General features: G+C 38.7%; 54 protein-coding genes and 3 tRNA genes (1 of these 57 running past the window's edge). 34 read left to right on the top strand and 23 right to left on the bottom strand.

Annotated elements, in window-relative coordinates:
- On the top strand, positions 1–762 hold a 762-nt coding region (locus H6W53_RS16935), incomplete at its 5' end, for a transposase (protein ID WP_185208527.1).
- 392 nt (positions 763–1154) lie between these two features.
- A complete protein-coding gene (gene ere(D), locus H6W53_RS16940; protein ID WP_095073170.1) occupies positions 1155–2381 on the top strand; it encodes an EreD family erythromycin esterase in 1227 nt (408 codons plus the stop codon).
- 205 nt (positions 2382–2586) lie between these two features.
- On the opposite strand, the gene blaOXA (H6W53_RS16945) is transcribed toward ere(D), so the two are convergent.
- The 11 genes from blaOXA (H6W53_RS16945) to H6W53_RS16995 form a co-directional block, all read right to left on the bottom strand.
- Positions 2587–3444: an OXA-1327 family class D beta-lactamase gene (gene blaOXA / locus H6W53_RS16945; protein ID WP_005938297.1), complete on the bottom strand. Its 858-nt coding sequence runs from the start codon at positions 3442–3444 to the stop codon at positions 2587–2589.
- 187 nt (positions 3445–3631) lie between these two features.
- Complete coding sequence (locus H6W53_RS16950; protein WP_008651082.1) at positions 3632–4798, bottom strand: tetracycline-inactivating monooxygenase Tet(X2); 1167 nt, start codon at positions 4796–4798, stop codon at positions 3632–3634.
- Positions 4799–4953: 155 nt separating this feature from the next.
- Positions 4954–5811, bottom strand: a complete 858-nt coding sequence (gene blaOXA / locus H6W53_RS16955; RefSeq protein ID WP_069148676.1) for an OXA-1327 family class D beta-lactamase — start codon at positions 5809–5811, stop codon at positions 4954–4956.
- Between the two features lie 236 nt (positions 5812–6047).
- Positions 6048–6692, bottom strand: a complete 645-nt coding sequence (locus H6W53_RS16960; protein WP_185208529.1) for a hypothetical protein — start codon at positions 6690–6692, stop codon at positions 6048–6050.
- 213 nt (positions 6693–6905) lie between these two features.
- Entirely contained in the window at positions 6906–7436 is a 531-nt protein-coding gene (locus H6W53_RS16965) for an aminoglycoside 6'-N-acetyltransferase AAC(6')-D292 (RefSeq protein ID WP_058878818.1), read from the bottom strand.
- Positions 7437–7650: 214 nt separating this feature from the next.
- Positions 7651–8100, bottom strand: coding sequence for an NAD(+)--rifampin ADP-ribosyltransferase (arr, locus tag H6W53_RS16970; RefSeq protein ID WP_058878817.1), 450 nt, complete (start codon positions 8098–8100; stop codon positions 7651–7653).
- A 35-nt stretch (positions 8101–8135) separates the two neighbouring features.
- Positions 8136–8489 carry a YciI family protein gene (locus H6W53_RS16975; RefSeq protein ID WP_058878816.1) on the bottom strand — a complete coding sequence of 118 codons (354 nt, stop codon included), beginning with the start codon at positions 8487–8489 and terminating at the stop codon, positions 8136–8138.
- 6 nt (positions 8490–8495) lie between these two features.
- Positions 8496–8879, bottom strand: coding sequence for an iron chaperone (locus H6W53_RS16980; protein ID WP_058878815.1), 384 nt, complete (start codon positions 8877–8879; stop codon positions 8496–8498).
- 174 nt (positions 8880–9053) lie between these two features.
- A complete protein-coding gene (locus tag H6W53_RS16985) occupies positions 9054–9917 on the bottom strand; it encodes an aminoglycoside 6-adenylyltransferase AadS (RefSeq protein WP_003013318.1) in 864 nt (287 codons plus the stop codon).
- Between the two features lie 230 nt (positions 9918–10147).
- A complete protein-coding gene (gene lnu(H) / locus H6W53_RS16990) occupies positions 10148–10918 on the bottom strand; it encodes a lincosamide nucleotidyltransferase Lnu(H) (RefSeq protein ID WP_077564604.1) in 771 nt (256 codons plus the stop codon).
- A 334-nt stretch (positions 10919–11252) separates the two neighbouring features.
- On the bottom strand, positions 11253–11801 hold the full coding sequence (locus tag H6W53_RS16995) for a GNAT family N-acetyltransferase (protein WP_185208531.1): 549 nt from the start codon (positions 11799–11801) through the stop codon (positions 11253–11255).
- 244 nt (positions 11802–12045) lie between these two features.
- Here H6W53_RS16995 and H6W53_RS17000 point away from each other — a divergent pair, with 244 nt between their 5' ends.
- Positions 12046–13116, top strand: a complete 1071-nt coding sequence (locus tag H6W53_RS17000; RefSeq protein ID WP_185208533.1) for a tyrosine-type recombinase/integrase — start codon at positions 12046–12048, stop codon at positions 13114–13116.
- Positions 13117–13146: 30 nt separating this feature from the next.
- Here H6W53_RS17000 and H6W53_RS17005 read toward each other — a convergent pair whose 3' ends face one another.
- On the bottom strand, positions 13147–13617 hold the full coding sequence (locus tag H6W53_RS17005) for a GNAT family N-acetyltransferase (protein ID WP_024565583.1): 471 nt from the start codon (positions 13615–13617) through the stop codon (positions 13147–13149).
- A 617-nt stretch (positions 13618–14234) separates the two neighbouring features.
- Here H6W53_RS17005 and H6W53_RS17010 point away from each other — a divergent pair.
- The 25 genes from H6W53_RS17010 (at position 14235) to H6W53_RS17130 (ending at position 43426) form a co-directional block, all read left to right on the top strand.
- Entirely contained in the window at positions 14235–15539 is a 1305-nt protein-coding gene (locus tag H6W53_RS17010; protein WP_185208536.1) for an HlyD family secretion protein, read from the top strand.
- Between the two features lie 969 nt (positions 15540–16508).
- Positions 16509–17303, top strand: coding sequence for a hypothetical protein (locus tag H6W53_RS17015; RefSeq protein WP_024565584.1), 795 nt, complete (start codon positions 16509–16511; stop codon positions 17301–17303).
- A gap of 23 nt (positions 17304–17326) precedes the next feature.
- Entirely contained in the window at positions 17327–17677 is a 351-nt protein-coding gene (locus tag H6W53_RS17020; RefSeq protein WP_024565585.1) for a hypothetical protein, read from the top strand.
- Entirely contained in the window at positions 17674–19143 is a 1470-nt protein-coding gene (locus H6W53_RS17025) for a relaxase/mobilization nuclease domain-containing protein (RefSeq protein WP_185208538.1), read from the top strand. The genes H6W53_RS17020 and H6W53_RS17025 overlap by 4 nt, the downstream gene beginning before the upstream one ends.
- 2 nt (positions 19144–19145) lie before the next feature.
- Complete coding sequence (locus H6W53_RS17030) at positions 19146–19799, top strand: ParA family protein (RefSeq protein ID WP_185208540.1); 654 nt, start codon at positions 19146–19148, stop codon at positions 19797–19799.
- A 62-nt stretch (positions 19800–19861) separates the two neighbouring features.
- On the top strand, positions 19862–20395 hold the full coding sequence (locus H6W53_RS17035) for a hypothetical protein (protein WP_095073075.1): 534 nt from the start codon (positions 19862–19864) through the stop codon (positions 20393–20395).
- A gap of 36 nt (positions 20396–20431) precedes the next feature.
- A complete protein-coding gene (locus H6W53_RS17040) occupies positions 20432–20755 on the top strand; it encodes a DUF4134 domain-containing protein (RefSeq protein WP_024567406.1) in 324 nt (107 codons plus the stop codon).
- 1 nt (position 20756) lies between these two features.
- Positions 20757–21071: a DUF4133 domain-containing protein gene (locus H6W53_RS17045; RefSeq protein WP_077564599.1), complete on the top strand. Its 315-nt coding sequence runs from the start codon at positions 20757–20759 to the stop codon at positions 21069–21071.
- On the top strand, positions 21043–24117 hold the full coding sequence (locus H6W53_RS17050; RefSeq protein ID WP_185208542.1) for a TraG family conjugative transposon ATPase: 3075 nt from the start codon (positions 21043–21045) through the stop codon (positions 24115–24117). The genes H6W53_RS17045 and H6W53_RS17050 overlap by 29 nt, the downstream gene beginning before the upstream one ends.
- Positions 24104–24826 (top strand): hypothetical protein, encoded by a 723-nt coding sequence (locus H6W53_RS17055; RefSeq protein ID WP_024567403.1) that lies wholly within the window; start codon positions 24104–24106, stop codon positions 24824–24826. Before H6W53_RS17050 ends, H6W53_RS17055 begins: the two co-directional genes overlap by 14 nt.
- 202 nt (positions 24827–25028) lie before the next feature.
- Positions 25029–25577: a hypothetical protein gene (locus H6W53_RS17060; protein WP_228457826.1), complete on the top strand. Its 549-nt coding sequence runs from the start codon at positions 25029–25031 to the stop codon at positions 25575–25577.
- Between the two features lie 2 nt (positions 25578–25579).
- Positions 25580–26245, top strand: a complete 666-nt coding sequence (locus tag H6W53_RS17065) for a hypothetical protein (RefSeq protein ID WP_024567401.1) — start codon at positions 25580–25582, stop codon at positions 26243–26245.
- Positions 26202–27080 carry a hypothetical protein gene (locus H6W53_RS17070; protein ID WP_228457572.1) on the top strand — a complete coding sequence of 293 codons (879 nt, stop codon included), beginning with the start codon at positions 26202–26204 and terminating at the stop codon, positions 27078–27080. The genes H6W53_RS17065 and H6W53_RS17070 overlap by 44 nt, the downstream gene beginning before the upstream one ends.
- A gap of 2 nt (positions 27081–27082) precedes the next feature.
- Entirely contained in the window at positions 27083–28333 is a 1251-nt protein-coding gene (locus H6W53_RS17075) for a type IV secretion system protein (RefSeq protein ID WP_029738611.1), read from the top strand.
- A 5-nt stretch (positions 28334–28338) separates the two neighbouring features.
- Positions 28339–28953 (top strand): conjugative transposon protein TraK, encoded by a 615-nt coding sequence (gene traK, locus H6W53_RS17080; protein ID WP_024565597.1) that lies wholly within the window; start codon positions 28339–28341, stop codon positions 28951–28953.
- Positions 28954–28955: 2 nt separating this feature from the next.
- Complete coding sequence (locus tag H6W53_RS17085; protein WP_024565598.1) at positions 28956–29309, top strand: hypothetical protein; 354 nt, start codon at positions 28956–28958, stop codon at positions 29307–29309.
- On the top strand, positions 29305–30513 hold the full coding sequence (gene traM / locus H6W53_RS17090) for a conjugative transposon protein TraM (RefSeq protein ID WP_083506456.1): 1209 nt from the start codon (positions 29305–29307) through the stop codon (positions 30511–30513). Before H6W53_RS17085 ends, traM begins: the two co-directional genes overlap by 5 nt.
- 2 nt (positions 30514–30515) lie before the next feature.
- Positions 30516–31385 carry a DUF4138 domain-containing protein gene (locus tag H6W53_RS17095; protein WP_185208546.1) on the top strand — a complete coding sequence of 290 codons (870 nt, stop codon included), beginning with the start codon at positions 30516–30518 and terminating at the stop codon, positions 31383–31385.
- A gap of 2 nt (positions 31386–31387) precedes the next feature.
- Positions 31388–31627: a hypothetical protein gene (locus tag H6W53_RS17100; RefSeq protein ID WP_024565601.1), complete on the top strand. Its 240-nt coding sequence runs from the start codon at positions 31388–31390 to the stop codon at positions 31625–31627.
- 6 nt (positions 31628–31633) lie between these two features.
- Positions 31634–33628, top strand: coding sequence for a type IV secretion system DNA-binding domain-containing protein (locus H6W53_RS17105; protein WP_185208548.1), 1995 nt, complete (start codon positions 31634–31636; stop codon positions 33626–33628).
- Positions 33618–34466: a M23 family metallopeptidase gene (locus H6W53_RS17110; protein WP_024565603.1), complete on the top strand. Its 849-nt coding sequence runs from the start codon at positions 33618–33620 to the stop codon at positions 34464–34466. Before H6W53_RS17105 ends, H6W53_RS17110 begins: the two co-directional genes overlap by 11 nt.
- Positions 34456–35166: a hypothetical protein gene (locus tag H6W53_RS17115; RefSeq protein ID WP_185208550.1), complete on the top strand. Its 711-nt coding sequence runs from the start codon at positions 34456–34458 to the stop codon at positions 35164–35166. Before H6W53_RS17110 ends, H6W53_RS17115 begins: the two co-directional genes overlap by 11 nt.
- Positions 35167–35178: 12 nt before the next feature.
- Positions 35179–37551, top strand: coding sequence for a JAB domain-containing protein (locus tag H6W53_RS17120; RefSeq protein WP_185208552.1), 2373 nt, complete (start codon positions 35179–35181; stop codon positions 37549–37551).
- A gap of 75 nt (positions 37552–37626) precedes the next feature.
- The gene (locus tag H6W53_RS17125) at positions 37627–38307 is read left to right on the top strand and encodes a hypothetical protein (protein WP_185208555.1); all 681 of its coding nucleotides are present in this window, start codon (positions 37627–37629) and stop codon (positions 38305–38307) included.
- On the top strand, positions 38300–43426 hold the full coding sequence (locus H6W53_RS17130) for a helicase-related protein (RefSeq protein WP_185208557.1): 5127 nt from the start codon (positions 38300–38302) through the stop codon (positions 43424–43426). The genes H6W53_RS17125 and H6W53_RS17130 overlap by 8 nt, the downstream gene beginning before the upstream one ends.
- Before the next feature lie 73 nt (positions 43427–43499).
- Here H6W53_RS17130 and H6W53_RS17135 read toward each other — a convergent pair.
- The 6 genes from H6W53_RS17135 to H6W53_RS17160 all read right to left on the bottom strand — a co-directional run bounded on the left by H6W53_RS17135 (position 43500) and on the right by H6W53_RS17160 (position 45820).
- Positions 43500–43571, bottom strand: a tRNA-Glu gene (locus H6W53_RS17135).
- 94 nt (positions 43572–43665) lie between these two features.
- A tRNA-Glu gene (locus tag H6W53_RS17140) sits at positions 43666–43737 on the bottom strand.
- 11 nt (positions 43738–43748) lie between these two features.
- Complete coding sequence (gene rpsT, locus H6W53_RS17145) at positions 43749–44003, bottom strand: 30S ribosomal protein S20 (RefSeq protein ID WP_076391798.1); 255 nt, start codon at positions 44001–44003, stop codon at positions 43749–43751.
- Between the two features lie 67 nt (positions 44004–44070).
- On the bottom strand, positions 44071–44391 hold the full coding sequence (locus tag H6W53_RS17150) for a hypothetical protein (protein WP_076391800.1): 321 nt from the start codon (positions 44389–44391) through the stop codon (positions 44071–44073).
- Between the two features lie 10 nt (positions 44392–44401).
- A tRNA-Glu gene (locus tag H6W53_RS17155) sits at positions 44402–44476 on the bottom strand.
- A 57-nt stretch (positions 44477–44533) separates the two neighbouring features.
- Positions 44534–45820 carry an N-acetylmuramoyl-L-alanine amidase gene (locus H6W53_RS17160; RefSeq protein ID WP_185208559.1) on the bottom strand — a complete coding sequence of 429 codons (1287 nt, stop codon included), beginning with the start codon at positions 45818–45820 and terminating at the stop codon, positions 44534–44536.
- 65 nt (positions 45821–45885) lie between these two features.
- Between H6W53_RS17160 and H6W53_RS17165 the strand changes: the two genes are divergently transcribed.
- From H6W53_RS17165 to H6W53_RS17175, 3 genes are read left to right on the top strand one after another with little or no spacing between them, the layout of a single operon-like run.
- Positions 45886–48474: a putative LPS assembly protein LptD gene (locus tag H6W53_RS17165; RefSeq protein WP_185208561.1), complete on the top strand. Its 2589-nt coding sequence runs from the start codon at positions 45886–45888 to the stop codon at positions 48472–48474.
- A 56-nt stretch (positions 48475–48530) separates the two neighbouring features.
- On the top strand, positions 48531–48911 hold the full coding sequence (locus H6W53_RS17170) for a RidA family protein (protein WP_076391804.1): 381 nt from the start codon (positions 48531–48533) through the stop codon (positions 48909–48911).
- Entirely contained in the window at positions 48911–49363 is a 453-nt protein-coding gene (locus H6W53_RS17175) for a hypothetical protein (RefSeq protein ID WP_185208563.1), read from the top strand. Before H6W53_RS17170 ends, H6W53_RS17175 begins: the two co-directional genes overlap by 1 nt.
- 309 nt (positions 49364–49672) lie before the next feature.
- On the opposite strand, the gene H6W53_RS17180 is transcribed toward H6W53_RS17175, so the two are convergent.
- Positions 49673–51196, bottom strand: a complete 1524-nt coding sequence (locus H6W53_RS17180; RefSeq protein ID WP_185208565.1) for a trypsin-like peptidase domain-containing protein — start codon at positions 51194–51196, stop codon at positions 49673–49675.
- Between the two features lie 357 nt (positions 51197–51553).
- On the opposite strand from H6W53_RS17180, the gene H6W53_RS17185 reads away from it, so the two are divergent.
- Positions 51554–52921 (top strand): rhodanese-related sulfurtransferase, encoded by a 1368-nt coding sequence (locus H6W53_RS17185; RefSeq protein WP_185208568.1) that lies wholly within the window; start codon positions 51554–51556, stop codon positions 52919–52921.
- A 5-nt stretch (positions 52922–52926) separates the two neighbouring features.
- A complete protein-coding gene (locus H6W53_RS17190) occupies positions 52927–53502 on the top strand; it encodes a 5-formyltetrahydrofolate cyclo-ligase (RefSeq protein WP_185208570.1) in 576 nt (191 codons plus the stop codon).
- Here H6W53_RS17190 and H6W53_RS17195 read toward each other — a convergent pair.
- Together H6W53_RS17195 and H6W53_RS17200 are read right to left on the bottom strand one after the other, a co-directional pair.
- Positions 53451–54032, bottom strand: a complete 582-nt coding sequence (locus H6W53_RS17195) for a hypothetical protein (RefSeq protein WP_185208572.1) — start codon at positions 54030–54032, stop codon at positions 53451–53453. The genes H6W53_RS17190 and H6W53_RS17195 overlap by 52 nt on opposite strands.
- Positions 54016–55194 carry a hypothetical protein gene (locus H6W53_RS17200; RefSeq protein ID WP_185208574.1) on the bottom strand — a complete coding sequence of 393 codons (1179 nt, stop codon included), beginning with the start codon at positions 55192–55194 and terminating at the stop codon, positions 54016–54018. The genes H6W53_RS17195 and H6W53_RS17200 overlap by 17 nt, the downstream gene beginning before the upstream one ends.
- A gap of 183 nt (positions 55195–55377) precedes the next feature.
- Here H6W53_RS17200 and H6W53_RS17205 point away from each other — a divergent pair, with 183 nt between their 5' ends.
- The gene (locus tag H6W53_RS17205; protein ID WP_116095796.1) at positions 55378–55647 is read left to right on the top strand and encodes a hypothetical protein; all 270 of its coding nucleotides are present in this window, start codon (positions 55378–55380) and stop codon (positions 55645–55647) included.
- Positions 55648–55771: 124 nt separating this feature from the next.
- On the opposite strand, the gene H6W53_RS17210 is transcribed toward H6W53_RS17205, so the two are convergent.
- Together H6W53_RS17210 and rmuC are read right to left on the bottom strand one after the other, a co-directional pair.
- A complete protein-coding gene (locus H6W53_RS17210) occupies positions 55772–56539 on the bottom strand; it encodes a TrmH family RNA methyltransferase (RefSeq protein WP_185208576.1) in 768 nt (255 codons plus the stop codon).
- 66 nt (positions 56540–56605) lie between these two features.
- A protein-coding gene (gene rmuC / locus H6W53_RS17215; RefSeq protein WP_410500803.1) for a DNA recombination protein RmuC crosses the window boundary here: on the bottom strand, positions 56606–57671 show its 3' portion. It continues 443 nt past the right edge of the window; only the last 1066 of its 1509 coding nucleotides appear in the window; its start codon lies beyond the right edge, outside the window; it ends in the stop codon at positions 56606–56608.

Genomic DNA, 57671 nt, shown 5'->3' on the forward strand with positions numbered 1-57671 from the left:
GCCTGGGAAACGCTTCAAACGTTTGGTGAAAATCGAGGTTTAAAAATGGGAATGATTGCTGTTTTGCACACTTGGGGGCAGAATCTGAGCCTTCATCCGCATTTGCACTGCATTGTTCCGGGCGGTGGAGTGGATGAAAGCGGAGCTTGGAAAAATCTACGTTCAGACGGCAAATTTTTGTTTCCGGTAAAGGCTTTGAGTAAAGTTTTCAGGGCTAAATTTTGTGAGAAATTAAAAGATAAAAACTTTGAAGAGTATACCAAAATCAGGCAAAATCTGTGGGAAAAGTCTTGGGTTGTTTACGCCAAAAAGCCTTTTGGAAGCCCAAAATCTGTGGTAGAATATTTGGGCAGATACACGCATAAAATCGCCATCAGCAACCAGAGAATCAGGAAAATTGACGCGGAAACGGTAACTTTTTCTTACAAAGATTACCGCCAAAAAGGCATCAAAAAGCAGATGGTTTTGAGCCATGAAGAGTTTATCCGCCGTTTTGTGATGCATATTTTACCGAAAAGATTTGTAAAAATCCGTCATTATGGTTTTTTGAGCAGCACCTGGAAGCGTATCAAACTTAAAAATCTACAACAAAATTTAGGCATCCAGCCCAAAGAAAAGCTTCCGCCAAAAGCTTTTCAGCCGAAATGTACGTGTTGTAAAGATGGAAATCTTGTGACGATTGCCACGTTCGATCTACGAGGTCCGCCAAGTTGGTTTTTGGAGATGAGCCGAAATTTACCTGCTCCTAAATCTGCATTTTAGCGGATTTGGGTAAGGGAAATGTTAACCTAACGTGAAGGAAAGCACGATAAAACCAAGAAAAACTCGCCAAAATCACCCACAAAAAAAGAGACTCTTCTCAAAGTCTCTTGTATCTCTAAAAATCTTTTGTCGATAAACCCATAGTGTGGGAAAATACCCAACCAAAAGCTGCCGAAGGTTCCGTTCAACAGGGTTTTCATTGTTCGTGCTGCGCACGCAACGAAAACTTAGCTATTATGTGAAGGAATTTTTAGTATCTTTGTATTCAAATAATTCACATTTTATGTATTTCAGCAAGCCTTGGTAATTAAAAATTAAAGTAAATTATTAAATCGTCTTTTTGAGACGGTTGCTATTTGGTACGTTAATTTTTAATTTAAAATAAGGTAATAATGAAAAATATAAAACCCTTAACTTTTCCGTTTAATTCGGAAAATAATACATCCATAAAACAAAGTCTTTTTCGATTTCGAGAATATTTTGATTCTTCTACAATTGTTGGTTTAGGCGAAAACTCACATTTCATAAAAGAGTTTTTTACATTCAGGCATCAAGTTATTGAGTTTTTAGTAACTGAATGTGATTTTGACACCTTGGCATTTGAGTTTGGTTTTTCTGAAGGATTAGAAGTTGATAAGTGGATAAAATCACAAATTCCATTCGACGATTTGGATAAGTTACTGTCACACTTTTATTATCCAAATGAGTTTAAAGATACTTTGCTATGGCTTCGTCGGTATAATCAAGACAATAATAATCAAATTACCTTTTTAGGTGTGGATATTCCTAAAAATGGAGGTTCTTATTTTCCAAACTTTCGTATTGTATCTGATTATTTGCAAAGACTTTCAATCGTTTCTTCTGATGTCTTACAGAAGATTTTAAATCTTGCTGAGAAATTTGATTTCTATTCGACTTCTCAGCTTGCGTTAAATTTATCGCTTTTTGATGAAGCTGAACATAATGAATTAAAAGCATTGCTATTAAAAGTTTACATTCGTTTGATTACTCTTCAACCAAAATTAGAAAGTTTAGAATTTCAATCGATAGTTCATCAAGTTAAAGGCTTGATTTATATGAATTATAATGCTGATGCTATGGAAAGTTTCATTACTGAAAGGGGAATTGAAGGAGATATGGGAGCAAAAGACCAGTATATGGCAGAAAGCATTGATTGGTTTTTGAAAAATTCACTTGGTAAAAAGATTATTTTGGTTGCCCACAATGCTCACATTCAAAAAACTCCGGTAGATTTTGATGGATTTATTAGTTGTTATCCAATGGGGCAAAGACTTTCGATGACTTTTGGAGAAAAATATAAAGCATTTGCAATAACTAATCTACGTGGAGAAACTGCGGCATTGTATCCTGATAATGATTATCAATTTGGCTTTAGGGTTGATAAATTTCCACTTGATTTTCCAGAGTCGGATTCTGTTGAATTTATTATGCAAGAATTTGGAGGAAAAGAATGCTGTTTACTAATGAACAGAAGTACGGAATTAAAAAATTGTAATAAGATTCGATTTGATTCGATGTGCCTAAAAACTGAAATAGAAGAAGCTTTTGACGGAATTTTTCTAATAGAAAAATCAACTGTTTCAGAAGTAGTGGATTGAGAATTTATAAATTTAATTTCGAAACGGCACTTTCTTTTTGGAGGTGCCGTTTTATTCTTTCACATAACGGTTTGGCGCTTGGCGCAGTGGCGGATTTTGGAGCACAAAACTGTCAATACACCACAAAAGTTGATGCGAGGTAGAATGTTCAATTAACCACGTCACCCGCCATTGAGCCAAACGCCTGTTACCTGCTGGCATTCTTTTAAATTATATTCAAGTCTTTAAATACTTTTTTGGTAATTTCTTTTCTGCAACTTCCGAAATCAGACCTTTTCATTTTTCTGTCTTGTAAAAGTCTTGTTGCAAAAATATAAGTCCCATTTTTGGTCTCAATGTACCCTGTCCACCAACCTGTATTGATGTTATTTTCCCTTGTCCAACCTGTCTTAGCCCTTATAGTATATTCTTCATTTTGTTCCGTAATCATTACGTTTTTAACAATGTCAATATTTCGCTTAGAAAAGGGTAATTTTTCTTCATAAAAAGATTTTACAAATTCGACCTGATTTTTAGGCGAAATTGCAAAGTCTCCAAAATTCCAAAAATCGGCTTCAGTTTGGGATAAATTATTGTTTCCATACTTGCTCTCTGCGAGGTGTTTTCTATAGGTATCTTTTCCGATTTTCTTTGCAAGTTCTACAAAAACCCAACCTGCTGATAATTCAAAGGCTTCTTTGACTGGCATATCGTGATAAATTTCGGGTCTATAACCATACTTAACTGTATCTGTACTACCAACCCATTTTATTATTTCGTTTTCATCTTTGATAGTATTAGTTTCAAGAGCAATCAATAAATTTATAATCTTGAATGTAGATGCTGGAAGCGTTTCAATTTCTAATCCAACTGTGTCCGATACAATCCATTTATCATTTCTAATGTCATAAATAGCAATTGTGCCTTCAACTCCGCAACTGTCAAAATAATTTTGGAAGTCGCCCCGTATATTTATGTCGTTCTTAGCCAAAATATTTGATTTTCCATCTGCTTGTCTGTTAGACGAACATCCATAAATAAGGAAAAGTGTTACAATAAAAGAAAATAAACTTTTTGATTTCATTAGTTTCTTGAATTTACGGTTTGGTTTTTTATGCTTGCAGGTAACGTTTGGCAAATTGGCGATGGAGCCGACTTTTAGCACAAATGTTGAATAGAATTACTAATCTTCAACATTGCACAAAAGTTCAATAGAAGTACTTCACCGGCTCTATTGCCAATTTGTTTGTTATGTGCCGTTTTATTCCATTTTATACATTTAACAATTGCTGAAACGTAAAGTCGGGTTTAAACATTTCAATTTCGTTTTGAGTTGATTCTTCTTGTGCTTCTTTGCCATAGATAAACATTTGCTGTTCATAATTTTTAACAGCCTCTTCAATGCTATTAAATTTTCCATCGGCTAGATTATCAGACAATATCAAGGCATCCACCAACCCACTATTTACTCCCTGCCCTGCAAAAGGCGGCATCAAATGTGCGGCATCCCCAATCATTGTTATGGGTAATGGGCGCTTGCTTTTCCAAGGCTTTTCTAAAGGAAATATCCGTGTAGCCAATCCTACAAATGACAACGTCGTATGAATCAATTCTTTGTAGCGTTCGTCCCAATCGGAAAATTCTTTCAGAAGAAAATCAACGACACTATTTCTGTTTTGAAAATCTACCTGCGTTTGGTTTTTCCATTCATCAGGTGTTTTAAAACTTATTCCAAAATGCAATGCACCATTATTATTGGGGTTAGCAAATAATAAATTACCTTGGTGAGATGCCATTAGCCGGTTTCCATTGCATAGCTGAAAAAATCCAGGACAGTTTATCTCTGGTTGATGAATATCGGCTTGTATATTGAAAGTACCTGTTTCTTCAACTTCCGTGTCGGTAACAAATTTTCTTACCTTGGACATCCCGCCATTGGCAAGAATAACCAAATCTGCTGTTTCACTCGGTTTATTCTCAAAAGTTAGTGTCCACTTCTTCTTACCAGGTTCAAGCATAACAAGTTTTCTATCCCAAATAACCGTGTCGTTTTCTAAACTATTCAACAAGATAGCCCTTAAGTCATTTCTGTTTATTTCAGGATTGTCAAATCGATTTTCGGGCTTTACATTTTTTGTGGATAAAATATTGCCTTTTTCATCAGCAATATTTACACCCATTGGTAAGGCTAAGTCATAATAAGTTTGTAACAATCCCGCTTTTTTCATTGCTTCCTGACCTGAACCTTTGTGTAGGTCAAGGGTTCCACCAAAAATTCTTGCCTCTCGGTCGTTGTCTCTTTCGTAAACTGAAACGTCTATGCCGTTTTGCTGTAATAATTTTGCCATAGTCAGTCCAACGGGTCCACCACCAATTATTGCAACGTTCTTATCACTAAGTAAATTCATTTGTTTGTCTGTATCTATTCGCATTGTCATTCAAAAATGGCACATAACGTTTTGCAGCTACCCGAAGGTGGCGATTTCGAAGCGGTTCACTGTCAACCAAGCACAAACTTTGATAGATGCACAAAGCTTGATTTAACCACTGAACCGCCACTTTTGGGTAGGTGCTGTTACCTGCTGGCATTCTTTTAAATTATATTCAAGTCTTTAAATACTTTTTTGGTGATTTCTTTTCTGCAATTACCGAAATCTGACCTATTCATTTTTCTATTTTGAAGAATTCTTGTTGCAAAAATATAAGTCCCCTTTTTGGCTTCAACATACCCTGTCCACCATCCTGTATTGGTATTGTTTTCTCTTGTCCAACCTGTCTTAGCTCTTATAGTATAGTCGTCTGTTTGCTCTGTAATCATTACATTTTTCACGATGTCAGTATTACGCTTAGAAAAGGGAAGTTTTTCTTCATATAAAGATTTTAGAAATTCAACCTGATTTTTAGGTGAAATTCCAAAGTTTCCAAAATTCCAAAAATCGGCTTCTGTTTGAGACAAATTATTGTTCCCATACTTGCTCTCAGTTAGGTATTTTTTGTAAGTATCCTTTCCAATTTTCTTTGCAAGTTCAACAAAAACCCAACCTGCTGATGATTCAAAAGCTTCTTTAACTGGCATATCGTGATAAATCTCAGGTCTGTACCCATATTTAATTGTATCTGTACTTCCGACCCATTTAACTATTTCGTTTTCATCTTTGATTGTATTAGTTTCAAGGGCAATCAATAAATTTATAATCTTGAATGTAGAAGCTGGAAGCGTTTCAATCTCTATTCCAACCGTGTCTGATACAATCCATTTTTGACCTTCTACGTCATAAATAGCTATTGAGCCATCAACTCCACAACTGTCAAAGTAGCCTTTGAAGTCGTTCCGTACAGTCATATCGTTTAGATGTAAATTATTTGATTTTTTGTCTGCTTCTTTACTTGACGAACATCCGTTAATAAAAGATAGTATTGCAATAAAAAAGATTAGATTTCTTGATTTCATTTTTTGTTTGACGGTTTTGTTTTATGCTTGCAGGTAACGGAAAAAGTATTTGTGCAGTGCGGGCTACTGCAAACCGAAAGTGGAAATGCAAACCGCCCGAGCAAAATGCTTTTTCAGATTTCTAAATTACTAAAAAAAAGAAATATGAAAAGCATTTTTGCGGATTTTGTTAACTGAATTCTCAAAGAATCTATTCACACCCGCATTGCACAAATACTATGTTATCTGCTGTCTCTTTATTTTCCTGATTTAATAATTGGCGTTAGTTGCTCTTTGAATTTGTCAAATTCTTCTTTTGTTATGATTTCCAGATCAAGTTCTTCTTTTTTCTTTTTAAGTAGTTCGACTGCTTCTTCACGGGTCATTGGTCGATTACTATGCAAAGGTTTAATTTCTCCTTTTTGAATCGCATTATCAACCATCGTTATCGTTATATATTCATCAATGATTGTGAATTTTGTATTCGGCAGTGGTTTTACGTAAAAGAAAACATAATTTTGAAGTCCCATACTTCCTTTATTAAACTGAATTTTTTCAATTTTTACTTTGTAATCTTGATATTCTTCTTCAACATAACGCATTCCTTTTAATAATGCTCCTGCTGGTTTACCATAAAAAATGTAGTTAAAGTTTCTTTTTTTACTAAATGCAGAACTGCTTTCTCCAGTTGGATTTCCTAAAACTAAAGTATCGCCAACTTTGTAAGAATTTTTGTCAGAAGCAACATACACATTTATGTCCATTCCCATTTTGAAATTCTTACCTTCTTCTTTACTTTCCATTTTTTTGTAAGTCAAAGTATCAATTTTTTCAAGTTTTTGTGCCGTAATTATTGAAGAAGTTAGTAAAGCAAATAATAAAAAATAAATTTTTGTTTTCATATAGTATTGATATTTAAATTTTTAGCGGTATTTTAATGAGATAGCAGATAACGGTCTCGGCTATGAGTAGTTGCGTGGTTTAGCACGAAACTTTGCAAATACACACCAAACTGAAAATCCGCGAGGATTTTCAGAAGTAGGTGAGAACAAGCAATTACTTATAGCCATTGTTGGCGGTTCGGGTTTTCTCAATCTTATTAATGTCAAAAATTTTCATTCATTTACGATAAGAGTAATGTCAAGTATCATCATTGTCGCAGGTCCGTCTGGTGTAATTATATTTTGAACTTTACGAAAGCCTACTTTTTCATAACAATTAACTGCTCTATGATTATCAGGTCTTGGGTCAACCCGTACTTCTGTAATGTTAATTTGTTTTGTCAGAAAATGAATAAATTGAGTTATCATCAGCGTTCCATAACCTTTACCTAATAATTTGTTGTCAGCAATAAATTGGTCAATTCCAATGACACCTTGTCCAGGTTCATCTGGCCACCAATTTGGGTCGCCCTCCGATGCATAGTAATATTGAATATATCCAAAAGGTTTTTTATCAAGATAGATTATATAGGGTCTTGCGGAATCATTACCTAAAATTCTTGGTAGATATTTATCCCGAACCTTCTCAAGTGTTATTTCTTCTGAATTCCACCATTCTTGTAAGTGTGGATAGTTAAGCCACTTTGTTAATATTGGCAGTTGTGTTTCATTTAGTGGTTTGAATTCGAAGGTTATTTCTTTCACATTTATGATATATTAAATATTTATTCCGACCAGAAAGTTTTTGTTGTCCTTACCTGACCGCTAACGGTTTGCAGCTATACGCAGGCAGGGATTTTACCACTGAAATTCCTACGAAGAACCGAGTTTCAAATCTACGAAAAACTGTCATACAAAGCACTAAACCCCTGCTTGCGTATAGGTGCTGTTAGCGGTTCGTTGTTTTTTATCGTCAAAGTTATTCGTCATTTAGTGAGTTAATTCCTTGTTCTTTAAGTTTTGCTAATGCGTCTTTCATTGCTTTAACTTGTTCTGGTGGGTGTCCTTGCCAATTGGTAACTTCACCAACTATTTTAAACGGACTTGTTGAACGATAAGATTTTGTTGGGTTGCCTGGAAACTTTTTGTCCGTCAAGTCAGGGTCGTCTTCAATTGGTCCTGTTGGTTCAACTAGATAAATTCTTTCTCGTTCTTCACCAAATGCAAGTTCAGCACCCCAAATTGCAGCGTCCAATGTCGCGGAAAGGAAAATATATTTTGCATTTTTTCTTTGTCCGTAATTAGAGTTGAAACCAACTTCGATAAACTCACCAACTTTCAAGTCAGACCTTGTCCCGTGAAAATATGTCTGTGCGAAAGGTGTCGCGCCGTGTCCGTTTGATTTTTGGTTGCTGTTAGTTTTTTCCATTGTCAAAATTTATTTTTAGATGTTTCTATGTCTGTTTATTGTCCCGGTGTTGCTGTTTCACGTATTTCTACACATGTATTTTGTCCGTTTAAGATTGGACATTTCTTTGCAATTTTTGTCGCTTCGTCAATGTTTTTTGCTAATACAATGATGTAACCCGCAATGGAATTGTTGTCGGCAATGTGTGGCGTTTCAACTACTTCGTTGTTTGGTTTTAGAACTCGTCCTTGTCGTGAAAAATGGTTTCCACCGTCTGCAAGTTGGTCATTGTCGGCTATTTCGTTTATCCAACTTATCCATTGTTGCATATAGGTTTCCATTTGCTTTGGCGTTGGTTGTGCTTCTGCGTTTGTGATGTCCATTCGGAACAGTAATACAAATTCTTTCATTTTATTTTAGTTATCAGTCTGTTTAGTCAAAATTGTTTTAGCGTTTGCCTTTTTGTTGTTTTCAATCACTCTAAATTTTACAATTCTTTCAATCAATTTGTATGGAATTGGTTTGTCAAGCGGAAACTGGACCGAACCTTTTCCTTGTTTATATTTTGAAAGTTCGTCTTGAAATTCGCTATGTCCTGAAGGTGTTGCGTAAAACCCAATATGATTTTTGAAAGCTGCAAAATAGACCAATGGTTTTTTGTTGAGTTTATATGCTGGCATTCCGTAAGCAAAAAGTTCGTCTGCGTTAGGTGCGTTGTCATTTATTAACTTCCTAATGTTTTGCAAAGTTTCCTGAACGTTATCGGGAAACTGCTTTATGTATGCTTCAATTTCATTCATAATTATCTCAATGCTGTGTCGTCCGTTACAATGACCGCTAACGTGCCGCGTATTGGCGATGGGCGGGATTTTTAGCACTGAACTTTAATCGAAGAACAGAAGTTGAATTTTGCACTTCCGTTGATACGAAGCCGTTCAGCCCGCCTATTGCCAATACGATGTTGTACGACGTAGTTATGTTTTGGGTTTTAGTCCAGCTAAATATTTTCGTATGTCATTTTCTAATTTATCCGGGTATTTGTACTCTAATTTTTTTGACAATTCAGTTCCTATTTCTGAAACTAAATCAGTCATTGAAAATAGAGCAGTCCAATTTTCCTTTATATCGCTCCCTGAAAATGTTTGTTCTGTTTTAGCCCACATTTCCTGGTTAAGATACTTTTTGAAAAGTCGTCCATATTTATTGGTCGTTATGTTCCAATTGTGTTCACTTGCAATGTGCCATTCAATTAAAGGAATTAGATATTCTGTGCGAATAACGGTTTCCGACATAAATTTCGCATAGAATATTTCATCTCTCACAAGACACTTTGCCACGTAAGTTGTGTCCCACCAAAAATCGTTTATTAGATTTTGAAACTCTTTTTCAGACGGTTTTTTGATAATGGAAATTTGATAAGTTGGTTTCAGCATTTGCTTTGTAATACCATCTTTATCAATTAAAATTTTATAACCAATATCCCAATCTTCTGGTAATTCTTTCTCTTGCGTTTCCTTTATAAATTTTGATTTGCTGTAAAGTTTAAAATCTACTTTCACACCGTCTTCATAAAGTAGCATTTTCATTGCGTGTTTATGGTTAAAACAACTTTCGTCTTCTTCAATCATAGCAATTGGATTTCCGAATTTAAGCGTCCAGCTTTTGTCTGAAATGTAATTTGTATTATCCTCAAAAACAAATTCAATGTCTAAATCACTAAATTCGTCAACAAGTGCTAAAGGATTTACAAGTGAACTTGTCAGAAGAAGAACTCTTACATCTTCGTTTTTCTCCGACCATTCTATAATTGTTCTTAACTTTTCTTCTCTGACTTTCATTTTGTTTGGTTCGGTTTTACTATGTCGTACAACGTTTTGCGGCTTTGCGAAGGAGCGGATTAGAAAGACTAAACTTTCAATTTTGAACTAACTTAAGCAAAACCATTTTTTCTATTTGCTAATTTACATTTTAAAAGCAAATAAAAAATGGTTTTGCGGATTAAATGCACAAACCTTGAATTAACCACTTAACCCGCTCTTTTGCAAAACCGATGTTGGCGGTAGTTTTTTTATCTTATTTTGTGTAGGATTTCTTTCAGTTTGGGTTCAATATTTAGTTCATCAAATAGTTTTTCCGATAAATTTAATGAGTTCTCAAAAGCCAAAATGATGTTTTTGGGATTTAAATCTGATGTTACTTTTTTATACGCTGAATACCAAATCGTGTCAATGTCCTTTTCGAGACTTTTAGTCGGACTTTCCCAATGTTGCGTTTTGCTTGTTCTTGCTCTTATAAGCCAAAGCAAGTATTTCTGCACATTTGATAAACTGTGATGAGCGTGAGCAAATTCTTCTCGTTTAATCAAGTTGCTTGTTGTCAGTACAACATTCAGTAATGATTGGCTTAACCACAAAATATTTTCATTTGTTATTCTTTCAGGCGATTTCGTTTTGATTTGATTAAGCGTTTTCCTTAAAAGTCCATCTTTGTCGGTTAGGTTCATTTGGTCAAAATCGCTAAATTCAACAATTCCGTCCCAAGATTTGATAATTTCAATTTCCTCCGTTTTTAAAAAATGGAATTCTCCTCTGACCATATTCTCGAAAATAGCAACTTCACTTCCATATTCGTTTGTAAAATATAAAGCCAAAGGATGAATTTGATTTACCCATTTTTCTGTCGAGAAATTTTCTTTATTTTTCAAGAAGATGTAAAATTCGATGTCAGAATATTTGTCTCCTTCGTTTTTGGTAAATGAACCATACATAAAAACGGCGGAAACATTTTCGTCTTGTTGAGCTATATATTTTGTTTTGTCAATCATTTGTAACTGTGTCATTTTTCTAATTTTTAAATGTTGATAATAGAAATTTTCACTACTTTTCGAAAGCAATGAAAAAGTTTTACGTTGTTTATTTTGGACAGTTACTTATAGCTTCATCGGATTATACTTTTTTATGTTCAACATTCTGTTTGGTAAAATTACCGCCAACGGAAAAAGTATTTGCGAAGGGCGGGCTAAATTGGACGAAAAGTTCAATTTCGACCGAACAAAGCAAATTGCTTTTTCAGATTGTTAAATTACAAAAAAATACAATATGAAAAGCAAGTTGCGACTAAATACATCGGGTTTTTCTATTATATATTCAACCCCGCCTTTTGCAAATACTATGTTATACGAGGTTGCAACTTTTCCATTCATTTTTAGTAATTTGAAATAGATCCATTTTTTTGTTACTATATTCTATTTTTCTATTAAAATTCATTCCATTTTTAAACGCAACATTTTTAGAGTTTTCGTTTTCAGGAATTATTATTGAAACTAATCTTTCGTGAAAATTATTTTCAAAAGCAAAATCTCTGCATTTTTTTGCACTTTCAATTGCAAAACCTTGCATTCTATATTGTGGAAGAATTGAATATGCAATTTCAAGTTCAAATTGATTTTCAACTTCTCTAACTAAAAGTCCACATTGTCCAACTAATTCATCATTTTCTTTTGAAATCAAAACATTTTGTCCTCCCAAATCATTTTCATAACGATTGAAAGTCCATTCAAACCATTTTTCGCATCGTTCAGTTGGTGTTTTATATTCGTCCATTCCGAGCATTTTGGTTACATAATCGTCTTTAAATAACTCAATCCACTTTTCAAAATCAGAATGTTCTAATTTTCTGAATTTTAATCTTTCTGTTTCTTGATTTGTTAATAAATATTTCATTGAATTTTTGTAAAGTCTTTCTGTTACGCTGTTTTATGCAATCTCGTATAACACTCAAATATATGAATATTTATGAATCAAGCATCATAAAATCCTAATTTTTTTTGAATCTTTATTAAGTATTTGTATATTAATATTTTATAGCTATATTTGGATTGCGTATTTTAAATTATTGGCGGCGGATAACATCCAACGCCATCTGATTTTAGCTTTTTTTAATATATAAAAAATACGCAGTGGTGGTATGGATTTTTCAGACAAAAGATTTCAGTTTTCCTCCGGAACTCACAACGGCTCCAACGTTATTTGGGTGCAGTTTGAAAAAGACCGGCAGCTCATTTCCTTTCTGCGCGAACACACAAAAGCACGGTGGTCCGCCTCACAAAAAAAATGGTATGTTACCGATAACAGGCACTACCGCAAACTTTTTGGGCTGCCCGAGAAAATAACCGGCAAGGCAGTACTCTCCAAAATTCACCTTGTCAATTTGCCGGAGTTCCAGCGTTTCCAGGAACATCTCCTGCTGAAGCGGTACAGTCAAAATACCTTACGCACTTACAGCATAGAATTTGCACAGTTGCTCTACATCCTAAAAAGTTATCCCGTGCAGGAGCTTTCTCCCGAACGTTTGCGGTCTTATTTCCTCTACTGCCACGAAAAACTGAAACTCTCGGAAAGCGAAATCCACAGCCGCATGAATGCCGTAAAGTTTTATTTTGAGCAAGTGCTCCACCGCCAAAAAATGTTTTTCGACATTCCGCGCCCAAAGAAAAAACTGCTCCTTCCCAAAATGCTCAGCAAAGCTGAAATCAAGAAAATAATAGCTGCCACTGAAAATCCCAAACATTCACTTGTTCTGAAAATATGTTACGGCATGGGGCTCCGTGTGAGTGAAGTGGTAGCGTTAAAACTTTCCGATATCGACAGTGCGGAAATGCTGGTGCGCATCGAACAGGGGAAAGGTAAAAAAGACCGCATCGCCGTACTTCCCCAAAGCTTACTGCCCGAATTGCGGGAATATTACCTGAGCTACCGCCCAAAGGTTTACCTTTTCGAGGGTAAAGAAGGCGGGGCATATTCTGTACGGTCTGCGCAGGCGGTTTTTAGGAAGGCGATGGAAAAGGCAGGCATTCGCAAGAAAGTCGGTATTCACGGATTGCGCCACAGTTTTGCCACGCACTTAATGGAAACAGGAACCGATATCCGCTTTATTCAGGAGCTCCTTGGGCATAATTCCATTAAAACCACCCAAATCTACACGCATGTGACAGACCTTTCAAAGTCCAGGATAAAAAGCCCGCTGGATTCTTTATAATTTTTTTCTACAACGGCTGGTCTTTCCTGTTTAAAAGTGTTTCTCCATTTTGATATTTGCTCTTTCGTAAACTCCACTTTCCAGTTCAACTTCTTCAAACCCATATTTTCTAAATAAATGAATAGCCGATTGCAACGTTGTGTTTGAGTATAAAATAAGTATCGTTATTTGTTTTTGTTTGGCAATATTTAAGCAATGTTCAATCAATATTGTCCCAATACCGTGTCCCTGTGCTTTGTCGCTGACAGCCAATTTACCTAATTCGTAAACCGTTTCACTTTTCTTTAACAGTGAGGCTGTACCAACAATTTCACCATTGAGTTTAGCATAATAAATATGGCCGCCTTTGTCTATGATATGCTTTTGGGGATCTGAAAGTGATGCAACATCACCTTCTTCTATACGAAAATATTTTTCAAGCCACTCGTAATTCAGTGTCTTAATTGGTTCAGATAACTCTTCTGAAAATTCTATGATATCAACCAAGTTTTTTTTACTCATTTGCCGGACAATTACATTTATAGATTTTTTTAAATCGACTGTTCTTCCCTGCTTACATCACTTCTTCCACAGTATAGATCCAATTTAAAACCAAAAATAAATTGGAGAAATAACAGATTTATTATAGATTTTTCTATTTTTTTAAAGAAATTAATAACTTAAAGATCCGCTGAACTAAAGCTTCGGCAGCTTTAACAACCGCCTAAATCTGTAACTTTGTAAAATTAACTAAAAACGGGTAAACCGCCCAAAAAAGAGACTCTTTCAGAAATCCCCTGTAAATCTCTAAAATCCTTCGCCGATAAACCCATAATGCTGAAAAAAAACTCCCGAAGCTTCCGTTAAATAGGGTATCACTGTTCGTTATTCGCACGCAACAAGAACTTAGCTGTTGAACTAAACCTCCGGTAGCTTTTCCCATTTGCCGTTTTAGTAACTTTGTTTTTATTAACCTTTTAAAAACTCATGAAATGGCTACAAAAAAAAATCTACGGAGGATTTAAGGACCAACTATATAGCTCCAACAGATAATTGTATTCATGATGGCTCCACAGTTAATACAAAGAGTTTGGATATTGTTATGACGTATTTGGGACATTTTAAAATTTAATAATAAATTGGAAAAGGAAAAAGACATATTAGACAATCTTGAACTACGTTCAGAAAACGTGCAGGATATTCTCACGCAGCCGCCACATTGGATGATTCGATGGGGAAACACGGTAATTTTCGTCATTCTCCTGATGGTTCTCTTGATGAGTTATGTAATTAAATATCCTGAGTTTATACCTGCCCCCATAGTCGTAACTTCCAAAAATCCACCTGAAAAACTTGAAGCAAGAACAAATTCTAAAATTGAAAAAATTTTAGTGAAAGATCATCAGTCTGTAAATAAAAATCAAGTCATGATGGTGCTTCAGTCAGCTGCTGATTACAAGGATATTCTAGCTCTAAAAGATATAGTTGATTCAATGTCATCATCACAAGTTCTCTACTTCCCTACTCAACAGGCATCAACCTTCAAACTTGGCGAAATACAGGGAGAATACAATAGTTTTGCAAAAACATTGCAGGATGAAAAACTTTTTACTCGTCTTAAGCCCTATGCTCCTGAAAATATTGCAGCAAACCAAAGTCTTGGGGAATACAGGGCAAGGATTGCTACATTACAACAGCAGCGGAACTTAGAAGTTACAAAATTTGATCTTACCAAAAAAAATTACTTGCGCTCCCAAGAATTGTTCAATCAAGGTGTAATTGCCGCGATGGAACTAGAAAATGAAAAAATAAAATTTCTTCAGGCAGAACAAAATCTAAAAAACATCAATATTACACTGTCACAGATGCAGGAAGCGGTTTCAAATCTAAATAAAACCAAAAGCGGTGCATCAATAAATACTGAGAAAGATAAGATTACATACAGCTCCCAAACGCTCCAATTATTTGAACAGCTAAGAAAATCACTGAGACAATGGGAACAAAATTATCTCATTATTTCTTCTACTGAAGGAGTAGTTAGTTTCCAACAATTTTGGGGCGAGAACCAATTTGTAAAACCCGGTGATATTGTGATGTCTGTTCTACCCAATGATAAGGAATTAGTTGTTGGTCGGATGTTGATTCCATCAGTGAATTCCGGTAAAGTTAAACCAAATCAAAAGGTTTTAGTAAAGCTTGATAATTACCGATACCAAGAATATGGAATCGTTGAAGGCAAGGTCCAAAACATTTCTCTTACTCCAGATGATAAAGGGAACTATTATGTTGACGTTTTGCTTCCAAAAGGATTGCGGACTTCTTTTGGGAAAAAGTTGCCATTTGACAGAGAGCTCAAAGGAAGTGCCGAGATTGTCACCGAGGATTTAAGGCTAATTGAAAGGTTTTTCTATCAAATTAGGAAATTGTTGGGGTATCAAGCTTGATGTTTTTTTTAAAAAAATAATTGTTAATGCTAAGATTTCTTACAGAAACGAGGGATTTCCGTGCATTATTAGTGCAAATTCTCAACAAATAAAGTCATCTTTTTCAAAAACCTGCCTGATTTAACCACAGGCAATTTTTCAACCTGCGTAAATTGGGCACATCCCAATCACAAAGCCGCGTAAAAAAGCCCATTTCCAAGAGAATCTTTTTCATTATTTTTAATTCCAAGATAAACCAATGCTAAAAATCTGAAAAAAAATCATCTACAGAATTTTTCAGTCCTCGTAAATCGTCCAAATCTTCTGGTAAAATACGCACTCCTAAATAAACCACCTGCGAAAAAAAGACACAGGTTCAGAATTAACCAGTGTAAAACAGACCCATCCTCATTTTCCTAAACGATAAGCATTCTGACAAAAATTTCAATGATAAAAAGACACACCTTCCTTCAAAACCTGCACCAAATAAACTTATCTTTTTCAATAAGTTGGGTAATTTAGCTACAGGTTATCATGCAACCTGCGTAAATCAGCCACATCCTACTCGCAAACGTGGGTAGAAAAGTTACACCCTAAATCAGCCTGTTTTCCGTATTTTTTTCCTTCCAAAGCAACTCTTTCATAGAAAACCGCAAAACAGCCCTAAAATAGCCATTCGAGGAACCTTTTCAGACCTCTAAAAAAATCAGTAAACTTTTGTTGCAAGATGTGTCTTTGTACCCACAAACTTTTCAAGTTTTGGGACAAAGACGGTCTTGCCTTTTTGCAAAAGGGGAAAAAACGGCGGAACTTGTTTTTTTTAATCACCAAATCTGGTTCAAGCATCTAAACTCGTCTAAATTATTCTTTTTTAATCTTCGGAGAATCTAAACTCGTCTAAATTGTTCTTATTTAGCCCACGCCCCATGAACACTATTGTTTTCACGGATTTGATGTCCCAATTTTGCAACAGAAATTTTAATCAAAAAAATGAAAGCAACCCTCTATGTTCTCCTGACACTTTTTGCCATCAACCTCAATGCGCAGGTCGGAATAAACACACAGACACCCGAAACTACTTTTGATGTAGTAGGAAAACCAAACGACACCTCACATCATGACGGGATTATTCCTCCAAGGATAACGGGCGACCAGTTGGCGAACAAGTTTTACACACAGGCAAAAAAAGGTGCGGTTGTATTTGCCACCGCTCCGGCTTCCAATCTTTCGGGGCAGGTCATCAATATTTCAGAATCAGGAATGTATTATTTTGACGGCAACGTATGGCAGAATTTCGCAAAGGAGAAACAGCCTGTCGAATACAGAATTGTACTCACCTTCGATCCCAACAGCACCGCCGCACTGACAGCAACTTCAACTTGGTCCGCCCCTGTAAACTATTCGGGAAATAGCCACGCCTATCTTACCTCCTCAAAATATTACACCATCGGAACCAAAAATTTCGGAGGACTAAAGGGAGCGGTTTTGTTCAGAAAAGTACAGGGAATTGTAAATGTATGGTTTCAGATGTACAGGTCTTCTGATTCCGCACCGATTACGGGAAACGCCTTCATCAGCATTGCGAGCATCTACAGCGACATCGGATACATTCCCAACCAGATTGTCTTACTGCATACGGAAAATTCCACGCAATATTTTCCAGCCCTGCTGGAGAATTACAGCATCCAGATTCCGCAAACCTCCCTAAACGCAATGTCCACATCCTACTACACCTACGGAGAAGTTCAAGGATATTCCAACTGGATCAAGCCTTATCTGCCCTAATTGATGATTCAACAAAGTCCTTAATGGAAAAAGAAGACTACATAAAATTCAGAATATCCAAAACCAAAAAACAGGACTGGAAAAAAATATGCAAAGACAGAAACCTCACATTGACCGACTTACTGACGGCATCAGTTGAGAACAGAATTTTAGACAACGAAAGAAGACAGATACTGGCGTTCATTGAAAAACAAGACAACGTCTTCATCAAGATAGAGACCAACATCAACCAGGTAGCGAAAATTGCAAACGGACAAAAGTTTATTTCGGAATCAGAACTGAAAAACTTCACCGCAAAGCTTTCAGAAATCGCCAAATTGAAGAAGCAGCAAAACCAAATCTTCGAAAAGATCTATGAAATGCTCGCAAAATGATTGTCAAGATTATTCCTGCTTCAGGCTCGGATTTTCACGGCGTTCAGTACAACGACAAAAAGATGGAGAAAGGAACAGGAGAACTGATGCTGATGAAAAACTTTCCCTCCTTCATCAATGGGGAAAGCAGTCCGGAGCAGGTTCGGGACTACTTCAAATCCATTTCAAAAAATGAGAAGGTAAAGAAACCACAGTTCCACGCCGTCATTTCTGCAAAATATCAGAATCATGGCAAGGAAGAAATCACCGAAATCGCCAAAGACTTCATGCAGGAAATGGGCTACGGAAAACAGCCGTTCATAGTTGTTTACCACAGCGACACCGAGAACAACCACGTCCATATCGTCTCCACAAGGGTTGACAAGCAGACCGGAAAGAAAATCAACGACAGTTACGAACGCTTGAAAGCCCAAAAAGCATTGGCAGATACACTAGAAAAACGATACGGAGTAAGTTCCGAAGAAAAATTGGAGAAACTGCTGAACTACCAATTCAACTCCATCACTCAACTGGAGCTTTTGCTTGAAAGAAGCGGGTTCAAACTAACTAAAGACACAAATGATGAAAATGACTTTTCCATTCTGAAGAACGGGGTAAAACTTAAAACCATCTACGGCAACCAAATCAGTTTTACCCCCAATTCGGATAACGGACGAAAGAGGCAGTTGAAAGCCATTTTGAGCAAATACAAAGACCTCTGTTCCAATAAAGTCTTCAAGGTAGAGGACAGAAGGGCGCAGGAATCACTGCTACCGGAAGAAAGGCACAGGGACCATTGGAAACCCAAGATAGAGTTCGAGAGCGAGCTCCAGAAAAAATTGCGGGACATCTTCGGACTGGATGTGGTCTTCCACCACAAGGACGGACAGAAACCCTTCGGATACAGCATCATCGATCACAAATCGGGAAAGGTGTTCAAGGGAAGTGAGATCATGAAGATGGACGACCTGTTTGAGATGACCGATGAGAAAATTGACAAGAAACTTTTTGAAAGTCTAAAGGACTATAATCTGGCGGACAGTTTTTCAAAACAAATATTAATGGAGCATCTGAAACGCCAGAATCCCGAAAACGCTATAATAGAATTTATGCTTTTCGAGTCTAAGAAAATAAAGAACAGGGAGGTTTTCAACGCCATAAAAAACGAGGTAAAGGATTATGTCGAAACACAGAATAACAAGGATGTCCACCTCATAAAATCGGAAGATGGAAAATATTATGCCGTCCACTCCAAACTGCATTATGTGGGTTCATTGGAAAACTTAATTGGAGAGAATGCCTATCAAAAATTCCTCAATCCAAGCAAAGAATTGACACCGGAAAGTAGAGATGAAAATCTTTCCAAGGAACTGGATAGAAGCATAGACGACCTGATTTTCCAATTCACCAAACCGTCGGGAGGAACAGGGAGAGAGCCTGCCGAAGAAGAGTTAAGAAAAAGACGAAAAAATAAAAAAAGAACATAAGAATGATCATCACATTTGCCACCCAAAAAGGCGGAACAGGGAAAACCACCCTCGCCATCGCATTCGCCAACTATCTCTCCAGAATTTCTACAAGGAAGATCAAGGTGTTTGATTTCGACTACCAAAAATCCTTCTTCAACAAATGGAGGGAGGATGCGGACTCGGAACTGCCCAAACTCTACGAGGTGGAAGTCATTGGCGAAGATGACGATGAGCCGCCTTTCGAGGACTTGGAACAGGTTGTCGACCTGAAAGAAAGCAAAGACCTGTTCCTGTTCGATCTGGCGGGAACACTGGACCAGAGATACAGCGATGTTTTGGTGTACAGCGACTTCATCATCATTCCCTTTGAGTATTCCGATGTGTCCGTAAAATCAACCTTGGTATTCAAAAATCTTCTGGGTTTGTTGGAAAGCGAGGCGGAAAGAATCTTCATCCGCTCCAAATACGACAAGGGCTACAAATATCTCAACCAAAAGGAAATGGATATCGAGTTGGCAAAATACGGAACTCTACTAGAAAATCCCGTGTTCAAGAGAAACTGCCTCCAAACCATCGACACGAGAAAACTCACCTACGAGCAAAAATACGCCGTAAAGAAGCCGTTCGACGAAATTATACAAAAGATCAGCGAGATCAAAAAAGTTGCGCTTTAACGAGAGACAAAAGAGACAAGAAAAAAATAATCCAAAAACCACAAACCTCAAATCAATACATTATGTTAAAATACTCACTCATCCTTTTAGGAGCCTACTTTCTGTACTATGCCGGAAATATCGTCTACGACCTTTTCCTAAAAAAAGAGAAAACCGTTCAGACCGATGTTGCAGAAGAATACTCACTCGGCGACTTTGCACAGGCGGAGAATGAGGAACCCACCTTGATCGGCATCGAGGATGTGGAAAATCTCAAAACCCCGAAATCATTCCTAAAAAGCGAACCCATTCCGATTCAAAGACAGAACAATTTTGAAGACAATCCCAGTTTGGAAGAATTGAGGAAACGATTTGAAGCGGAAGAGGATTTGGATGGGACCAGCTCAAAACAGCCCGAAACCAAACACCATGAAAATCCGCCACAGCAAACGGAAATCAGCAAAAAGCCAGAAATTATTGAGCCAATAGTTTCCAAGAAAAAAAATGATGCACAGAGCAAGAAAGACCAATGGAAAGAATTTGTCAACCTTTCTGAAACCAACGTAAAACTGGTGGACAATATTGAGGGACAAAAGGTTTACCACTCGACGATTTAACCAATTTACCATACATAACTAACCTAAATTTTAAAAATGATGAAAAATTTTATCAGAAAAAACGTGACAAAAAAGAAAGTTCTAACCCTTGCCTTGGTGATGCTGGCAATGACCCCGATGCTTGCGCAGGGCGGAGCGACCGCCATCTCCAATGCCGCTTCCGACATTAAGGACTATTGGGACCCCATCAAGCTGATATTAAAGGCAGTCGGTGGACTCGTAGGATTTATCGGAGGATTGAGGGTGTACAACAAATGGACGAACGGCGACCAGGATGTCAACAAAGAAATCCTCGGCTACGGCGGTGCGATGATCTTCCTTATCGTGGTTCCGGAATTTGTAACCGCATTCTTTGCTTAAGATGGGATACTACCTTTACAAGGGGCTCAAAAAACCCCTTGTATTCTTCGGACTCAAAGGAAAGTACATCATTTATGCGGTAGCCGTCATCGGCGCAGGTGTGGTCGCGGCACTCCTCTTATCCAAATTCGGATTGCTGGGTTCCCTGTTAGGTTTATTGGTAACCGCGGGAGGAGTCTACCTCATTTTCAAGAGGCAGGACAAAAACGGACTCTACGACAAGACCAAAAATTTTGACCAGATATTCATTTTCCCCAAAAGACTCAACAACAAAAGATTTTTAAAAGATGGTAAAGACAAAGAAACAGGCATTTGACATTCCCTTCATCGGCTACGATTACGGAAAGGATTTCGGATGGGATTTCGATGTCCTCTTCGGACAGTATGGAAATCCAATTATCGGCATCAGGATCAAGAACATTGTGGAACAATATTCCGCCGACCCCGACAACTACCTGAACTTCCATACAGTGCTGAACCAAGTGGTATCCATTATTGGCGAAGGAAGAATCGTTCAAAAATTGGATTTGTTTTCCAAAAAGAGATACACCGCCGAATCTTCGAATCAGTTCCTCCAACAAAAATACTCCGAGCATTTTGACGGAAGACTATTTAAAACCATCGAAACGGTACTCCTGTTTACAGACATTGTGGACGATAAACTAAAGAAGAAAAACAAACACTACCAATTTTCCGAAAAAAGTTACAAGGAGCTCCGCGACAAATGCCAAAAGGTGTTGATGCTCTTGAAGCAGAGCGGTTGCGAACCCCAATTCTTATTCGAGAAAGACTTTGAATACTACATTTCGGGCGTATTGTCGATGCAGTTTACTGAAACCCCGGTTTTTGACAATATCAAAAGCACCAACGAGTATCTCCAAATCGGAAACCGCTTCGTCAAAAATATTTCCTATGTCGATGTAGAAAATATCGACCTCCCTTCAGAAATAGACCCTTTTTCCATACTGGGTGGAAATGGAGCCGCATCGGAAACAGCGGTGGACAATTTCACCTTCATCAATGAATTGGAGGATTACGAAGCCATCATCTACAATCAGGTCATCACCATTCCCCTGCAGGCGCAACAACAGCGGGAACTCGACAAAAAGAAGAAAAAGCACGAGGGAGCGGCAAACAACTCGCCATCCAACGCCATTATTGCAGAAGAAATCCAGACCCTTCTGCACAATATCGCCATCGACGGACAACTCGTGGTCAATGCCCATTTCTCCCTAATATTTTCAACACATACACTGGAAAAAATGGAAGGGATACAGTCGATGATTGAGAACAAGCTCTTTACGAAAGGAATTATCGTCTCCAAGAACGCCTACAACCAGCTCGAACTATTTCGCTCCGCCATTCCAGGCAATGCCACGGAACTTCGGGAATACGATTTATTTATGACGACAAGCGAAGCGGCCTTGTGTTTTTTTTTTAAAGAAAGTTACCCCGTGAACGAGGAATCCAATTTTTATCTGCGTTTTACCGACCGACAAGGCGTTCCATTGAAAGTTGATCCGGCGGATTTGCCGATGAAGACGGGAAGAATCAACAACAGGAACAAATTTGTCCTCGGGCCATCAGGTTCTGGAAAGTCCTTCCTGATGAACAATATCGTTGAGCAATACCTGACCTACAATTATGACGTGGTCATTGTGGACACGGGAGATTCCTATTCGGGAACCTGCAAATACAAAGGCGGGAGATACATCCAGTACACCGAAGAAAAACCCATCACCATGAATCCCTTTCTGATGGACAAAAAAGAGTTCAACATCGAAAAAATAGAATTTTTGACCAATTTGATTTTCCTGATTTGGCAGGGTCCCGACGCCACGATGTCGTCCGCACAGAAATCCATTTTGGACAATGTGCTGATGTCGTACTACCACCAATATTTCAATTCGGGAACAAGGTGGTATGAAAGCAAGACTTCGGAAGAACTCATTCTCTATCTGAACAAATACAACATCCACGAGGAGGATATTATTTCAGATTTTGAGAAGCAGTCCAATGGACAAGACAACTACTACGACATTTTGGGAATCGCGTTCGATGCGGGTTCCGACGAAATCAAGGAGGCGTTCCGAAAACTCGCCATCGAATATCATCCGGACAAAAATATGAACAACCCGAATTACGACAGCGAAAAATTCTACAAGGTTTACGAAGCTTATGAAACCTTGAACGATGAAGATAAGAGAAAAATCTACAATGAGACGCAACTCATCCTCATCAAGTCCAACGAGATTATCAGGCAGCCGAAAACGGCGGAAGAATGGAACGAGTCCTTCCGAAAAACCATCATCAAGAAAATTAAGGAGCTCGAAGAAAAATTGGAGGCAAAAGAACTTTCCTTCAACGGATTCTATGACTACTGCGATAAATTTCTGCCCCTTTACCTGAACAATAAGAAACACCACATCACCGAAAAGGAATTTAATCTAAGGACATTCTTGTTCGTGCTGAAGGATTTCTACAAAGGCGGAAGATATGGAACGACACTCAACGAAAGTGCAGACAACACGCTCTTTGACGAACCATTCATCGTCTTTGAAATCGACAATGTGAAAGACAACCCGAAACTGTTTCCGATCGTGACACTCATTATCATGGATACCTTCATCCAGAAAATGCGTCTCCGAAAAGACCGAAGAAAGGCGCTCATCATCGAGGAAGCATGGAAGGCGATTGCCAGCAAACTGATGGGCGGATATATTCTCTATCTCTACAAGACGGTTCGGAAATTTTGGGGAGAAGCAGTGGTTGTTACCCAGGAATTGGACGACATCATCGGAAACGCCGTCGTAAAAGACAGTATTATTAATAACTCGGACACCTTCATATTGCTGGATCAGACCAAGTTCAAGGACAACTTCGACAAGATTGCATCACTGCTTTCATTGAACAAGGTGGAACAAAACAAGATTTTCACCATCAATAATTTGAACAACAAATTTGGAAGAAGCCGTTTCAAGGAATTTTATCTGAAGCGGGGTTCCAAAGGAGAAGTGTACGGCAATGAGGTTTCCTTGGAGCAGTATTTAACCTACACCACGGAAAAACCAGAAAAATCCGCAGTCGAATACTATGTCCAACAATACGGAAACTACGACGAGGCTTTGCAAAAAATTGTAGGCGATTTGAAAAATTTCGGAGACAGCCTTGAAAACTTGGTATCGCTCGTCAACCTTTATCAAAAGCCATTGGACAAAAAGGTGGTTTCCTATTACAGGATGATGAAGAAGACGCACAAAGGGCAAAATATCTTCAAAATCATCTCGCAGGAATTGGAAAACCGAAATATCCATTTTTCAGAATTAATCAACCAAAAACACGAGGAATATGAAAAAGTATAAGCCCCAAAATCCCCAAAGGGGACTTTCAATAAATTCCCTCTCTTGGAGGGTTTGGAGGAGGCTTTTCCTGTTGATTCTCCCCCTTTGGGGGACATGGGGCTTCTCCCAAAACACCTACATCGACCCGACGGTAACGGCGGCGATGATCCTCTATTCAGAAAACTTGAAAGCCAAGCAGAACGATGTGATTGATGAAACCTCCAAACTGAAGGATGCCCAAGCGTGGGTGGGAACCCAGATGGTGGTTGCCAACGATATTCAGAATAAGATTCTGAAAGGTCTGAAGGAAGTTTCGGGAACCTTGCAGAACGGAATCCAGGTGAAGGAGATTTATTCGGAACTCAACAAATGCTACAATTATTCATCGCAGGTAGTTCAGTTGGCATCGGCACATCCACAATATGCCATTTTCGGGGTAAAGGCTTCACAGAAAACCTATGAACAGAGTATAAAAATAGTGACTGATGTCTCCGACATCCTCGCCTCGGGAGAGCTGAACCTTGCCACTGCGGGAGACCGATACAAGATATTGCACAACATTTCCGAGAATGTCAAAAACCTAAAGCTTTGGCTTCTGGCAATCAAGTTAAGACTGGAAAAAGCCAATCGTTTGGGATTCTGGAACTCCATCAATCCATTTGCAGGATACATCAATACCGACAAGGGAATTGTAGAAAATATTATGAACCGATATAAAAGAAATTTCTAGCCCCTGTCCCCAAAGGGGAACAATGTAAAAAAATAAGATGAAAATGAAACATCCCATAATTAACGCTTTAAAAAGCCCCCTTCGGGGGTTTGGGGGCTTGCTGATTTATTTTGTGCTCACTTCATCCAGTGGCGGCTCCACGCCGTCTTGGCAGCAGGAAAACGTATCCTTTCCGATGATGAACCTAGAAATCAAGGCGACGATGGATGAAAACGAGAGGCAGAAGGAGATGCGGAAAAACCAAATTGCCAATGCCACGGTGGAAACCGCCAACAAAACCCAGTGGAACAATTTCAAGGACAAGGTGACCAAAATTCAGGACAGACTTCGAATCGTATCGTTCGCCATTCAAGCGATTCCCACAGGAATTGCGATGAGCAGGGAGATTACGAAAATCACCCAAAACCAGCAAGCCATTATCCATGAAATCAGTACCACACCTTATTCCATCATCGCGGTTCTGCCTTCACAGGTTCAGTTTGTGGATGATCTGCAAATGGTGACGAGGCTGATTGTCGGGATTGTGGTTTCCTATGGGGCAATGAACCAGATGGAAAAGTCGGAGCGCAAGATTTTATTGGATTATGCCTTGGGAGAAGTCAAGACGCTGAGCAGAAATTCTACCCATATGCTTTTAAAGATTCGGGACATCAAGGCAAAAGTCTTACGAAACAAAAGAGCCTTTCAATACTATGTGAATCGGGACAAACAGGTGGTCGAGAACATTATGAAAAACATCAAATCCTTTTAAAAATGAGAAAACTATTTATCGGAGGAATCTTGTTTTTTTCTGTTGGTTTTGTAAGCGGACAGCAGATTGTTATCAACGACAAACTCTTGGTGCAGATGACCACCAACCACGGCGTAAGGCTGGGAAGCGAGCAGGCATTTCTAAACTCTTATGAAAAACAGAAGGAACTGTACGACGACATTAAAAACAAGACTGCACAGGTCATCGCCATTCAGGAATACATCTACCAACAACTAAAAAATGTCAACTCGGCACTCACGCAGAGCAAAAAGTTAATCTATCTGTACCAATATCTGGGAAAGGTAGCGAACAACTCCAACAAAATGCTGGACTTGTCGGCGCAACATCCAGAATATGCCGTCTTGGTTTCCAAATACTATGTCGAAATCGGCAAACAGACCTTAAAACTCAAGCAGGAAGTCACGCAGGATATTTTGAACGAGAACAAGGATTTCCTGATGGATCCGATGGACAGGGAGATGCTTATTGAAAAGGTGTTTACCCGAGTTCGGAACATCAATGGAAACATCCTCTACATCATATTGCGGTTAGAAAACGCCAAGAAGATTCCGTACCTGTACCAGGTTCCAGTGCTAAGAAACTACCTCAATATCGACAGGGCGATTGTCGGAGACATTATCCAGAAATACAAATACATATTCAATTAAAAAGATGAAAAAATTAGTTAAAAAATTTGCCCTCGTTCCGCTTTTGCTGACAGCAGTCGGCGTATTCGGGCAGTTTACCGTAAAGCGTTTGAACGACCCCTCCATCGTAGCCCAGCACAAAAGGATGGTGTTCCAGAGTTGGGGCGATTGGCGTCCCTATCCAAAATACCTTTTGGGGATTCAGACCAACTTCGCGTATGCCACCGTTTGGGGAATGTGGGCTCCCAGCAGAAACAGGGATTATAAGGATGGAGAAGATATCCGACCGCTAAAACCGACGGGACTTCAAAACCAGCGTTTTGCCCAAGTGAAATTTCAAGAGGAAGAGGCAAAAAAGATAAAGGCGGCATCCGACACCATCTATAAAAGAAGCGTCCAAGACTTTGCCCATTGGACTTCGGCGACGGTCGATGCAGACCCGCTCTGGTTGCTCTACTACAAAAGGATGCTCAGACCCATTACCGAATTTCCAGACAATCCTCAAAACTTTATCGAATGGAGGCTGAAGAACCAGCAAACCTACGAAACGCTCAATACCACGGGAACTTTAAAAAGACTTCAGGAGGAATTGGACTTAATCAAGGAAAAATATTCAATGTCGAGGTCGATGGATATGCCGAGAGGAAAACGCTTTTTGATGTACCATGACACCCTTATCAAATGGAGAAGGTTCGTGCAGGAATTAAGGAAACACAACGATAAGACGACACTTCTTTTGGACTATAAAAATATTCTGAAAAACCATTCGCCTTATGCATTGCCACAGGCTTGGACTCCCGCTTCCGACAAGCAGATCATCCACAACACGATGCAGCAGTACAAACATAAATTTTAGTGATGAAAAGAAATACTACACCCTTATTTTGCCTCTTGGCAATATTGCTGCCGATAATCGGCTTTGCCCAAACCGACGGCGACTACAGCAACCTGCTCCAATTTCTAAAGGGCGACGGCGCATTTGAGAAATGGTTTATGGAGGTCTTTACCAAACTGGACAACAGCGTTCAAGACGGTGCTGTCGGATCCGCTTTGGTTGGAAGGGCGATCGGAGGACTGGGAGCGTTGATGTATCTCGGATACATGGGTTGGCAAATGGCGGCGGGCGACCGGGAATGGGAAATCACCCCGATGCTCAAACCAATCCTCATTGGATTTACCCTGGTGTATTGGAGTGGTTTTGTCAATCTGATTCAGGCACCCTTTGAAGCCATTGCAGAACCGGGAATCGCCATTTTCAGCGACATTGAGTCCGAAGTGAATGATTTGAGGATTCAACGATTCAAGAAACAGCAGCAGCTACTCGATGCCGTCATCAAACTGAAAGCCGACGAGGATGCGAAGCAGGACGTCATCAACAACACCGGCAAAGATGCCGACGACTCTTGGTTCGACATCAGCGAGGGACTGGACAAACTCATCCAACCCATCAAGGAATGGCAGTTACGGATGGAGTTCCAGCTCCAAAAACTGGTTGCAGAAATTATCGAGTTCGTTTGCCTTTCCATCCTTCGAATCTGTGTCTACCTTATTTTCTTCATCCAAAAAATTTGGGCCTACATCCTCATTATTTTGGGGCCTATTGCGGTAGGTATGGCGCTCGTTCCAGGATTTGAAAACTCGCTGTACAGCTGGGTTTCCAAGTTCATCAACATCAACCTATACACCTTTGTAGCCTATACCATCATCAATATTGGTCAGCAACTGATCGCTTCGGGTTATGAAATGGAGATTGAGCGGTATGACACGCTTTTAACCAATGGAACCATCACCAATTTAGATGCCTTGATGGTTTATGTGAGCAATTCGGGAATGATCTACAACCAGCTCTTTACCTGTGTCGCCTATATCGTGACGGGAATCGGGGTATTGATGACGCCCACCATTGCCGACACCATTGTTACAGCGGGAGGTGCAGGTGCGATGACCAAGATGAAGAGTGCTGCTGGAAGAATGGCGAGTGCCGCTAAAACAACGGTATTGGCAGCCAAAACCGGTGGAGCTTCCGTAGCGGGAGCAGCAGCAAAATCGGCTGCATCAGGTTCAGCATCGGGAATGGTCAACAGTGCGATGAATAACAACAAAAAATAAATAAGATGCTGATCAAAAATATCGAACAAAGAATAAAAATCAACAAGGTAGTTTCGCTGGGAACAATAGCATTTGCCGTAATTATCGTATTGGCGGGCTTCTTCTTTGCCTATCGGATGATTCAGGATTCAAGAAAATCCATCTACATTTTGGACAACGGGGTTCCGGTACTGGCAAAGCAGACCGATGTCTTGTTAAACAGACCCGTAGAATACAAAGCCCAAATTGAACTGTTCCACCGACTATTTTTCACCTTGGCTCCCGATGATGCCTACATCAAGGAGAATATTCAAAAATCACTGTACCTCATTGACGACAGCGGAAAAAAAGAATACACCAATCTCAAGGAAAAAGGCTTCTACAACCAGATTGTGGCCTCCAGTTCCATGGTCAGTATTCATACGGATTCCATCTCGCTCAATATGGAGCAACAGAAATTCTCCTTTTTCGGAAAGCAGATGATTACCAGAAAGTCTGCCGTGATTACAAGAAAATTGATTACCGAAGGATACTTTGAGGACATCATCCGAAGTCCAAACAATCCGCACGGTGTGATGCTTAAAAATTGGAGGATTATCGACAACGAGGAAATCTCCAACCAAACCAAAAATTCCTATTAAAGATGAAAAATTTTCTAAAACAAACCGCAAAAAAGGGATTGGAATGGGCGGCAAAAAATCCGAAGAAGTTTTTCACCCATTCGATGGTTTTTCTCTCCGTGTCTTTTATCGGATCGCTGATACAGGGAATTTTCTTTCCGAGCCAGTCGACATTTAAAATCAAGCCCCCAAACCTCTATTCCAAAAGCAACACGACCCAGCAAATTAATAAAAACCAAGAGAAAGAAATGGAGAAAATAGTTAATGAACTCAAAATTTTAAAAATGAAAAGGGACCGAAAAGAACTCCAAAAAGAAGACAGCCTGAGAATAGAATATTTGTACAACCAATACCAAGAACTGCAACATGGACATTAAGAAAATCAACTTTAAGGAAAAAAAATATGTGATGCCCCTTCTGGCATTGCCGTTCCTGCTGCTCTTTGTGTATGTAGGTGCCCAATTTACCAAAGAGGACACCTCTAAAAAGGACAAGCCGAAAGAACTTTCCCTGTCTCTGGGAGAAACACGGGACTCCATCATGACGAAGAACGATGCCTACGACGCCTTTTTCAAGAAGGACGACAACAGGACGATGCTCGGAGGATTGGACAAGGAAGAGGACAGTCTGCTCAGTTATGAAGACCAGTTGTCTTTGGACCAGAAAAGAAAGATCGATTCACTGAAGGCGGTCTCCAGCAGACAAAATCAGCAGGCGTCAAAAGGAGGCAACTCTTCCTATTACAATCCAAAACAGCAAAATGAGGACAAGGATTTCAAGAGGTCTTCTGAAATCATCCGAATGCTGAACGACAAGTCCAATGGGAAACAGGAAAATGAGCAACTTTCAGAAAATCAAAAATCTAGTAATCAAAATACCCAGCAAGACCCCGTAAAATATCTGAAACAGCAGATGCTCGTCATGGATTCCTTAGAAAAAGCGAGGGATCCCGAATACCAAGCCAAACTATTGGCGGAACAGAAACTCAAGGCAAACAAGGAAAAAATGGACGAGTTCCTCAATTCTACCTTCAATGTCGGCAAGTCGGGAATCAACAGCGAGTTCAATGCCTTCTACAGGGAAAATGAGAACAGCTTTATCAAAGCCGTCATTGATGAAAACAACAAGGGATTTCTGGGAAGCAGAATCCGGTTCCGATTATTGGAAGACATCTTCGTCGGCAACAAAAAAATTGAGAAAGGTTCCATCCTTTACGGACAAATCTCTGGATTTTCCATGCAGCGGGTTGACCTCAAGATTGTCTCGGTATTTACAAGGGGAGAAATTTTACCAGTCAACCTCTCCATCTACGACATTGACGGCATGAAGGGGCTTTATGTTCCCGAAAGCGTCTTCAGGGACATGATTCGGGAAATGGGGAGCAACTCCGTACAGGGAACACAGATGGATATGGGCGGACAGGGATTTTTCACGAGCATCGGCTCCAAACTCTTCACGTCTACATCAAAATCCATCGCCAACCTCATTAAAACCAACAAAGCCAAGCTGAAATACAACTCCTATGTATTTCTAATCGACGAAAAACAGCTTAAAGACTCACAAAACCAACAAAAAAAATAACAATGAAAAATACATTTTTTATACTATTCTTAATCATTACCCATTTTTTATCTGCACAAACAGCTACTAAAGAACAAGTCATCTCGGATTTACCAGAATTGATCGTTACAGAGGGCGTTAACCTGCATATCATCTCACCCGAACCGATTCAATATGTGGATTTGTCCACCCAAAAACTCACGGGAGATTTGCCTAATACCAATATTGCGAGAATCAAAATCACCGATACTCCTGCCAACACCGACCCAAAGGAAAAGGCAAAAACCACCTCTTTATTGAATGGCGACAAAATAGGAATAATAACCGTTGTAGGTCAGTCTTTTATTGCCCAATACAAGGCTATTTACAGAAATTCGGAAAACAAAAACACCGTGACCAACATCCATATCCAGCCAGAAGAGATGCAGCCGATTGAACTGGACAAAACCCGTTTTTCCAACTTGGAGCTGACCAAGTTTGCGATGGACATCATAAAGAAGAAGACGGAAGAAAATCCAATCAGGGAGCAGAAAGACCTTAAACTTAGTATGCAGCTCAACAATGTGTACGTCATCAGCGACTATATCTTTCTCGATATGACCTTCAAAAACAGCTCGAACCTGAGTTACGATATCGAAGACCTTAAATTTTCCATCGAGGACAAAAAAATCTATAAGGCGACCAACAATCAAAGCATCGAAATGACACCGATTTTTAGACTTTACGCCCCGAAACATTTCAGGAAAAATTTCAGAAACATCTATGTCTTCAAAAAATTCACTTTTCCGAACAGCAAGGTGATGATGATCCGCCTGATTGAGGAACAACTCTCGGGAAGAACCATCGAGATGAAGGTGAATTATTCAGACATTTTAAAAGCAGATAAATTTTAGTTATGAACCCATTACCAACAGAATTAATTATTGTCCTTCTCCTGGCGTTCATCGCTTTCATCGCTTCTTGCATATCCATATTTTTTTTATTCCGTCTCAGAAAAGCAAAGAAGGAAATAGAAAAGGAAATTATAAAAATGGCTTATCTGAAAGCGTGGTATAAGGAGATTGCAGTGAAGATTTATGGTAAAGACCGTATTGAGGAAAAAGAGAAAGAGTTTTTAAAAAACTACAATTTATAGGAAGTAATGCAGGAACAACAACACCAAATTAAGATTTACGGATTCCTTCAGAAGGCGGTTTATGCGGTCGTGGCATTGGATTGTGCGTCGCTTTTCTACCTCGATGCAGATATTATTATAGTTTCAAACCTATTGAAAAATTTCTCGAAGATGAGTTTCTTTTACCCACCCATCAACGCAAAGTTTGCGACCCTGATTCTCATTGGATTGGTCGCTGTCGGGACAAAGGCGAAGAAGAAAAAGGATTTGAACATCGCCACGGAAATCGTAATCCCCATGATATTGGGCTTGTTGATGATTTTTTCTTCACTCGTTTGGCAAAACGAGGCAGGAAACTCCAAACTCCCTAAAATTTTTCCTGCGCTGAATCTTTATCAGGTCATCTATGCCGTATTGTCTTTTTTGGGTGCAGTAATCCTTCAAATGGGAGCAGACGCCATCTCAAAACTCATGCAACAAAAAATGGGAAAAGACCGATGGAATGTAGAGGAAGAAAGTTTTGCCCAAAATCAGGAACTTGTAGAAACGGACACCTCGATCAATATCCCATATCTCTTCAGATACAGTAAAAAAATCAACAAGGGATGGGTCAATATCAATCCATTTCGTGGGACGATGGTGATTGGAACGCCTGGAAGTGGAAAGTCTTTCGGAATCATCAATCCCGCAATCAGGCAAATGATAGCGAAAGGCTTCTGCCTGTGTATTTACGATTTCAAGTTTCCCGATTTGGCGCAGATTGCCTACTACCATTATCTGTTGAAGAAAAGCAAAGATTCGGGGTATGAATACGATTTTCATGTCATCAATCTAAACGAGGTTGAAAAATCCAAAAGGGTAAACCCGTTCAAAAAGGAATACATCCAAACTTTGGCGGAAGCACAGGAAATGGCGGAGTCTATGGTATCCTCGCTCCAAAAGGGAGGTTCAAGTTCGGGAGGCGGTTCCGATGCATTTTTCACCCAATCTGCCATCAACTTTCTTTCGTCGAGTATCTACTTTTTTGCCACCTACGAGGACGGAAAATATTCGGATTTACCACATATCCTGTCCTTTATGAACCGAAGTTACAAGGAGATTTTTGACACACTTTTTACCAACGAGGAAATATTCTCACTGCTTTCTCCCTTTAAGACGGCGTATGAAAACAAGGCATTTGACCAGTTGGAGGGACAGGTCGGAACCCTGAAAATCTTTCTCTCAAGATTGGCGACCAAGGAAAGTTTCTGGGTGTTTTCGGGCGACGAAGTGGAACTGAAAATCACGAACCGAGAAAATCCTTCCATCCTGATTTTGGCATCCGATCCGGGAACGCAGGACATTAATTCTGCTCTTTATTCATCCGTTTTGAACAGGACTTTACGACTCATCAACTCCAAACATAACTTGCCCGGAGGAATTATCGCGGACGAATTTCCCACCATCTACATCCATAAAATTGACAACGTGGTGGCGACAGCAAGGAGCAACAAAGTGGCAGTCTTATTGGGACTTCAGGAAATCCCACAACTCCGACAGTTTTACAAAAAAGAAGTTGCCGACACCATTTCCGCCATTGTTGGAAATATCCTTTCAGGTTCCGCAAGGGACAAAAATACTCTGGAATGGCTGGAGAAACTGTTCGGAAAAATCAAGCAAAAATCCTATTCCCAATCCATCTCCCAACAAGGAACGACGACCAGCATCAACGAGAAAATGGACTTTATGATTCCTGCAGGAAAAATTGCGACGCTCAAAACTGGCGAAATGGTCGGAATGATTGCTCAGGGCGAGGAAAACGACACCGAGGAATACAAAACTTCGGCGATGAACGGCAAAATCAATTTGGATATGAAGGCCATCAAACAGGAAGAACACAACTATGTGAAAATGCCTTCCTATTACTCATTTGTCGACAAAATGGGAAACAATCGTAAAAACGATGTCCTGATGACCAACTTCAGAAAAATCAATAAGGAGGTTGAATTAATCGTAAATGAATTTACTAAAAATGAAAAATAGAACGACAATAATAACATTAACAATTCTCCTTTTAACAGGCGGTTATTCCATGGCTCAATTCAATACGCTGATGCCGACAAAACCACACAAAACGGAAGACTTTAAAATTATGGAAACCCCAAAAGAGGAGAATTCCAACCAAAAAAAGGAGAAAAAATCGTGGAAAGAAATCTTCAACATCACCCCAAAATCGGAACTGAAAAACGAAACCGAAAGTTCAATGAAGATGTTAACGAGTCAAATCGACTCTCTAAAGACGATGCTTAAAAACTACCATAATGGAAACAATCAAAGTAACGTGGACTACAAAAAGATGAAAGATTCACTATTTGAACTGATGCAAAATTTTCAACCCGAAAAAAAGCAGGAAAAGGATTTTGAAACCACCTTTGAAGGTTTACGGAAAAATATCTCAATGCCTTTGCGCAATAGAATTAGCGTGACTTCGCCTTACGGAACAAGGATGCATCCAATTTTCGGCACTGCAAAAATGCACAACGGAATTGACCTCAAAGCCAACTACGAAGATGTTCACGCCGTGCTTGATGGAATCATTACCGAAGCAGGTTGGGATTCCAAAGGCGGTGGAAACTACATCAAAATCAAACATTTCAACCGATTTGAAACCTCCTATCTCCACCTCTCCGAAATCTACTACAAAGTCGGGGAAAAAGTGAGGGCGGGCTTCATCATCGGGAAAAGTGGAAACACCGGAAACTCTACCGGACCGCACCTGCATTTTGCGGTAAAGGAGTTTGGACAAAGCATCAATCCCTACCATTTCTTAAACGACCTAAACAAAGCAAACAATTTAATCGCAACCTATTATGCAAACTGAAAACCTACCTACCGAAGAACTTAAAAAGTTCGGCATCATCAACGAAGACTTGTCATTTTCAAAAAAACTGAAAGCGGACGACATCCAAAAATTTCTGCAGGGCTACACCATCGTCGCAGACAACGACAAGAACAGGGCAATCTTCCAACTCACGGAAAACAACACCCGACTGAAAGTCATCTTTCTGGAGCGGGATAAAAGCATCTCCGAAATCCTCAAGAACAGTAAGGACAGAATTGTGTATTCCACTATTCAAGACCTTTCAAATCAAAATGAACAGAAACTTTCGCTTGAGAAAAAGGCATTTATCTACGACAAGGAAAACAACATCGTTGCCGAATTCGACCTCATAAAAAACGCCACCGAACTCACCGCAATTATTGCCGACAAAAAGGATGTCGTGGAAATGAACCGCTACAAGAACGAACTTCAGAAACTGAAAAATTTTCTGATGGATAAAATGGACCAATATCCCGAAATCGCCAAGGAAATTTCCAACGACTTGAACATCGTTTCAAGAGAAATCAACACCGTGAACAGCATCTCACCCGATGAAAAACAGATTTTAAAAGGTGGCAATTCTGAAATTGACCTGAACGTCAATGACAGGGATACGTACGAAGACGCGAACCGAAACCGGGAAGAACACGAAGAAGAAATCGTACAGGAACAGGAGAAACGCCGTGGATTCCGCAGATAAATTTTTGAAAAGATGGAAACAGAAACGATTAATTACCAGAGCAAATATGGACCGAACACGAATTTCCAATTTCCGACGGACGAGGATACGCAATATCTCAAAACGTCGGCGGGCGAAGTATTACCCTACAAACTCTTCAGCGGGAGAAATGATGCTGACCCAAATTCCGCCCTCCTACGGGAAAAGGACAATCAAGGATACGCCAATGATTTTGCGCTCGTAGAGAGACAGTTTTCGGAAAATAAAAGTCTTTCATTCATGGCGGGAACCAAAGTTTCCGATGTGAACGATGTGGCTTGGCTTTTCCGTGCACTCGAAGACGAGGCGGTGGAACACACCTTTGCACTCTACAAATTCAAGGACGACAGCTACCTCGTTCAGCATCTTTCAACAGGCGGTATTACTTCCACAGTGGTGGATTTGCGTTTGTTGACGGGAAACGTCTTCAAAATGCAGCCCGAAAGCATCACGCTCGTCCACAACCATCCTAGCGGACAACTGATTTCGAGCAAACACGACCGAATGTTGTTGCAAAGGTTGCACGAAATCTTCGACCACACGGGAATCAAGGTGGAAGACGGCATCGTCATCAATCTTCGTTCGGGGAAATATTTAGTATTCAACGGAGATTTGGGAAGCGACCAAGTGTTGGAACTTTCGGTGCAAAACCAACAGCAGCGAAAAGTCAGCACCTTTTCCTTTAACAAGCAGATTTTTGCCGCCAATTATCAGCCGTTTAAAATCAATAGTCCCGAAGATACCGCCGCCTATATTTCGAGTCAAAAGTTTGGGTTGTCGGACAAAACGGAAGCCATCATCCTGAACAATGCGAACGATATCGTGGGAAAATTCATTCTTCCGCAGCATCGACAGTTCGAGAAACTGACGGAACTGATGACCATCCACGCCGGAACGGGAGTTATCCTTTATGGGAACAATGTGAACGAGCAGATGTATAAGGAATACCGCGAAAAACTCGAACTGATGGGGTTCACAGCATTGGACGCGATTTTATTGGAAAGCGGAAACTACCACTCCCTTTACGAAAAGACCAAAATCAATGTCTATAACCATCTCGTGGACAAATTCAGCAAGAACCAACTGAATGCGGAACCCATTGTCGGCGTATCGGAAAACAACCCAAATAATAGTTACTCTAAAAATTTTAGAAATATGGAAGAACCACCACAAATGGATTACGTCAAACTGTTTATTGACGATTCCGAAGGTAATACCAAGCACGAATTTGAAATCTCCTTGACGGAAGACGACAAAGTGAACTACAGCCAGATTGCCTCAAAAATCCAGCTGTATCGAAAGCCGGAAGACCATGTTTTGCTATTCGTTGGCGGAGAACTGCTTACCTACGAGGGAAATGAGGAAACAGAAAAAATCATCGATTCCCTTAAAAGTCTTTTTCTTCCCGATGAGAAAAAACGGAGCAATTTATTCAGCCAAAGTAATTTTCATTCGAGATTTAAAGAAGAAATGGATGCCACAAGGTCAGGATTTTCGATAGACGACATCATTGGAGAGCCTTCTATAAAAGATTACGCCAAAATGAACGGAGATGACTTAACACAACACCTCAATAAAAACAAAGAATATTTTAACAATCAAACCCCAAACATTATGGAAACACAAAAAGAATTCAACCAGGTAGATTATCTAAAAAATCAGCTTAAATACCTCGGTTTCGGCGAAGATGAAAAACTTCACAAAGAATTGGAAAAAGGCATCAAGTCCAAAAACCAGCAATTCGAAATCAAAACTTCATCGGACAAGGCACTGCCCGGAAACAAGGTCGATTTTGCCTTGAAATTCAACAAGACGGAAAGCGGCGGCGTTTTCCTCAACTCCTACGACGCCAAATTAAAGAATGAGAAAGGCGAAGACATCACCCACAATTTTTCGGTAAACAGAGAAAACACCTTTACCGCGAAAGAAGCAGTAAACCTTTTGGAGGGAAGAAGTGTGAAAATCGAGTTCCACAACCCAAAGAGCGACCAGTCGGAAACCGCCTTCGTGCAGTTCAACTTTGAGGAGCCAAAGACGGAGAAAGGAAACTATATGTTCCAGAATTTCTACAAAAACTACGGTGTCGATACCGACAAAATCGTGGAAAAAGCCAACCTCGTTTTCGAAAAGCCGGAATACAGGGAAAACACCATCAAATCCCTTGAAAAAGGAAATGTGGTGAAAGTGAAATTTGAAATGGACGACAAAATAATGGAAGGAAAAGCGGTGCTCAATCCGCAATACAAGAACCTGAACCTTTACGACAACGACATGAACCGCATCAACACCAACAAACCCTTGCAGGGACTGGAAAATGAAGAAAAACAGGAAAAAGCCCATGTGAAGGAACAGAGCATCAAACGATAATAAATAATACCTGACTATTATCCGAAGGCGGTAAGTCAAATTTTGATTTGCCGCTTTTTTTTAAATGTAATCATTATGAAAATCAAATCCATATTTTTAGTCCTAGTTTCCATACTTTTTTTAAGTTCATGCCACAAGGAAATCAAATCCGAAAAAGGCGGAATAGACCTTATTTCTAATGTCTATTTTGATGCCTCCAGAGGATTGGACAAGATGCAGAGTTTCCACATCTCGAAAATGAGTTATTCGGAAAACCAAATTATCGAACTGGTTCCAGACCACACCTTTCCCGAAATGAATCAAAATGCCTATCTCGTGAGAGATTCTTTGTGCTATCCATTGGATGCTGAAAACGGCAACATCATTCTTTCCGATATTCTTGAAAAACAAAAACCGTCACCAGTTTGGAACAAGAAGGACGGCGCCATTTTCTCAAAAGAAATGATTCCCAACTATAAGAACAGGCGGAAACTCTCCGACACGGTGTTATTCAAGAAAAAATACAGACGCTTCGAAGTCAATTCTCCGTGGAACTATACCCGTTTCTACATCTATCCAACCGACACGATTCTGCCTTATTCCCTCTACAGACACGCCGAAAAGGACTACGGCGGAAGATTGGAGCGCATCGACTCCTACAACAAGAAGACCGACATCTTTGTAAGCCTGCAACTTCTTCCAAGAAAAAACTGGGACGACACGGCGAAAGACATTTTTGAGTTCAACCACTTCGTAAAAAACAGAAAAAGTGAGTGAGACATCCTATTTAAACCATCCTAGTTCAGAAATTTCCGTTATCGAGGGAACTAAAAACGAACTGATTGTCTTTCACAGCAATAACGACAAAGATTCCTTTTTGGAACTTTTAAAACTGAACAATCAGAACAATGGCAGAACCCTTGTAACGGTCAATTCAGGAGAAAATATCGAAAAGTTTGTCGATAGGTTCAAAAACTACGACGGAAAGATATTTCTGTGTCTAACCGGTGATGATGACGGAAATAGGTCTACACAAAAAATCCTCAATGAATTTCAAAATAAAAATATCAAGGACATCCGCCTGCTGTATGGAATTTCTAAAAATGGGAACCAAAACCTGGAAGAATATTTAAAAAATAAACTCCAAGTTCAAGAGAAAAATACTACTTTAGTTGAACAAAAAACGATAAGAAATGAAGACGATGGAACTCAATCCGAAGGAATTTCCGACACTCAGCACTTGGGAGCCGAACTTTCTCAACGAAATTCTGGAGAATCTAACCAAAGAAGCAAACCCAAGCAAAACGGAAATCACTTTGGAGGACAAGCTGTGGACGGCAACCATGCTGGAAATGGACTTGAAGACACAATCTGGAAGCATCTGGTCGGAAAACCAGAGCGAGGACCCGTTGACGGAACACAACCGCAAAATGCTGCAAAAAATGAGGGAGCAGAACATTCCTTGGGCGGAATCGTATCCGGGAGAAATGTATCCAATAGAATAGCAGAAATAGTAAAAACATCTACTCAAAACAATGAGGTATTAGGGGTTCTTATTTCAAAATATAAAGGTCAAAAACTGACCAATGAACAAGTTGCGGAAGTTGTTTCCGCCGCTTGTTTTGTTTCCAGCGATAAGCAAGTTAAACTCAAGGAAAGTCTTAACATTACCGAGGATTTAAAAGAGATCTGTCATCAATTCAAAAGTGGCGGAACAGCTAAAGAAGGCAGGGGAATTTTGGATGAATACTACACCGATTCAAGGATTGTAGATGCCGTCAGAAATTTAATCAAAGACCAGTTTAAGAACAGGCAGGAAATTTCGGTATTGGAACCCAGCGTTGGAACGGGAAATTTTCTGTATGCAGTGAAAGAATTGGGAATCAAGTCCAATATCACTGCCTTTGAAATCAACGAAACCACCGCAAAGATTGCGAAAATCCTTCATCCCGAAGCCCACATCCATCTCCGCTCCTTTGAAACCGAGTTTATCGACGAGAAAGGCAACAAGAAGGAATTTGCCGAAAAATACGATTTGGTTATCGGTAATCCACCCTACGGCGACCATCGCGGATTATACAAAGGTTTGGGAGAAGAACCCAAAATCTCCAAATACGAGGACTATTTTGTCAAAAGGTCTTTAGATTCTCTTAAACCCAATGGAGTTGTGGCAATGGTGCTTCCTTCGGGTTGGTTGAACCGACAAGCCCAACTAAAAAATGCAGATATTTTGGAAGGTTTTCGTCTGCCGAATGGTGCTTTTGCCGGAACTCAGGTAGGAACGGACATTATTATTCTGCAAAAAAATTCCCAGAAAATCTCTACAGATATTTCCAATTATTTTGAAAAACATCCCGACAGGATTTTAGGGGAAACCCGAGAGAAAACCAACCGTTTTGGGAGGTTGGAAAACTATGTCTATGGAAATTTAGAGGACGCCTTATCTAGGATTGAGCAACTCAAAAATAAAAAGCAGACCGAAAGAATTGGAAACCTCTTTGAAGATTTGTTTTTGGAGGTTGATCAACCTAAAGGAGAATCAAAAAGCAAAACTTTAGAAAAAACCATTCCCGCTAAAACAGAAGAAATTGACCTTTCAGAAACGAAAGATAAAATTGAGCAAGTTCTTTCCAGACTTAATGAAGTAAAATTCAAATCTCCCGCGATTGAAAAGGAAATTGAAAAGTATTCCAAACTCCAATCCCAAATTTTTGATAATCCGAAAGATTTTTCGAAAGACCAAATTAATGAAATTCATCGAAAAGCGGATAAAATCATCCAATCACACAGCGAGAAAAATGCGGAATACCGAATTCAGACCAAACCGGAAATCAAGAAAGGGATATTAAAATATCAATTTTTGAAAGCCGATGAAGTGGTGAATGCCTCGCTTCAGAACAGCACCGATATTACCAAAGAACAGATTGAGGCATTTCGGGACACTTCCTACGATGGAACATTAAACAATCACGGAAAGCATTACCAGTTTGCCAACTATATTGACGGAAATTGGGTTCACGATTTCTATTACGGCGAAGGAAATATCTATAAAAAATTAGAGCAACTTAAAATAGACTTTAAAGATAAGTTTTCGGTTGGCGGAACCGAAAATCAGTATGAGAAGCAGAAATCTTTATTGGAAAGCGTCCTTCCAAAACCAAAAACTTTAGATGAAATCTCCATCAGTCCCAACCACGAATTTGTCCACCAGTTTGATTTTGGAACCGTTGAAAAAGAACGCTGGAATCAAAACACGAGACAGACGGAAACCGCAACCGTTCCCTATAACCTTGCTGAAAAATTCAAGGATTTTGTCGGAACACTTTCGAGTGAGGCATTTGCAGGTTCCTCATCTTGGGAGGTCAGAAGTTTTGTAGACAACGAAAACGTTACGGGAAGCGACAAGGAACGGAATGCCTTGGTTCGTGAAAGACGAAAAGCCGCAGCCAATGATTTGTTTCAAAAATTTTTGAGGGAAGAGTTGTCGGACGATTTAAGGGAGCGTTTCGTAAAAGATTTTAACCGAAACTACAACAACCTCTCTGTTCCCGACTATTCAAAATTTCCATTGTTTTCAAAAATCCATTTGAATTTTAAAGGAAGAGAACTGCGCTTAACCGAAGTGCAAAAAGCAGGAATCGGACGACAGACAACCAAAGGTGTTGGATTACTCGCACACGAGGTTGGATTTGGAAAAACATTGTCGGGAATTCTCTCCATGCACGAAGCGATGGAGAGAGGTAACGCAAAAAGACCGCTGATTGTCGTTCCCAATGACAGCATTCTGAAACAGTGGGTGGAAACCATTTTTGAAACCATTCCCGAAGCCAAAGTGAATGTCTTGGGAAATCTCGGAAAAGACTTCGACCTCTCAAAATTCGACAACAAGGATGGGGAAATCACCATCGTCACTTACGAGGGTTTTAACAATATCGGTTTTTCTGAAAATATTACCCAAAATCTGGCTTCCAAGTTCTCCTATATTTCAGAAAATGAATTAAGAAGTGTAAACACCATCAGCGAAAGGGATTTTCAGAAAGAACTGGAAAAAGAAAAAGAACTGGTGGGTAAAATGAAGCGTGGCAAGATTTACGATTGGGAAGACTTTGGTTTTGACCATCTGACTTATGACGAAGTCCACAACGCGAACCATATCGTAGGAAAAGTAAGAATAGAAGACCGCCGATTTGCTTCAGACTTTAGAAATCAAAACCAGCAGACTTCAAAGTTGGGTATCAATACTTGGATGGCTGCGCAATACATCCAAGAAAAGAACGACGGTAGAAATGTTACCTTGCTTTCTGCAACGCCATTTACCAATAAACCACTGGAATATTATTCTATTCTCTCCTTGATTGCGAACAAGAGATTAGAAGAATCGGGCTACTTCAATGTGAATACCTTCTTTGAAACCTTTATGGAGGCAGACAACGACATGGAGATTGACGCAAAAGGTGATGTGAAATTCAAGGCGAATGTTCGACGTTTTAAAAACAATTCGCTGTTTCAGCAACTTTTATCTGAATTTATTGATATCAAAGGCGAAGAAGACAATCCAGAATTGGTGCGGCCCAACCGAATCAACAAGGAATATAAGATTGAGCAGAACTATTTAACGAGTGAGCAATACGAAATGCTCAATGAAAACTTTACCGAAACCCAAAAAGGGGCAATTCTTACGCATATCCTTAATGCCCGTTTGATTGCGATTTCACCATATCTTTCTCCCTATTATGAAGGAGAAGAACCGTCTTTAGAAGAGTTTATAGAGGATTCTCCGAAACTAAAACAAACGATGGATTTGATTCGGCAGAACAAAAACGACATTCCGGATTCGGGACAGATTATCTACTCTGAATTAGCTGTTTCGGAATTTCCGAAACTAAGGGAATATTTGGTACGGGAGGTCGGCTACAAACCGGAAGAAGTCGGAGTCATCACCGGAGCAACCAGCAAACCAAACCGTTTAAAGATTCAAGATGATTTCAATTCCGGAAAAATAAAGGTGGTCATCGGAAGCGAGGCGATTCAGGAAGGAATGAACCTTCAGGAAAATACGACGGATATTTACATGCTTTCTCTTCCGTACAACTTTACCTCTCTACGGCAAGTGGAAGGTCGTGCTTGGCGACAAGGAAATAGGAACGAAAATGTAAGAATCAACTTTATGTTGACCAATGACAGCATTGATGTCTTTATGCTTCAAAAATTGCAATCCAAACAGGCAAGATACTTGGAGGCAATGAAGAAGGGAGCCGATGTTTTAGATATTTCTGACATCAGCACGCAGGAAATGAAAACCGCCATCATCACGAATCCCGAAACCAGAGCGAATATAGAAATTGAACTGATGAAAAAGCAAATTGAAACCGAAAAAAATAAATTTTTGGCTGATTCTGCTTTTGTGCTTCGAAAATATGACAGTTTTATTAAAATTCAGGAAGAAGTAACTAAAGCGCAACATAACTACAACCGAATCTTAGGCTATTCCAAGGAAGAGGGCGACAATGCCGAATACTGGAAAAACCAGCTTCCATTTTATCAGAAAACGATTGATTTGACAAAGGAGAAAGTCCAAGAGGAAATTGATATTCTTTCTCAAAAAGGCGTGAATGTGACGGAGATTGAACAGCAGACAAAAATTACTGAAGATAAGATTGCTGAATTGGATAAAAGGTTGGAGGATTTGCCTAATGTTCGGGAGGGATTGGTTGAGAAGTATAGGGAGGAGAAGGAAATGCAGTTGAAAATTAATGAGAGTAGGGGTTATTTAGAGGAGAGAATGGTGGAGAATTCACAATTATTTAAGACGAATATTATCAGAGTAATTGATAAAAATTTTGAAAATGAAAATGTACAAAAAATAGAAATACAACAATATGGAAGAAAGAGATAATAAAAAAACAGGGACTTGAAGTCCCTGTTTTAGTCCCCGCTATGCGTAAATCACTGATTTACAGCGTGTGTAGTAGCCCGTAGGGGAATCGAACCCCTCTTACCAGAATGAAAATCTGAGGTCCTAACCGATAGACGAACGGGCCATCTAATTTCTGCGAATTATCGCAGGGTTAGTTTTTTGTTTTTATAAGTTTCAACTCTTATTAATTACCAGGTTAGAGTAGTAATTAAGTTTTGTAGCCCGTAGGGGAATCGAACCCCTCTTACCAGAATGAAAATCTGAGGTCCTAACCGATAGACGAACGGGCCAACTATACTTATTAAGCTAGTTTATTAACGTGCTTAGTTAATTTGCTTTTCAAGTTAGCTGCTTTGTTTTTGTGAATAATATTTTTCTTAGCTAATTTATCCAACAAAGAGATAACTTTTGGCAATTGCTCTGCAGCAGCAGCCTTATCTTCTTCATTTCTTAACACTTTCATTGCTGTTCTAGCAGTCTTGTGGTAGTATCTGTTACGAAGTTTTCTTACTTCGTTTTGTCTGATTCTTTTTAATGCTGATTTATGATTTGCCATATCGTTCAAATGTGAGTGCAAAAGTAAAAACTTTTTTTTTATCCTCCAAATTTATTTTCAAAAATTTTTAATTTTCTTCAGATAAATATTTTTTGAGTTTATCTATTGCCTGTTCTATTTTAATATTCTCTTCTTCTCTTTCTAATTTTTTGATGGTGCTTTTCAGCATTACCATCGCATTGTTCCATTCTCCAGTGGTGTTGGTGAAGGTAAGTCCGTCAATCGTTACTTCAAAAGTTACCCTTTCTCCAGTCCTGTCAAGTCTGAAACTTATTTTATCATCACTGCCTGTTATCCCGTCTTCATTGATTTTTAAATCATAACTTTTTGGGTTAGAGTGGATTTTCTTAAAAAGCAATTTTGCTTCTTGTATTTTTAAATCCGGCATGATATAAATTTGGTAGCCTATAGGAGAATCGAACTCCTGTTGCAAGGATGAAAACCTTGAGTCCTAACCACTAGACGAATAGGCCAAATTTTGAGGTTGCAAAAGTAATAATTAACTTTTTAACTTCAAAATTATTTTTTTATTATTTGAAAACTTTTTGAATCACAGTATTCTTAATTCCTTTAGCATCAAGCTCTTTCTGTAATTTTACCGCATCCTCCAAAGTATACACTTTTCCGTAGGTATAATAGAAAACGCCGCTTTCTTTGTTTCTTTCCACGTCTTTCAGCGTCTGAAGAATGAAAGAATTTCCATTCAGTTTTTCGCCCACGTAGACTTCAATGGTGTAATATCCTGTACTTAATTTCTGGTTCGGCATAAATCCTACCGCATAGGCATTCCGGAATCCGGCGTCTTTTGCTGTTTTAATGTTAATATCTCTTACAGAAGCAAGGTTGGTAACCCCGTAATAATATTTGTACTGTCCGTTCTCTTTAATAGGCAGAATGTAATTTAACCCTTTTAAAGCAGGATCTCCCTCCTTGAATCTTTCCGGAGAACTCAACAGTAAAATTCTGAAATCATTTTTCAGTGCGATTTCCGCCAGTTTATCAGGTTCAGGTTTTTTTACCACTGCGGAAACACCTGATTTTCTGTCGATCGCTTTTTTATAATCAATAATTGCCTGATAAATACTTTCGGAAATTTCATCCTGTCCTTTTTCAGAAGCCAGATAATGGCTTTCTTCTGGATGATTGATGAATCCGGTTTCAATTAATACAGAAGGCATCGCGTTCATACGCAGAACGTGCAGGTTTTTCTGGAACACACCGCGGGAACTTCTTTTGTCTTTATTTACAAAATTATTTTCTACCAGTCCGCCCAGAAGAAGGCTGGATTCCAGATATTTGCTCTGCTGAAGTTTCAGGGCAATTAAAGATTCCGGAGAGCTTGCATCATAAGAACCGAAGGTCTGCTTATCTTTTTCGTCCAGAAAGATCACATCATTTTCACGTTTTGCCACTTCTAGATTGGTATCATTCTGATCCGGTCCCTGTACATAAGTTTCGGTTCCGTATGCGGTTGGTCTTTTAGAAGAATTACAGTGAATGGAAACAAAAAGATCCGCTTTGCTTCTGTTCGCAAGATTGGTTCTGTCCGACAAAGAAGGATATTCGTCGATCTTTCTTGTGTAGATTACTTTAAAATCTTTATTTTTTTCGAGCATTGCTCCTACTTTAAGGGTAATGGAGAGCGTTACATCCTTTTCGGAGATCCTTCCGATATCGGTGTAGGTTCTGTTTGCTCCGTAATCACTTCCTCCGTGTCCTGCGTCCAAAACAATGGTAAATTTCTTTTGCGAAAAAATAAAGTTGGCAGTCAGGATGAAGAGAAATGATAAAATTATTTTAAAATTTACTTTGTACATCTTACAGTTTTAAAATTTATATTAATTTTGAGCCTTAATTGTATACATATAAATATAACAAAAAATTGGTCAAAACCGTCTCCAAAAATATATTACAAATTTTAATTATCCTAATTTTTAACAATTTTTTAGCACAGCAAACGCCCAAAAAATTGCCTGAAAATGCGGTTAATGATACTATTTCCAAAAAAGATACCATTGTTCTGAAAAAGGAACCTTTGGAATCTGTTCTGCAGACAAAAGCAGACTACCAGAGAAGAGATTTCCAGAAGAAAATGGTGTATCTGAACAAAAATGCGCAGGTGAAATATCAGGATATGCAGATTGATGCAGACTATATTTCCATTGATGAGCAGAAACATCTCATGTACGCAAGAGGAAAACAGGACTCTTTGGGAAGAATTATTGAGCCTGTTATTACAACACAGGCAGGGAAGAAATACGAAACTACAGAATTTCAGTATAATACCTTAACAAGACAGGCAATTGCATTTAATGCAAGAACCGAAGAAAACGAAGGGGTTATTACCGCGAACAAAACCAAAAAGTACAACGACAGTATCTTTGCGATGAGCCGGGCAGATTATACGACGGACGATTATTACATCAAGAAAAAAGATACAGCGGCAGATTATTTTTTAAGAGCAAGATATCTGAAGCTTGTAAAAACAAAAAATAAATCGTCTATTGTTTCGGGACCGATCCAGATGTATATAGAGCAGGTTCCCACTCCGCTTATCATGCCTTTTGCGATCCTTCCTTTTTCAAGCAAAAGATCTGCGGGAATCCTGATTCCGAGTTTCGGGGAAAGACAGGATGTAGGATTCTTCCTGAACGGTTTAGGTTATTATCAGCCAATCGGGGAACATTTTGACCTTAAAATCCTTTCGGATATTTACACCAAAGGAAGCTGGAACCTGCGGCCTGAAATGAACTATATTAAAAAATACCGCTATTCCGGAAACTTTTCTGCGGACATCGGAACCATGGTTCGTGGGATCAAAGGTTTAGATGATTACAGCAAAACAGGAACGTACAGAATTGCGTGGAGACATACACAGGATTCCAAAGCCAATCCTTTCCTTACATTTTCTGCATCGGTAGATATTGTGAGTACAAAATTTTATAACAATACACTGAACAATAATTATATTTTAAATCAGAATGTTTTAAATACCCAGCAAAACTCTACGGTTACCCTTACCAAAAGATTTTTAAAACTTCCGGTTACCATTACGGGAACGGCTTCCTATTCGCAGAATTTTGCCACCGGTTTATCAGATCTTCGTCTGCCGCAGATGAACGTGGCGATCAATCAGTTTTATTTATTCAGATCCAAAACAGGAGTGCGTTCCGGTCTGCTTGAAAATTTAACGGTAAACACAGGAATTAATTTATCAAACTTTGTTCAGACCAACGAGGGCGAGCTTTTTAAAGCGGCAATGTGGGATAAACTGCAAACCGGAGTGAAAAATAACATTGCTCTGGGAACCAATACAACCGTAGCAAAATATTTCACATTCAGTTTGGGAGCGAATATTGATAATGCGTTAACCACAAAAACCATCAATAAATTCTACGACCCTATCCAGAATAAAGTAGTTACAGAAACCAATAAAGGAATTTCAGGATATTCTACGTTTTCAACAACAGCAAGTATTCAGACTACTTTGTATGGACAGGCAAACTTTAAGAAAGGTTCTGCCATTGAGGCTATCAGACACATGATGACGCCAAGTATTGGGTTTACCTATTCTCCGGATTTCGGAGGTTCCGGATATGGATATTTTAAAAATTATTACGATGCAAATGGAGCTTTAACACCATATTCTATTTTTGAAGGCGGAATTATCGGAAGTCCGACGACAGGATTAGTAGGAGCTTTAGGTTTTAACATCGGGAATAATTTAGAGATGAAGGTAAGATCGAAAAGCGATTCTACAGGAGTGAAGAAAATAAAGATTTTTGAATCTCTTAACCTTTCTGGAAATTATAATTTTGCAGCGAAAGATCATCCTTTTTCTATCATAACAATTACAGGACAGTCTTCTTTCTTTAATAATAAACTGAGCCTGAATACAAGCTTATCTTTGGACCCATACAGAATTATCTATCTTCCGGGACAGGATGCCGGAATAAGAACAGAAGAGTTTGGTTACTTCAGTGTTCAGGGATTCAACGTTCAGATGTCTTATCCTCTGAGCAGCGAAATCTTTGGAGAGAAAACAGATTATGCCAAAAAGTATAAAACCAAAGGGGAAGTAAGGAACGAAAATTATTATTTTGATGATGATAATTATGCGCATTTCGATCAGGCATGGACATTGAATGTAAATGCAAACTATGCCTACACCAAAAGTTCAGCTTCCAGAACACCAACGAGACTGGCTTCTGTGGGACTGGACGGAAGTCTTAAGCTAACGCCTTACTGGAACATCAACGGAAGTACCCACTACGATATGGTGACGCAGAAACTTGCATATACCAGAATCGGTTTTGCAAGAGATCAGCGAAGTTTTACCATTAATTTCAACTGGGTTCCTTTCGGGCAATATAAAGTATATGACTTCTTTATCGGGATCAAAGCCAATATCTTAAGTGATGCGCTGAAGTATAAAGACAGAAGTTTTACACAGCCAAACGCACCTTTCTAATATTTGATTATAGAAATAGAATATAAATTTTATATTTGCACCCAAAATAAATTTTCATGAAAAAAGTAATCAACACCGTAAATGCTCCTGCAGCGATCGGACCATATTCACAAGCCAATATGGCAAACGGAATATTGTATATTTCCGGGCAGATCCCTGTAGATCCTGCAACCGGTAAACTTGTAGAAGGAATTGAAAAAGAAACCCATCAGGTAATGAAAAACCTTGAAGCAATTCTTACAGAAGCAGGAATGACTTTTAAGAATGTGGTAAAAGCAACCATTTTCCTTAAAAGCATGGATGATTTTGCGGTAATGAATGATATTTACGCTTCCTATCTGGACGCGGAAAGCTTTCCTGCGCGTGAAACGGTACAGGTTTCCTGTCTGCCGAAAAATGTGGATATCGAAATTTCTATGATCGCACATCAGGATTAATGAACTTTATAAGAAATACAATTGCGGTTATCGTAGGTCTTGTGATTGCAGGGCTTATCATTACTCTTGGGATAAGAGCATTTCCGCAATGGGTAAATTTCGATGCTTTTGCTCCGTTCGAGCATTGGCAGAGATTTCTTCAGAGCAAGCAGAACGACGGTGCGTTTTTCGGTTTCCTGCTGTTTATTTCCGGATTGGGAACTACAGTGGGAGGGGTGGCAACTGCCATTATCGTAAAATATGCTAAGGTGGCTTATGCTATTCTTATTGGTTTCATTATGCTTTTTATAGCCATGCTGGATGTTATTGTTTTCCCTTATCATCCTACCTTCTATAAAATCTCTATTTTTCTTACGTTCTTCCCGTTTTCGTGGATCGGAGGTAAGATTGTAGAAGTCATTTATGAACGAAAGAAGAAAAGAAGAATCGCTGAAAAAATGAATAAATCTTAAATAAAAAAACGTTGCAGAAATGCAGCGTTTTTTGTTTGTGTATCAGTTTCCGGAAAGTGTCTTACTAGGGTGTGGGAAGGTTTCCCGCTTTCCGGAAAGTTTGCTGCAGGGGTGAAACATCCTTTCCCGGTTCCCTGAAAAGCTGTTGCAGGGGTGCAGGAAGCTTTCCGGAAGGATGGTTTGCAGATTTCAGTTGCAGGATTTCTTTTTCAATTAAATAAGATGTTTCTGAATATTAAACTAAAAAAACTCGGCTGCCTCAAATGAGGCAGCCGAGTTTTTGATATGAAGTGAAGTTTAGCTCTTTTATTAAGGCATTTTAAAGCCTCTCTGATAACCTCTTCCGTAGTCATCCATGTATTTGATCTGGGCAGTTCCATTGAACTTATTCAGAATGTTTTCTACATCTTTCTGAGAGTTTACAGGTTTTCCGTTGATCTCTGTGATGATGTATCCGTCTACGATTCCTGCTTTAGCCATTTCACCGCCTTCAACTACATTTTTGGCAATTACTCCGCTGTTCAGACCATAATATGCTTTTGTTTTATCATCAATACTCTGGAAATCGGCTCCGATTTTTTCCGTTACGCTCAGATCTGCTTTGGTTCTTGTAGAAGTTCCTCCTTTCTGATCTCTTAATGTAACGGTTGTTGTGGAAGGTTTTCCGTTTCTTTGGTAAGTTACCGTCACTTTATCTCCCGGACGTTTGCTTCCGATGGCAATGGAAAGATCTGCAAAATCTGTAATTGGTGTTGTATCAATTTGGGTAATGATATCACCTACTTTTAATCCTGCATCTTCTGCACCGCTGCTTTCTCCGAATCCTGTTACCAGAACTCCTGAACCGGATTTATAATTGGTCTTTTTATCTTTATTGTAAGCGGCAACAAGCTGATCGTCCGAAAGATCTAAAGAAGTTACTCCTAAGAATCCTCTTTGTACAATACCGAATTTCTTGATGTCTTCAACAATTTTTCTTGCTAAGTTTGCCGGAACTGCAAATCCGTACCCTTGGTAATAACCTGTCGTAGACTGAATCGCTGAGTTAATCCCGATCAGATCTCCGTTTGTATTTACCAAAGCTCCTCCGGAGTTCCCCGGATTAATAGCCGCATCGGTCTGAATGAAACTTTCAATCGGATTGGCTGCTTTTCCCTGTGAACTTAAAATTCCGATTCCTCTTCCTTTCGCGGAGACAATTCCTGCTGTAACGGTAGAATTCAATCCAAGCGGATTTCCTACGGCAAGTACCCATTGTCCTACTTCAATATTATCGGAATTTGCAAAATTTAAATAAGGCAATCCTTTTTCTTCAATTTTAAGAAGGGAAATATCTGTATTCGGGTCTGTTCCTACTAAAGTGGCGATATAAGATTTTTTGTTGCTTAAAACCACTTCTAACTTATTGGCTCCTGCAACAACGTGGTTGTTCGAAATGATGTATCCGTCCGGCGAAATAATTACCCCCGATCCCATTCCTGAAGGCATATTATCCGGAACCTGCTGCTTTTGTCTCTGCTGTCCTCTTCCTCCGAACGGATCTCCAAAGAAGAAATCGAACATATCCTGCTCCGAAGCTCTGCTTGTGGTTCTGGACTGATAATTTTTGATGGTTACTACTGCCGGAACTGTCGTTTTGGCAGCTTTTACAAAATCGTCTCCCACTGCGGCAGAATTCATCCCTGCAAAGGAAACATTAGAGGATTTTGTAAAATATGATTGATCTGCGTTGTTGGAATCGTGATTAAGATATTGTAATCCTCCAACGGTAGTAGCACCGGAAATTACTCCTACTACTGCAAATGGTAATAGTTTTTTTAAAGTACTCTTCATTGTATATCTTTCTTTGTTATTTATTGATGTTAACTTTTTCATTTTACTGGAAACAAATTTAATGCTAAATACGTATGCAATTGGTACAGAATGTTTCATTTTTAACTAAAATTTAACAACAATTGAAATAATTTATGCATTATCCCATAAATTTTAAAATCTCAATTAACGAACCTTAAAAAAATATTAATGACATTATGGCATATTGATGTTTTAAATGTCATAAAATTACAAAGGTTGAAGATGATTCATCCAAAAGAGTACCAATCTGAATGTATACCTGATAAATCTTATATTTTTCATTAATCTGAAAATAATTATCTTTGCAAAAATTTTCTCACTTAAAACGTTTATAGCATGCAACTGTACAACACCTTAAGCGCAGAAGAAAGAGCTCGACTAATTGATGAGGCCGGAAAAGAGCGCCTTACCCTATCTTTCTATGCGTATGCCAAAATTGAAGATCCCAAAAAATTTCGCGACGATTTATTTATAGCCTGGAATGCACTGGATGCGCTTGGTCGTATCTATGTGGCGCATGAAGGAATTAATGCTCAGATGAGCGTTCCTGCCGACAACTTCGAAGCATTTCGCGGGACTCTGGAAGCATACGATTTCATGAAAGGCATTCGTTTGAATGTAGCAGTGGAGCAGGACAATCATTCATTTTTAAAATTAACCATCAAAGTCAGAAACAAAATCGTAGCCGATGGTCTGAACGATGAGACTTTTGATGTTACCAATAAAGGCGTTCATTTAAGAGCAAAAGAATTTAACAGTTTGCTTGAAGATCCGAACACCATTGTCGTAGATTTCAGAAATCACTACGAAAGTGAAGTCGGCCATTTTGAAGGAGCAATTACTCCCGATGTGGAAAACTTCAGAGAAAGTCTGCCGATTATTAACGAACAGCTACAGGATTTTAAAGAAGATAAAAACCTTTTGATGTACTGTACCGGAGGAATCCGTTGCGAAAAGGCAAGTGCATATTTCAAACATCAGGGTTTCAAAAATGTATTTCAATTGGAAGGCGGAATTATAGAATACACCCGTCAGATAAAAGAAGAAGGCATAGAAAGTAAGTTTATCGGTAAAAACTTTGTATTCGACCACAGATTAGGCGAAAGAATTACGGACGATATTATTGCGCAGTGCCACCAGTGCGGAAAACCGTGTGACAATCATACGAACTGTGCGAACGATGCCTGTCATTTATTGTTTATCCAGTGTGATGAATGTAAAGCGGCGATGGAAAACTGCTGTTCGACAGAATGTCAGGAAACCATCCATTTGCCTTGGGAAGAGCAGGTTGCTAAAAGAAAGGGTCTTCAGGTAGGAAATAAAGTATTCAGAAAAGGAAAATCTGAAGCTTTGAAATTCAAAAAATCCGGAGATCTGCCGGATAAGCCTTTAGCAAAAGCTGAAACAAAAGATATCCGTCAGAAAATAAAAGTTAAAAAGACATTAATCGGAAAAGCGGAGCATTATTATTCAAAATCTAAAATTGCTCAGTTTTTAATTGAAAACAATGAACTTGCAGTAGGAGATAAAGTATTAATTTCCGGACCCACAACAGGAGATCAGGAAATAACCATTTCTCAGATTTTTGTGAACGGAACTTTCAGCGACACAGCAAAAGCAGGAGATCAGATTACTTTTGAACTGCCTTTCAGAGTTCGTCTGTCTGATAAATTGTACAAAATCCTTGATTCTGAAAACGCATAATCGATATGTTAAAAGCAGAATTAAGAAAAAAATATATGCAAAAAAGAAAAGCCTTGTCGATTGATGAGGCTTTCTTGTTATCTGAAAAGATTTTTAAAAATTTCATTGAATCTTTCAAACCTTTTCAAAACCAGAAAATCCATATTTTCATCCCGATTGAGAAGTTTAGGGAAGTAAATACCCAGATTTTCGTCAGCTACTTTTTAAGCAGAAAGATCCGTGTTTTTGTCCCTAAAATTGTCGATACAAGACTGCTTTCGGTAGAAATTTTTGCAGATTCTAAATTTGAGTTGAATAGCTGGGGAATTTCCGAGCCGGTTTCTGATGAAGATTCAGGTATTCTGGATTTTGATTTTGTAATTACGCCCCTTTTATACTGCGACAGACAAGGAAATAGAGTAGGTTACGGAAAAGGTTTTTACGATGGTTTTTTTGAAAAAGTATCGGAAGAGACAAAAAAAATCGGAGTTAATTATTTTAACCCCGAAGAAAATATCGATGATGTCTGGGAAAATGATATTCCGCTCGACTATTTGGTGACACCTGATGCGGTACTGTCTTTTTCAGGAGCATCTGAGTAAAATTTCACAAAGTAAAATTTAAATTCCTTGCTTTTCTGAGACGGTTTTGACACCAAAGTGTATTGTGCATTCCGTTCAAAATTTCCCAACGATTTATTTTTATCTCCAAAATATTCCACATTGAATTTGGCGAAATTCAGCGTGTCCTTTTCCTTTATTTTCTGGAAAACATTCAGATTGCTGACGCGTACTTTTTTTACATTCAGGCTTTCGAGTTCTTTAAAAAGATCCTTAAAGGTAGTAGAATCAGACTTCTGGAAATACTTTTCTATTTTAGAGTAAATTGCCGTATCAATTTCCGTATTTCTCTGTCCGGAAAGATATAACGTAGACAAATCCAGCACATCCTGTACTTTTTGCGAAGTAATGGAATTGATAGCCTGAGTACTGTCCATTTTTACCGTTTTGTTGTTCGTGTTTCTTAGCTTTTCCAGATCACTCTGTCCTCCGTTGTCTTCTTTTTTAACGCACGAAATCATGGTGAATCCTATTAATATGATAAAAAACAAAAAGTTATTTATTGTTTTCATTGGCTGAGATTTTAAATTTAATAGATACGATTTTCCCTTTGTTATCCGTCTTCATTTCGATAACATTAAGGTTTTTAAGTGATGTTGTAGGTGTGGTAACTAAGGTAATGTAATCTTCCTTGTCCAAGGTTTCAAGTCCGTAAATATCACTGTCATAAACCTGAGTAATCACGGCGTTGTTGCTGATTCGGTTTTCCAGTTGTCTTCTTTTCTGGGTGATGAGATCATTCTGTTCCTTTGAATTTTCTCCTTTTACATCCTTTGTTGAAAAATAATAAAGCGCCATCTTATAATCATCGGGTTTCAGCTCGATGGTTTCTTCTTCAGGAGCATTTTGTAAGTTTCGGTTCACTTCCAGATATTCATAAAACGGAGAACTGATCTGCATTTTAAGATTCTTATCTTTTGTGGGATATCTGAAACATTCTCCGGGTTTTATTCGGTAAAGAATAGGAGATTCGTTTTCCTTGATCACTTTGATTTCTATTTCACGCTGAATACTTAAATTTCTGTCGGCATCCGTAAAACAGTATACATAAGTTTTTTGAAAGATCGCATCTTTAAATCCTAAAAGTCCTGTAAGAATTACCAAAATAGTGGTAACAATTGCCCAAACATTCTTTCTGATGAAATTTTTCTTCGGTTTTTCAGCTTCTGCTAAAGAAATTTTTTCAGTCTCTGAATTTTTAGTAATTAATTGATTTTCAAGTATTGATTTTTGTAAATCGGAGTTTTCAGGGGTTTTAAATTCCTGTTTTTTAGGTAGATCGTCATCTTTTGGCAAATCAAGTGATGCAGAAACTGTTTTTTCCAGTTCTTTAAGTTCATTGTCTTTCAAATCTTCATCATCCTGCAGCAATTCACCTGCAAAAAGATGCTGTTTTTTGAATTCATACCATGAGTCGTAACCTGCATAAATACTGAGTAAATTCAGCATATCGATTCTTGGTAGTTTGGTAACCGGCGAATTCTTAAAATAGGTATAAAAAGATTTTTCGCTGATGTTCCCTTTTGCCTTTTTTCTGAGATCTTCCTGAAAATAAATGATGTCGATACCCTTCCATTTCGAAATATCGTCATAGGAAGGAGTGTATTCTTTCAGATATTGAGCCTGGACATCCTTTTTTAACTGCTCAAAATGTAATAGATCTAAGTCCGTCAATTTATTTTATAATGATTAAATTATTGATTATCAGTAATGTTATTTTGTAAAACTATTTTACAAAGGTATTACAATTATTTTTCCTAAACAAATTTTCTATCTGCTATACCTTTGTCTTGTTCAAATAACAGAACAGAAAAAGATTTTATAAAACAATATTAACAAAATTAAATTTAATTTATTATGAAAAAGTCATTATTCGTAGCTGCTATCGCTGCAATCTCTCTAGTTGCTTGTAAAAAAACTGAAGCTAACACAACTGAAGCTTCTACAGATTCAGTAACTGCTACTACAGATTCTGCTACTGCTGCTATCGATTCTACTACAACTGCTAAAGTTGATTCAGTTAAAGCTGCTGGTGCTGCTGCTACTGATTCAGTTAAAGCTGATGCAAAAGTTGCTAAAGAAGAAATCAAAGCTGAAGCTAAGAAAGAAGAAGCTGCTAAGAAATAATCTAAGCTTAAAAATAAAAGAACCGTTTCACTTAGTGGAACGGTTTTTTTATGCTTATATGTTTAGTAATTATTGGTTTGTTAGCGATTAAAGATGAAGCATCAGTCAATCCCCAACAACCAAATTATCCCTTCTTCTGCTTCAGTGTTTCGTAACACGTAATCGCAACAGCATTGCTCAGGTTTAAAGAATCAATGCTTCCTGCCATCGGAATCAGTGTATTTTTTCCTTTCCCAATCCAGAAATTACTTAATCCCGAATGTTCTGTCCCGAATAAAACGGCAGATTTCTGTTTAAAATCTCTTTTGTAAAGATCTTCGGCAGTTTCATCCATAATCGTTGTATAAATATTGAAATTATTTTTCTGAAGAAATTCAAACGTTTCCTGATTTTCCGCCTGAAAAACTTCCATTCCGAATAAGCAGCCTACACTTGAGCGGATTACATTCGGGTTATAAAAATCGGTTTTTCCGTCTGAAACAATTAATGCATCAATACCGAAAGCTTCACAACTGCGCAAAATAGCCCCCAGATTTCCCGGTTTTTCAACACCTTCTACAATAATGATCGTAGAATCTTCCTTTGGTTTAAACGCAGATAGATCGACTTCTTTTGTTTTGTAAATCCCGATAATTCCTTCCGAAGTTCCGCGATAGGCGATTTTTTCGTACACTTTTTCGCTAACGAGATGAATTTTCCCTTTGGGAAGTTCTTTCTGAAAAATAGTTTCGCAGATAAAAAATTCCACGGGTTCAAAATGATATTTCTGGGCGCGGTCGTTTTCCTGCTGTCCTTCCACCACAAAAACATCCGATTTCTTACGGAATCTGTTATCAGTAAGAAGTTTGGTAATGTATTTTACTTTTTCGTTCTGAAAGCTTTCTATTAACATCCTGCAAAATTAGTTAAAATTTGCAGTTAAATAAAAAACCTCAGAGCCGATCTGAGGTTGTAAATTTTATTCTTCTAAATTTTCCAGTGCGGTCTGAGAGTTTTCTACCAGACTTTGCGGAAGATCTTTCTTATTTTTTATTCCCAGAGATTTCAGTTTCTGGGTTTGGATCACCAAATTGTCATTTCCTGTTGAAAGCTGCTTGTAAGCATCATTATAAACGTTTTTCGCCTGATCTAGATTTTTTCCTACTTTCTCCAGATTTTCAATGAAACCTACGAATTTATCATACAGTTTTGCCCCTCTTTCCGCAATTTCCATAGAATTTCTGTTCTGGTATTCGCGTTTCCAGAGATCGGCAATCAGTTTTAAAGAAGTAATCAGGTTGCTTGGATTCAGCAGCAGAATTCTTCTTTCATAGGCAAAATTCCAAAGATTCTGGTCTGCCTGCATTGCTGCAATATAAGCCGGTTCGCTCGGAATAAACATCATCACGAAATCAAGGGATTTTCCATAATCATCATATGCTTTCTGGCTGAGCTGGGTAATGTGACTTTTAATAGAAGATAAATGCTGATTGAGTTTCATTAAATAAACATCCTGATCGGTTTCGTCTACCAGTTCTGTAAAAGCCGTGAGCGAAACTTTGGAATCGATGATAACATTTCTTTCATCAGGATATTTTATAACCGCATCGGGACGCATTTTTTTACCAGAAAATTCTGAGAACAATGCTTTGTTGTCTTCATCGCGAAGTTCATGTTCAAGAAAATATTCTCTACCTTTTACCAGACCGGATTTTTCCAGAATGCTTTCCAAAATCATTTCACCCCAGTTTCCCTGCGTTTTGCTTTCGCCTTTCAGAGCTCTTGTCAGTTTTTTCGCATCTTCAGAAATCTGCTGATTCAGTTCTGCTAATTCTTTTACTTTTTCGGCAAGAGAAAAACGCTCTTTGTTTTCCTTTTCGTAGGCTTCGTTCACGCGGTTTTTCAATTCCACGATTCTTTCCTGAAATGGTTCAAGGATGGTTTTAAGGTTGTTTTGATTTAAGGTGGTGAATTTTTCTGTCTTTTCTTCAAGGATTTTATTGGCTAAATTTTCGAACTGTAATTTAGATTCTTCCTGAATTTTT

The sequence above is a fragment of the Chryseobacterium sp. C3 genome (assembly GCF_014218905.1).
Lineage (GTDB): Bacteria > Bacteroidota > Bacteroidia > Flavobacteriales > Weeksellaceae > Chryseobacterium > Chryseobacterium mucoviscidosis.

Coding starts and splice junctions, on each gene's coding strand:
- blaOXA (WP_005938297.1), bottom strand. CDS start 3,444: ATGAAATCAAAAAGTTTATTTTCTTTTATTGTAACACTTTTCCTTATT.
- H6W53_RS16950 (WP_008651082.1), bottom strand. CDS start 4,798: ATGACAATGCGAATAGATACAGACAAACAAATGAATTTACTTAGTGAT.
- blaOXA (WP_069148676.1), bottom strand. CDS start 5,811: ATGAAATCAAGAAATCTAATCTTTTTTATTGCAATACTATCTTTTATT.
- H6W53_RS16960 (WP_185208529.1), bottom strand. CDS start 6,692: ATGAAAACAAAAATTTATTTTTTATTATTTGCTTTACTAACTTCTTCA.
- arr (WP_058878817.1), bottom strand. CDS start 8,100: ATGGAAAAAACTAACAGCAACCAAAAATCAAACGGACACGGCGCGACA.
- H6W53_RS16975 (WP_058878816.1), bottom strand. CDS start 8,489: ATGAAAGAATTTGTATTACTGTTCCGAATGGACATCACAAACGCAGAA.
- H6W53_RS16980 (WP_058878815.1), bottom strand. CDS start 8,879: ATGAATGAAATTGAAGCATACATAAAGCAGTTTCCCGATAACGTTCAG.
- H6W53_RS16985 (WP_003013318.1), bottom strand. CDS start 9,917: ATGAAAGTCAGAGAAGAAAAGTTAAGAACAATTATAGAATGGTCGGAG.
- H6W53_RS16995 (WP_185208531.1), bottom strand. CDS start 11,801: ATGAAATATTTATTAACAAATCAAGAAACAGAAAGATTAAAATTCAGA.
- H6W53_RS17000 (WP_185208533.1), top strand. CDS start 12,046: ATGGATTTTTCAGACAAAAGATTTCAGTTTTCCTCCGGAACTCACAAC.
- H6W53_RS17005 (WP_024565583.1), bottom strand. CDS start 13,617: ATGAGTAAAAAAAACTTGGTTGATATCATAGAATTTTCAGAAGAGTTA.
- H6W53_RS17015 (WP_024565584.1), top strand. CDS start 16,509: ATGAAAGCAACCCTCTATGTTCTCCTGACACTTTTTGCCATCAACCTC.
- H6W53_RS17020 (WP_024565585.1), top strand. CDS start 17,327: ATGGAAAAAGAAGACTACATAAAATTCAGAATATCCAAAACCAAAAAA.
- H6W53_RS17025 (WP_185208538.1), top strand. CDS start 17,674: ATGATTGTCAAGATTATTCCTGCTTCAGGCTCGGATTTTCACGGCGTT.
- H6W53_RS17030 (WP_185208540.1), top strand. CDS start 19,146: ATGATCATCACATTTGCCACCCAAAAAGGCGGAACAGGGAAAACCACC.
- H6W53_RS17035 (WP_095073075.1), top strand. CDS start 19,862: ATGTTAAAATACTCACTCATCCTTTTAGGAGCCTACTTTCTGTACTAT.
- H6W53_RS17040 (WP_024567406.1), top strand. CDS start 20,432: ATGATGAAAAATTTTATCAGAAAAAACGTGACAAAAAAGAAAGTTCTA.
- H6W53_RS17045 (WP_077564599.1), top strand. CDS start 20,757: ATGGGATACTACCTTTACAAGGGGCTCAAAAAACCCCTTGTATTCTTC.
- H6W53_RS17050 (WP_185208542.1), top strand. CDS start 21,043: ATGGTAAAGACAAAGAAACAGGCATTTGACATTCCCTTCATCGGCTAC.
- H6W53_RS17055 (WP_024567403.1), top strand. CDS start 24,104: ATGAAAAAGTATAAGCCCCAAAATCCCCAAAGGGGACTTTCAATAAAT.
- H6W53_RS17060 (WP_228457826.1), top strand. CDS start 25,029: ATGGATGAAAACGAGAGGCAGAAGGAGATGCGGAAAAACCAAATTGCC.
- H6W53_RS17065 (WP_024567401.1), top strand. CDS start 25,580: ATGAGAAAACTATTTATCGGAGGAATCTTGTTTTTTTCTGTTGGTTTT.
- H6W53_RS17075 (WP_029738611.1), top strand. CDS start 27,083: ATGAAAAGAAATACTACACCCTTATTTTGCCTCTTGGCAATATTGCTG.
- traK (WP_024565597.1), top strand. CDS start 28,339: ATGCTGATCAAAAATATCGAACAAAGAATAAAAATCAACAAGGTAGTT.
- H6W53_RS17085 (WP_024565598.1), top strand. CDS start 28,956: ATGAAAAATTTTCTAAAACAAACCGCAAAAAAGGGATTGGAATGGGCG.
- H6W53_RS17095 (WP_185208546.1), top strand. CDS start 30,516: ATGAAAAATACATTTTTTATACTATTCTTAATCATTACCCATTTTTTA.
- H6W53_RS17100 (WP_024565601.1), top strand. CDS start 31,388: ATGAACCCATTACCAACAGAATTAATTATTGTCCTTCTCCTGGCGTTC.
- H6W53_RS17105 (WP_185208548.1), top strand. CDS start 31,634: ATGCAGGAACAACAACACCAAATTAAGATTTACGGATTCCTTCAGAAG.
- H6W53_RS17110 (WP_024565603.1), top strand. CDS start 33,618: ATGAAAAATAGAACGACAATAATAACATTAACAATTCTCCTTTTAACA.
- H6W53_RS17115 (WP_185208550.1), top strand. CDS start 34,456: ATGCAAACTGAAAACCTACCTACCGAAGAACTTAAAAAGTTCGGCATC.
- H6W53_RS17120 (WP_185208552.1), top strand. CDS start 35,179: ATGGAAACAGAAACGATTAATTACCAGAGCAAATATGGACCGAACACG.
- H6W53_RS17125 (WP_185208555.1), top strand. CDS start 37,627: ATGAAAATCAAATCCATATTTTTAGTCCTAGTTTCCATACTTTTTTTA.
- rpsT (WP_076391798.1), bottom strand. CDS start 44,003: ATGGCAAATCATAAATCAGCATTAAAAAGAATCAGACAAAACGAAGTA.
- H6W53_RS17150 (WP_076391800.1), bottom strand. CDS start 44,391: ATGCCGGATTTAAAAATACAAGAAGCAAAATTGCTTTTTAAGAAAATC.
- H6W53_RS17160 (WP_185208559.1), bottom strand. CDS start 45,820: ATGTACAAAGTAAATTTTAAAATAATTTTATCATTTCTCTTCATCCTG.
- H6W53_RS17170 (WP_076391804.1), top strand. CDS start 48,531: ATGAAAAAAGTAATCAACACCGTAAATGCTCCTGCAGCGATCGGACCA.
- H6W53_RS17175 (WP_185208563.1), top strand. CDS start 48,911: ATGAACTTTATAAGAAATACAATTGCGGTTATCGTAGGTCTTGTGATT.
- H6W53_RS17180 (WP_185208565.1), bottom strand. CDS start 51,196: ATGAAGAGTACTTTAAAAAAACTATTACCATTTGCAGTAGTAGGAGTA.
- H6W53_RS17185 (WP_185208568.1), top strand. CDS start 51,554: ATGCAACTGTACAACACCTTAAGCGCAGAAGAAAGAGCTCGACTAATT.
- H6W53_RS17190 (WP_185208570.1), top strand. CDS start 52,927: ATGTTAAAAGCAGAATTAAGAAAAAAATATATGCAAAAAAGAAAAGCC.
- H6W53_RS17195 (WP_185208572.1), bottom strand. CDS start 54,032: ATGAAAACAATAAATAACTTTTTGTTTTTTATCATATTAATAGGATTC.
- H6W53_RS17205 (WP_116095796.1), top strand. CDS start 55,378: ATGAAAAAGTCATTATTCGTAGCTGCTATCGCTGCAATCTCTCTAGTT.
- H6W53_RS17210 (WP_185208576.1), bottom strand. CDS start 56,539: ATGTTAATAGAAAGCTTTCAGAACGAAAAAGTAAAATACATTACCAAA.